The organism is Pseudomonas sp. B22129 (assembly GCF_044218875.1).
Classification (GTDB): Bacteria; Pseudomonadota; Gammaproteobacteria; order Pseudomonadales; family Pseudomonadaceae; genus Aquipseudomonas.
Genome location: NZ_CP162592.1, coordinates 3,391,071 through 3,445,499 on the forward strand (window position 1 = coordinate 3,391,071; position 54,429 = coordinate 3,445,499).

Consider the following 54,429-nt stretch of genomic DNA (forward strand, 5'->3'; position numbering starts at 1 on the left):
CAACTGTGACTGGCACACCGCATTCGCGAGCAAGCCCGCTCCCACATTTTGATTGTATTGCCAACTTTAGAACGGCGCAGGGCACTCGAAGCGCAGGCGCTCGCCGCTTTGCGGGTGAGTGAAACTCAACATGCTGGCATGCAGGCACAGGCGCGGCCACGCGGCCAGAGCCTGTTCATGGGCATACAGCCCATCACCGAGCAACGGGTGCCCGATCGACAGCATATGCACACGCAGCTGGTGCGAACGCCCGGTAATCGGCGTCAACTCCACACGGCACCAGTCACCGCAACGCTCCAGCACCTTCCAGAAAGTCAGCGCATGTTTGCCGAACTCGTGGTCGACCACGTGGCGGGGTTTGGTCGGCGGGTCGTAGCGCAGGGGCAGGTCGATGCTGCCGCTGTCCAGTGCCGGTTGGCCCCAGGCCAGTGCGGTGTAGGCCTTTTCGGTTTCGCGGTCGTGAAACTGGCGCGACAATTCGCGGTGGGTATCGGCGTCGCGGGCGAGCAGGATAATCCCTGAGGTTTCCCAGTCCAGGCGATGGACGATGCGGGCTTCGGGGTAGCCGTTTTCCTGCAGGCGGGTGATCAGGCAATCCTTGTTGTCATCGGCGCGGCCTGGCACCGAGAGCAGCAGGGTTGGTTTGTTCACCACCAGGACGGCGGCGTCCTGATGCAGGATATGAATATTGGACAACGGCATCAAACAGCCTCGTAACAAACGCCAACGGCGGCTCGCTCACCCGGTTCCCGCAAGGGATCAAGGTGACCGAGCCGCCGTGGCAGCCGCCTTTTCGATTAACGATCAGGCAGGGTGATATTGAGTTCCAGAATCGAGCAGCTGCCGTCGTTTTCAAGGGCGACATGCACGTCATCGTTACCGATATTGACGTACTTGCGGATCACCTCGACCAGTTCCTTCTGCAAGGCTGGCAGGTAGTCCGGGGTGCTGCGTTGGCCGCGTTCGTGCGCCACGATGATCTGTAGACGCTCTTTCGCTACCGACGCGGTACTTGGCTTTTTGTTGGCGCGAAAGAAGTCGAGAAATTTCATTGTTTAGTTGCCTCCAAAGATACGCTCGAAGAATCCCTTCTTCTTGACATCGAGGAAGCGGTGTTCCACGGTCTTGCCCAGCAAGCGATCAACGGCATCGCTGTACGCCTGGCCGGCGTCGCTCTGGTCGTCAAGAATCACCGGAACGCCCTGGTTGGAAGCCTTCAGCACCGCCTGGGATTCCGGGATCACACCCAGCAATGTCACGGCGAGAATTTCCTTCACGTCTTCAACACCGAGCATTTCGCCGTTGCTGACGCGCTCAGGGTTGTAACGGGTGAGCAGCAAGTGCTCCTTGATCGGGTCTTCGCCTTTTTCGGCGCGCTGGGACTTGCTGGCCAACAGGCCGAGCATGCGGTCCGAGTCACGTACCGAGGAGACTTCCGGGTTGGTCACCACGATGGCTTCGTCAGCGAAGTACATCGCCAGGTGAGCACCGGTCTCGATACCGGCCGGGGAGTCGCAGACCACGTATTCGAAGGTTTCTTTGAGCTCGGCGAGGACTTTGCCTACGCCTTCTTTGGTCAGCGCGTCTTTGTCACGGGTCTGGCTGGCGGCCAGCACGTACAGGTTCTCAAGGCGCTTGTCCTTGATCAGGGCCTGTTGCAGGTTGGCTTCGCCGTTCACCACGTTGACGAAGTCATACACCACGCGACGTTCGCAGCCCATGATCAGGTCGAGGTTACGCAAACCGACGTCGAAGTCGACGATGACTGTTTTGTGGCCGCGCAGAGCGAGGCCGGTACCGATAGCGGCGCTGGTGGTGGTCTTACCCACACCACCCTTGCCGGATGTAACCACGAGAATCTTGGCCAAGGTGTTTCACCCCTAAGGAAAAAGGACTTTTCGGTCCCTGAAAAACATCTCTTGGAACTCGCTGCAGGCGGACAGCCTTGTAGGAAAAATAATTCCTACACAAGTAATGCCGGTTTCGCTGTGCTATCAGAGTCTAGAGATGCTTGGAAAATGCGGCAGTATCCGTTAAAGACGGATGATGTTCAACACATCGCCCGACAGGCTGACTTGTACCCCGGCCCCCCACAGCGGATCACGGCGCAAATCTTCTGAAACCTTGTACTGGCCCGCGATTGACACTAGCTCAGCGGTCAATTGCTGGCAAAAAATACGGGCCTTGGTATCACCCTTGATGCCGGCGAGGGCACGTCCGCGCATCGGGCCGTATACATGGATGTTGCCATCGGCGAGAAGTTCCGCCCCCGGGCTGACGGGAGCGACCACCACGAGGTCGCCGCCCTGGGCGTAAATTTGCTGCCCGCCGCGTACGGGGGAGGTGATGATCCTTGTAGGCTTGATCGTCGGCTCCGGTGGTTTCTCCGGTTTTTTCTTCACTTCACCTTCCAGTGGTTCGAGCGGACGCTCACGGGCACCGGACGGCGGCAATACTGGCAGTTCAATAGCGATGGCCGCAGCGATGTCTTCGATACGGCTGGCGCGAATCGCCAGGGTGCGCAAACCATGGGAGCGGCACACGCGCATCAGGCCGGGCAGATCAATCGCACCCTGGCCGGCCGGAAGCTTGTCCAGGGCCAGCACCAGCGGCGCGTTGTTGAAAAAATTCGGCGCCAGGGCGACCTTGGCCGCCAGTTGGCGGTCCAGGGCATCGAGGTCATTGCGGGCCAGCTCCAGCACGGTGATGGCGAGCATGCTGCCTTTCAGCTGGAACACGGGATCTTGGTCTAGCGGTTCGGTTTGGCTCATGGTCGGCAAAAGCGGCTTGTCACGAAAAGTGTCGAGACTTATAACGAGAACATCCCCGGGCCGCAAGCCGAGTCGATCCGTTGTAGAATGCGCGGCCCTTGTCTTTACCGGAATCTGTAATGGATCGCCCGCGTTTTCGTGCTGCATTTCTTCACCCGCGTTTTTGGCTGCTATGGCTGGGGCTCGGCCTGCTGTGGCTGGTCACTCAGTTGCCGTACCGGGCGTTGTTGACCATTGGTCGCTTACTCGGCGCGGGCATGTACCGTGTGGCCGGTGATCGCCGCCGAATCGCTGCGCGCAACCTGGAATTGTGCTTCCCGGAAAAAACCGCCCAGGAACGCAAACGCCTGCTCAAGGAGAACTTTGCGTCCACCGGCATCGCCTTTTTTGAAATGGCCATGAGCTGGTGGTGGCCCAAGCCACGCCTGGCGCGCCTGGCCCATGTCGAAGGGCTTGAGCACCTCAAGCAGGCGCAGTTGGACGGCAAGGGCGTGATCCTGATGGCCCTGCATTTCACCACCCTGGAAATCGGCGCGGCCCTGCTCGGGCAAAAGCACACCATCGACGGCATGTACCGCGAGCATGGCAACCCGCTGTTCGACTTTATCCAGCGCCGTGGCCGCGAGCGGCACAACCTCGATTCCCTGGCGGTGGAGCGTGACGACGTACGCGGCATGCTCAAGCTGCTGCGCGCCGGCCGCGCCATCTGGTACGCACCCGATCAGGACTACGGCTCCAAGCAAAGTATCTTCGTGCCACTGTTCGGCATTCAGGCCGCCACCGTGACCGCCACCAGCAAGTTCGCCAAGCTGGGCAAGGCACTGGTGGTGCCGTTCACTCAGGAACGCCTGGCCGACGGCAGCGGCTATCGCCTGGTGATCCACGCGCCGTTGGCCGATTTCCCCGGCGAAACCGACGAGATCGATTGCCTGCGCATCAATCAGTGGGTCGAAGCCTCTGTACGCGAATGCCCCGAGCAATACCTGTGGACGCACCGGCGCTTCAAGAGCCGCCCGCCGGGCGAGCCTAAGTTGTACGAAAAACGCCGTCGATAAGGCGGACGAACACATGTGGCGAGGGAGCTTGCTCCCGCTGGAGTGCGAAGCGCTCCCAAGATTTTGGGGCCGCTACGCAGCCCAGCGGGAGCAAGCTCCCTCGCCACAATAAGACCCACCTTTCTCCACATGGAGTGACGCAATGCGCCCAGCTGAACCGGTTACAGGGTTGATTCTTTCCGGCGGCGGGGCGCGAGCGGCCTATCAGGTGGGGGTATTGGCGGCGATTGCCGAGTTGTTGCCGCCGGGGGCTCCGAACCCGTTTCCGGTCATCGTCGGCACCTCGGCCGGCGCGATCAACGCGGTGAGCCTGGCCAGCGGCGCCATGGACTTTACCGCCGCCATCGAGCGCCTGACCGCGTTCTGGCAGGGCTTTCGCAGCCATCTGGTGTTGCGCAGCGACTGGCCGGGCGTGGTGCGTCAAGCCAGCCGTTTCTTGACCCACAGCTTGCTGGGGTTTGGCGCGCAACTGCCGGTGGCGCTGCTCAACAGCTCGCCGTTGCGGGATTTGCTGCGCGACAAACTGCACCTGGAAGGCATAAACGAGGCCATTCGCCAGAAACAGCTGCATGCGGTGGCCGTCACGGCGTTCGGCTATGAGTCCGGGCAAGCGGTGACCTTTTATCAAGGCGGCGGCACCATCCACCCTTGGCTGCGCCATCGTCGAATCGGCGTGCCCACCCAACTGACGGTTGAGCATTTGCTGGCCAGTTCGGCGATTCCCTTGTTGTTTGCGCCGGTCAAACTCGACCAGGAATATTTCGGCGACGGCGCGGTGCGCCAGTCGGCGCCGATCAGCCCTGCCTTGCACCTCGGTGCCAGCCGCGTGCTGGTGGTGGGCGTCAGCGGCAACCCACGGGGCAACGAGCCGTCAACCCAGCGCACCTACACGGGCCAGGAGCCGACGCTGGCACAGATCGGCGGGCATATGCTCAACAGCACGTTCATCGACAGCCTGGAGGGTGACATCGAATTGCTGGAGCGCCTCAACCAGTTCAGCCATCTGTTGCCGGCCGATGCTGCCATCCAGGGTTTGGCGCCGGTGGACGTGCTGGTGATTGCGCCGAGCCAGCCGATCGATGAAATCGCCGCACGGCACCGGCAGGAATTACCGGCGGCGTTGCGCCTGTTTTTGCGCGGGCCGGGTGCGACCAAGACGAGCGGGGCGGGAGTGCTGAGTTACTTGCTGTTCGAGGCGGGGTATTGCAGCGAGTTGATCGAGTTGGGGCGGCGCGATGCGATGGCCAAGCGGGAGGAGTTAGTGCGGTTTCTTGGGCTTGCACAAATCTAAATGTGGGAGCGGGCTTGCTCGCGAATGCGGTGTATCAGTCAACTAATCCAGTGACTGACACTCTGCCTTCGCGAGCAAGCCCGCTCCCACATTAGTTCTGCAGTGTCAGTTAGAAGTGGTATTTGACCAGCAGGCTCGCGGTGTCCTGGTTGGTCTCAAACGCACCACTGTCCTGAATCCCGTACTTGTTCTTCCAATAGTCGTATTCGATACCCACATACAACTGCTTGTCGCCCCAATGCAGAGCCTTGCCCAGGTCATATTTGATTTGTGGGTTGAAGTGCAGGTTGGCGTGGTAAGTGCCGCGGGCGTTCTTGTCGTTGTCGACCACCCAGTCCATGAAACCGTCGATCAGCACGTTGGAGTTGCCGACAGGAAGGGTGTACGACCACACCGGCGTGATCTGCCACACGCCGTCACCCGGGCGGTTGCCTTCGGTCTGGCGCTGGTAGAAGTTCAGCTGGAAGTAGTCGAAACCCGGAATGTTCAGGTCAAAGCCCGGGCCCAGCAGGTAGGACTCGTTATCGCCCTCGCCGAACTCGTACGTGAAGGCCAGCAATACATCTTTGATCGGGCCGAATGAGAGGTCTGTGTCGAAGATCTTGCCAAACGACAAGCGCGGGCTGATCTCGCCGTAGTAGGTGCTCGGCCCGACGTTGCCGTCTTCCTTGCCGTTGTAAAAGATGCGGTCGACGAAGATAAAGTTATCGCCGTACTTCCATGCGTCAGCATGCTCGAAGGTGACGGTTTGCTGGATCTGCGGGTTGACGGTGAAGTTCTTGCCCCACAGATAGGTCAGGCTGTTGTTCTGCCATTGCAACAAGTCACCGGCCACGGCTTGGCCGCCAGCCAGCAGGGATCCTGCCAACATCAGGCCTTTAAACATAGGTTTCATTCGGTTGCTCCCGAGTGAAATTTTTAGGGTTGTTGTTCTACGCAGGCGCTCTGGTGTGGCGCCTTTTGGTTCGCTGCAAAAATCGTCTGTTTGGTCAGCTTTAATGCTTTTAGCAAGAGCTGCGCCAAGGTGTTCAAAAAGCCAATAAAACGCCTTCGGCTGCACTTGATGCAGTCGAAGCCAGAGGTGTTTTGTGCACATTGGCCGCAGACATCGGGCCCGGATAAGTTGGCCCTGCAGTCAGCTTTTACATTCGCTGTTTTTTTTTGAGTCGATTCGAGCGGGCGCGGAGAATACTGGCTCCCAGGCCTTGGCTCAAGTGCGCTGTTAGAGAGCGCGTGGGGCGAGAATGGGGCGCAGCTTGTGGCCGGCCCCGGGTGAATGGCGTGCATGTGGGTGTTTCCTGTTCGTTATTGTTTTTGTTGTTGTTTGATAACGGGCGGAATCAATGCGTGTGTGCGACGGCGGGGCGTTCGGAGCCGCCAAGGATGTTGAAGAGTATGTTCAGCGACAATGCGCTGAGGGTGGCCATGGCAATGCCGCTGTGGGTAATCGGGCTCATCCAAAGCGGCAGCTGCGCGAAGAATTCGGGGCGCACCACCGGGATCAGGCCCATGCCGATGCTCACCGCGACCAGCAACTGGTTGCGCCGGTCGGCGATGTCGGCTTCCTGCAGGATCTTGATGCCGGTGGCCGCGACCATGCCGAACATGGCAATTGCCGCACCGCCCAACACCGCCGGCGGGATCGATGCCACCAGGAATGCAGCTTTGGGCAGCAGGCTCAGCACGATCAGAAAGGCGCCCGCCATGATCGTCACCGAGCGGCAGCGCACGCCGGTCATCTGCACCAGGCCGATATTCTGCGCGAATGAAGAGTGGGTAAACGTGTTGAAGAACCCGGCGAAAAACGACGCACCGGCATCACACAGTAAACCGCGACGCAGCATTTTCGGGGTGACGTCCTGGCCGGTGATTTTGCCCAGGGCGAGGAACATGCCGGTGGATTCGACAAAGATGATCACCACCACCAGGCACATCGACAATATCGGCGCCAACTCGAACTTAGGCATGCCAAAGTGCAGCGGCGTCACCACCTGCACCCACGGCGCCTGTGCCAGGCCGCTGAGGTCGACCATGCCCAGCAGGCCGCACAGCAGGTAGCCCAGGCCCATGCCGATCAGCACCGAGATATTCACCCAGAAGCCGCGCATGAAGCGGTTGATCAGCAAGATGGTGCCCAGCACCAGTGCGGCAATCGCCAGGTACACCGGCGAGCCAAAAGTCGCGGCAGCGCTGCCGCCACCGGCCCAGTTCACGGCCACCGGGAACAGTGAAAGGCCAATCGCGGTAATCACCGTGCCGGTCACCAGCGGCGGAAAGAAGCGCACGACCTTGGACATAAAAGGGGCGATCAGCATGCCGAAGAACCCGGCGGCGATGGTCGCGCCAAAGATGCCCTGCAAGCCGATACCGGGCATGCCGGCCATGGCGACCATACTGCCGACGGCGGCGAAGCTGGCGCCCATCATCACCGGCATGCGGATGCCCACCGGGCCGATACCGAACGACTGCACCATCGTGGCGATACCGGCCACCAGCAGGTCGGCGTTGATGAGGAAGGCGATTTCTTCACGGCTCAAGCCGGCGGCCTGGCCAATGATCAGAGGCACGGCGACGGCGCCGCCGTACATCAGCAAGACGTGTTGCAGGCCTACCAGAATCAGTTGCAAGAGGGGCAGCCGCACCATGGCGGGCGCGGCAGGAATCTGCGGTTCGGCTAACTCGGTCATGCAACACCTCGGATCTTTTTTATTGTTGTGTTGTTCGGCATTCAATTGCCATTTGAAACGCGATCGGTAAATCGGCGCAAATCCCCTGTGGGAGCGGGCTTGCTCGCGAAAGCGGTGTGTCATTCAGCTCATCAGTGAAGTGACTGAACGATCGCATTCGCGAGCAAGCCCGCTCCCACATTTGGATCTGCATCAGGCTGTCAGTTTGTGCGCGCCCCCTGATTGATCCAGGTGCCAATCAAATCCCGCTCCTGCTGGGTCATCTGGGTGATGTTGCCCAGGGGCATGATCTGGCTGGCCACGGCCTGCGCTTGAATGCGCGCCGCCTGCTGCTGGATCTGCGCCGGGGTGTCGAACATCACGCCCGCCGGGGCGGTGCTGAACAGCGGGCTGGTGGGCTTGGCCGAATGGCACACGGCGCAGCGCTCCTGGATCACGCCGTGTACCTTGTCGAAATCAATCGAGGCCTGGGCGGGCGCCGCCGCAGGTGCGGCAGCCGGTTCTGCGGGCGCGGCAGGTTTCAAGCCGCCACCCAGCGCGGTTTCCGGCAACGGCTGGTACTCGATGGCGGCAGGGGCCTTGGCTACTTCGGCGACGGGTTTGGGGCCGGTTACATAGGCCAGGGTGATCATCGCCAATGCGCCGACCGGCAGCGTCCACGCATATTTCTGGCTGTCATGACGGGTGTTGAAGTAGTGGCGGACCAACACCGCCGCCACCGCGATACCTGCGAGGATCAACCAGTTGTATTGGCTGCCGTAGGTGCTCGGGAAGTGGTTGCTGATCATGATGAACAGCACCGGCAAGGTGAAGTAGTTGTTGTGACGCGAACGCAGCAAGCCCTTGGCCGGCAGTGCCGGGTCCGGCGTGCGGTTCTCGGCAATCGCCGCTACCAGCGCGCGCTGGGCGGGCATGATGATGCGGAACACGTTACCGACCATGATGGTGCCGATTACCGCACCCACGTGCAGGTAGGCGCCACGGCCGCTGAACACTTTGCTGAAGCCGTACGCGGCGGCAATCAACAGCACGAACAGGATGAAACCGAGCAGGGCAGGGCGTTTGCCCAGGGCCGAGTCGCAGAGGAAGGAGTAGATGAACCAGCCGGCGAACAGTGAGCCGATGCCCAGCAATACACCTTCCGGACCACTGAGGCTGCTGCCCGGAGCCAGCAGGTACAAGGTCGGGTTCCAGTAGAACACTACGCACAGCAGCGCAATGCCCGACATCCAGGTGAAATAGGCTTCCCATTTGAACCAATGCAGGTTGTCCGGCATGGTTGGCGGGGCCAGTTTGTATTTTTCCAGGTGGTAGATACCGCCACCGTGGATCGCCCACAAGTCACCGGCCAGGCCGCTCTTGGGGTTGACGCGATTGAGGTTGTTTTCCAGCCAGACGAAGTAGAAAGAAGCGCCGATCCACGCGACGCCCGTGATCATGTGAACCCAGCGTACGCTCAGGTTCAGCCATTCCATCAAATGTGCTTCCACAGTCTTTACCTCTCGCCTGTCACCCTGTTGTCGGGTGATCAGACCTTCTCTTATTGGTGGGGGGCGAGGATCAAACGCTCATCCTCTTTGAAAAAATGCTCATCGCAGTTATTGCCTGTGCCACTGCGATCAACCACCAGGAAGTCATCCCGCTTTTCGATCGTCAGCACCGGGTGGTGCCAGACGCCGCGATGGTAATTAATGCCCTGCCTGCCGTTGGTGACGAAGGCGCGGACCAAGCCTGATACAGGTTCATCGCCAAGTGGCGCGACCACGATCAGAAAGGGGTTGCCGAGCAGCGGTATGAAAGCCTGGCTGCCCAACGGGTGTCTCTCCAGCATGCACACGGTCAGCGGCATGTCCTGCGCGTCGGCGCGGAAGATGCTGATGATGGCGTGGTCTTCAGGCGTAGCGGTCTCGACCGTGGCCAATTTGTGAAAGCGCATGGTCGACCCGTTGTTGATCATGAAGTGATCGCTGCCATCGGTTTCGATAACGTCTCCGAAAGGGGCGAAGGCTTCTTTGGTCAGGGGTTCGATCACTAGTGTGCGCATGGCTGTCTTCTTATCCGAATTTTGTGTTGTTTGTTCTGCCGCCATCGCGGGCAAGCCCGCTCCCACATTTTGATGTGTGAATACATTCAAATGTGGGAGCTGGCTTGCCTGCGATCGGGTTCACCGCTTATTTGGCGACTTTACCCAGGACACGCAGGCGGCTCACACCCCCATCCGGGAACACGTTCAGGCGGATGTGGGTGATGGGGCCCAGCGCCTTGATCTGCTCGGCGAAGCTGTGTTCAGCGTGCATTTCCAGCTTCTGCGCCGGCAGCAGTTCGCGCCAGAACAGCGATTGGGTTTCGATCTGGCTGTCGGTGCCGCCTTTCACGAACGCGCCCTGAATCGAGCAGGTATCCGGGTAGTTGCCCTTGAAGTGCAGGGTGTCGACGATGATCTTCTCGATCTCGCCCGGATGACCCAGCGCCACGATCACCCAGTCATTGCCTGGCGTGCGACGGCGGGCGGTTTCCCAGCCGTCGCCCATGTTGATGCCACGGCCCGGGTTGAGGATGTTGCTCATGCGGCCGAAGTGTTCATCGGAGCACGCCAGCGCGCGGCCGCCGTTGAGGGCCGAGGCCAGGTCGACCTGTTCGTTGTCGCCAATCGACGACCAGTCGCGGAACGGAATGCCGTACACACGCAGACGGGCCACGCCGCCATCCGGGTAGATATTGAAGCGCAGGTGGCTGAATGCCTGGTCGTTGCTGATTTCGTGGTAGTGATGGCTGTTGCCTTGCAGCTCGACGGCCGACAGCACTTCCACCCACTGGGTGTTTTCATCAGGGTCGCCGGAGGCCAGGAAGCAGGCTTCCAGCGAGGCCGACGGCGGGAAGTTGCCGGTGAAGAATGAAGTGTCGATGTCCACGCCCTTGATCGAGCCCGGTACGCCCAGGCGAATCACCGCGCTGTCGTAGCCTTCGAAGCGCTTGCGGCGCGACTCCCAGCCGTCCATCCACTTGCCGTTGTCATCGAAAACGCCCTCCTTCCACACGGCCGGGGTCGGCTGGAACAGGCGGTTGGCGTCAGCGAACCAGTCATCGGTCACCGAAAGGATCTTGGTGCCCAGGCGGGCGTCGGCCAGGTTGACGAACTTTTCGAAAGGTACGGCGTAAGCTTTCATTCTTCTTGTCTGCCTTAAAGAGAGTGGCTGGGGATGGTCGTTTAGAGGGTCAGTAAACGGAACAACGCGATTTTGTTGATCTCGGCCAGCGCGCATTTGAACTCGGCGTCTACCGAGTTGTGAATACGCGTTTCGAACGCCGCCAGGATCTGATGCCGGTTGCTGCCTTTTACCGCCATGATGAAGGGAAACTTGAACTTGGCCTTGTAGGCATCGTTCAGCTCGGTGAAGCGCGAGAACTCTTCGGCCGTGCATTGGTGTATACCGGCGCCAGCTTGTTCATTCGTGCTGGCTTCGGTGAGTTGCCCCTGGACGGCGGCTTTGCCGGCCAGGTCCGGGTGAGCGTTGATCAGGGCCAGTTGGCTGGCATGATCGGCGCTCAACAGGATGTCGCTCATGCGCTGGTGCAGGGTTTCGATCTGGTCGATCGAAGCGTCCTGGCCCAGGTCGTAGGCCTTTTCGGCCACCCATGGCGAATGTTCGTAGATGTCGGCGAAGGCGGCGACGAATTCGTCGCGGCTCAGGGCCGAGGGTTTCAGGGTCTGGAATGCAGTCATTTGGCCGCTCCCTTGAACGGGTGGGTTTCGTGCCAGTGGCGGGCAATATCGACGCGGCGGGTGAACCACACCTGGTCGTGGCCTTTGACGTATTCGATAAAGCGCTTCAACGAGGCCAAGCGTGCCGGGCGGCCGATCAGGCGGCAATGCAGGCCGATGGAGAGCATTTTCGGCGCCTCGGCACCTTCGGCATAGAGCACATCGAACGCGTCTTTCAAGTATTCGAAGAAGTCATCGCCCTTGTTGAAACCCTGCACCTGGGTGAAGCGCATGTCGTTGGTGTCCAAGGTGTAAGGGATCACCAGGTGTGGCTTGCCGGTCGGGTTGTGCGGTTCCCAGTAGGGCAGGTCGTCGTCATAGGTGTCGCAGTCGTAGAGAAAGCCGCCTTCCTCCATCACCAGTCGGCGGGTGTTCGGGCCGGTGCGCCCGGTGTACCAGCCCAATGGGCGCTCGCCGGTCAGCTCGGTGAGGATGCGGATGGCTTCGAGCATGTGCTCGCGTTCCTGGGCCTCGTCCATGTACTGGTAGTCGATCCAGCGGTAGCCGTGGCTGCAGATTTCGTGGCCGGCTTCGACCATGGCGCGGATCACATCCGGGTGGCGCTGGGCGGCCATGGCCACGGCGAAGATGGTCAGCGGAATATCAAATTCCTTGAACAGCTTGAGGATGCGCCACACGCCGGCACGGCTGCCGTATTCGTACAGCGACTCCATGCTCATGTTGCGCGCGCCTTGCAGCGGCTGGGCCGAAACCATTTCCGAGAGAAATGCTTCGGACTCTTTATCGCCATGCAAAATATTGCGCTCGCCGCCTTCTTCGTAGTTGAGTACGAAAGACAACGCAATGCGCGCCTTGCCCGGCCAGTGGGGGTGAGGAGGGTTACTGCCGTAACCGATCAGGTCGCGTGGGTAGTCAGCGCTCACTGCAGTCTTCCTTCTTGTTCGTGATGATTCATGTGGCGGCCGGGCAGCAAAAGGACTGGGTGGCGTCACAGCGATGAGTGATTGTATACAACTTATCATCGACTTTGTAAGCCTGCATTTCTGCATTTTTTCCTTGGCGCCGTCAGTAAAGGGTGTAGCAAGAAACTTGCCTGACTGGTCAGCTAATGGATAAAAGGTCGTTTAAAAGCAAGGATTACTCGTCGATCAGCCCTTCGACCAATGTCGAGGGGGGCATCCACGGCTTTGTGATTTTTATTGTGTACAATTTTTTTAAAAAGTGTCTTAATCAGCCATCGCCGGCTTTTTTGATGCCCTGAAAAAGTGCGGACTTCTTCTCTACTGACTTCGGGAGGCGCGTAGACGCCATGGGACGTTTGACCACACACGTTTTGGACGCCGCACACGGCTGCCCCGGCAGCGCCATCAAGGTTGAGCTGTACCGCGTTGAAGGCCTGCAGCTCGAGCTGGTTGCCAGCGCCGTGACCAACAGCGACGGGCGCTGCGACGCGCCATTGTTGCAAGGCGATGATTACCGCAGTGGTGTGTACCAAGTGCAATTCAGCGCCGGCGACTACTACCGCGCCCGTGGCGTGCAATTGCCGGAGCCTGCTTTTCTCGACGTGGTGGTACTGCGCTTCGGCATCAGTGACGAACAGGAGCATTACCATGTCCCGCTACTGATTTCGCCTTACAGCTACTCCACTTATCGCGGTAGCTGAGCGTCACCTCGCTTCACACCCCCAAAGCTCTTCGTTGGTTTTTTGCCCGCCCACACTGCGGGCTTTTTTTTGCCTGCGTTTAACTATCTAACATCCCTTGAATACCTGCTTTACCTAGGCTGGCTTTTTCCCACGAGAAGAAAAAGCCATGACCTCGACCCTCGAAACGCCCTTCGTTCCTGTCGACACCCACGATTTTGACGACGCCGTTAACGCTGAAGTGGCCGCCGAAGCCGCGTTGCGAGCGATTCGCGACCAGTTGAAATGGCGGATCAACACCTGTACTCATCCCAGTCGCCTGATTAATCGGCTCTGCGTTGCCGAGACGCGCTGCCGAGAAACGACGCAGACGCTGACGCATTTGATAGGGCGCTCGCCCAGGATCCTGAAAGTGGTTCGCGCGCAGTTGTACATGGCGTTCAATGAGGAGCCGGATAATGTGCTGTTTACCGTCCCCGCCCAGGACGGTGAGCCCGAGAAAGTCGATAGCCTGACAGATAGGGCATTTTTGTTGCTCTTCCAGCACCGGACGGATGCCAGTGTTCACGCGTCAACCACCCTGAGCCTCAAAGGAAAACCTGGCTATCGACTGATGTTCACGCCGTTGGAAGCCCTGCAGCGAGTGCGTGCGCTGAACCTCTTCGAGCGATTAGCCCTCGCGTCTACTCAATATTGGAATGACCTGACATACGGTTCCTGGCTGACGCGCCGGGAGCTCTGGGCAAGCTTGCATAAGGAACTCTTCGCTGACCGTGCCTGGATCGCGCGGCAACTGGATGAACTGTCGAGTACCGGAATGGCGTTGGTTCAGGCGGTAATTGATGCACCGAGCGCTGAGCTGCGCCAGTGCGCAGGGGGGGATTGGGCACAGGTTCGAGTGGGCGGGATAATGTGGCCGGGTACGCCTTCGATTGCAATTCCAGGTGCTTTGCATATCTATCGTGCGGGTGACCCCAGCGGAGCCCCCCATATCCTTTACCTGCCAGGCGTGGCCCGTAATTTCCATGAGTACGCTTCCTTCGTCGCGCTTCAGTGCGGCGTGCTGGAACTCGGCAAGTCGCGGTTTGACGAGCTCTGGCAATGCTTGCCGTTGAATCGTCGCCACGTGTTATGCCGCCCTGCGGACTTGTCGGCAGCGTCGAGCGTTATACGTGGCTTGGAGATTCAGGGAGACGCGTTGGCGCTGGAGACGCACGCGTTGCTGAGGCAGCAATGGGATAACGAATTGGCGTGTGCCGAGATGATTTATCACAAGCAGGTATTTGCCCAGGAGCGGCCGCGCCCGGTTGATGCGGCTGCTTTTCTAAAGTACGTGGAAGGCAACAGGAAACAACTGGTCGGTGGGGGGCGGCTGGGTGAAGTGCGTGACGAGTTGCTCAAATGGGACCACCAGCGACGCCAGGCAGAAATTATCTTTGCCAGCTCCGCCTCCGGCTTGGCCCTGCGCACGGTAGAGCAGCAAGTCGAGCGTTACGAAAAAGGCATCGTCGCCTTGCTGGATCCGGATGATCCAGGCGCTGAAACACCCGCGTATCAGGCGTTTGTCGCCTGGGTGAGTCAACTCAAGGTTTATGCCCAAACCTTGGCTACATTTTCGCAAGGGGCTCGGCAACGGTTGCTCGATGTTGATTTTTGGTCTGAGCGCCTCGGTGGGGCGGACACGCCCAGACGGGTGGTGTCGTTTATGCGCGCCCAGACCGAGGCATTGCGTTGCGAAGTGCAGTTGCAACACTCGCTTAAGCTGTTGAGCACGGCGCATCGGGACCTGATGATCGAAGTGCTGGATCAGCCGCTACCCGCGCGGCGTCCGAATAGTCAGACCCAGGTGCTCTCCATCGCCATCGGCAGCGAGTCGCAGGGGTTTTACTCGTTGCATAACGCTTGGGTGGTGACGACCGCAGCGGCGGTGAGGGTCCCGAAACGGCAATTGCCGGTGGTGCTCTACGTTTTCGGGGAGGAGGGCGGGTTGATCGCGTTGGCCGGTCTGGATGCGCTGACCCGAAGCGTCAATGCCAGTCTCGCCAGCCGGGACGACTCCGTGCTGTGGGGCGTTGTCGCGCGGGATAAACGTTATGGCCTGCGCGCGCATGCGGCGCGTCAAACCCTGGAGGTGCGCTATGTGCCCATTGATGGCAAGCCCACCTTGGTCTCCATCAAGAAACTGCTTGGCTCCTTTGATCGCTTGTACAAAAGCAATGATGACATCACGCGCATTTTCAGTGAGGTCAAGGATGCCGAGTTGAGCCGTGCACTGCTGCTGACTGAACTGGAACAACAACTGCAGGTTCCTGGTAACCACGCGCTGAACCGCGCGCAAACGAATATCGAACTGCTGCGCGAGGCTGCGCTTGAGGCGAAAAAACAACCTGCATGGTTAACAGGCTCAACGCCTGCCAAGCGTAAACATTTCAGGCGCTTGCAAAGGCGTTACATGAGCAACGCCTGGGCTTTTTTAGCCAGGGAAGAGCAGCGTCTGCCGGATTTGAATTCCTATGCCCGCCAGGCATTGACCGCTCGTTTGCATCAGGAGGGAATCTCTCTGGGGATAGAAATAGACGAGCCCTTTATGGCGATGTCAGGCGATATTCACGGCACGTATTGTGATCATGAAGAGGCCTGCCTCCTGAAAGACCCGCAGAAGATATTGCCCCCGTCCTCTTCGTGCCGGGCCTTTAGCCTGCTGGAACTGGCGTTGCAAAACCTCGATCCGTTGGCACCCTGGACGCAATACAAACTAAACCGTGCCTGCCCTTTGCGATGGACGTGGCCAAGCAGCCTTTCGACGGGCCATCTGAGGCAGATGATGTCTTCGCTGGATATCGGCGGCCGATACGACGCGTTGATAAAAAGCACTTTTTATCCCCCGGCCAATCCCGACCACTCGCTCAGCGAAGGACGTATTCCCGAGTTATTGAATCGCGTGTTGCACACGGGCGCTGAATATCATCTGTTTTGCGCAGTGCAAAGGGGGCTGTCAGCGAACGCGCAAAGTGTGTTCAGCACCGCAATGGCCGCACGAACGCCGCAGGACTTGTTCAAGCACAAGCATGAGTTACAGCTGCACGTGGTTCATTTGGTGGGGCATACGATGCAGCATGATCGCTATGTCACAGGGATAGTGGTGGTGCAAGACAAGCGCTCGCAGCTTTGCGTGGTTTATTGGCCCCAGGCGCCGCACGCGTTGGTGCTCACTGAGTACGCCGGCCTTGAAAGCGCGAGGGTTGCGTTGAACCGTCTTGGCGCATTGCCCGGTAACGCCAAGACGCTGGCACGGCAGATCGCGCCTGGCTGGGCCTTTCAGGCCGGGCTCACTTCTTTTCTTGAAGCAAATGCCGTCAGCATTTTTGATGTGGTCCTTGATACCGCCTTTGTAAAAGGGGTTTGGCGGTTGTCCCGCGCGTTGCACGTGAAGCATCAGGAACCATCACTGTCGCTTGATGAGACAGAGGAGCAGGTGCTCGAGCAGATTGCCAGTGATCCTCAGGATTGGCTCGCGATCGTCGCCAGCTCCAACTGCGATGTCCAGGCCTTGCTGTACCGTGCTCATGTGCATAAGTTGCAGCGCCAGGCACAGGCGGCCAGTTACTCCAACAAGGCGCTGGAAGAATACCGAATCCGCCGTCTTCGCGACGAGAGCATCGCCAAAACACGGATGGTATTAAGTAGCTTTGTTCCCATAATCGGAATGTTCAGCGACATCTATGAGATGTACTTGGCGGCGCGACGTTATCAACGCACTGGCGATTCCCGTGATAAAGACGTGCTGGCCAATACGATAAAATTTTTCATGGTGGGCCTGGTAATGACCTTTATCCCCGGCCCCCAGAGAGCGGGGCGCGCGGCTACCGCTGTGCGCTCGGCCATGCCGCCGGCTTTGCGCCGGTTGCGTCGCTGGCGTGTGGAGCCGAGCAGCGCTCCGGCCCCGGCACCTTCTGTGAGGGAGCTTCCGGGCCTGGAGCGCTTTAAAGTCAAATCGGTGCCAGAGGGGGCTGTTGCGTTAAAGGGGCCGGGGCAAGAGGGCGTCTACGTCAAGAATGGCGAACTGTTTGTGGCAGATGGCACTCATCACTACCCGGCTTACCGGCGCGCGAACGAGCCTTTGTTGCGCGTGAGAAACCAACAGGCGCCTGGGCAGGACGAACTGATCATCAATATCCACGAGTCCAGAGAGTGGTTGCTTGGCGCAGACGCGCCGCAACCGGCAGCCGGAACGAGTTCGGGCGTGCTTGACCCGTGGACCGCCCCGGTATCACCCGCGCCGGATTGGTGGCCGCCCATTGTGCGCAGTGCGACGGAAAACAGGATCCTTCAGTCCACCACGCCCGCCCTCCATTGGCTCGATTGGCGTATGCAAATTCCGATCAGTCCGCAATTGAGTTCCCCTGCACCTGGCATCTTTCATGTTCCTGTAGATGCCCATGGATTTTCCTATAACGCTTTACGGGTAGCGCCCATACATACGAGCTTGACCGACCCCACCAGCGGCTTTTACAGGTTGCTGCCGCAGGGTAATCAAGCGCCCCTGCACCGTATCGTGTTTATTACGAAGAATGAGCAACTGGTCTCTTTGGCTCGCGTCGACATTGAGCGATGGACAAGTACGGATTTCCTGGAGCAACCCCTTGCGGCGTCTCGCACACCGTCGGGTGGTTGGCAGCTCCATGCGCCGCTGTTCGAAAAGCCGCTGACGGACTATGTGGCAGAGGCGTTTCCAGCCATGACCAGTAAAAGTCGCGAATTTACCGTCGCGAGAATGATTGAGTTGGCAGGTCCCAGCCGCCCTGCAACGGCGACCCATATGCTCAATATCCGCGCGACGCTGGATGATTGGCTACCGCCATTGCCCGCAAAGCCTGGGCGGACGGACGATATATTGAAGATGTTGCGGCCAACTGAAAGAGGGAAAGCGAGCACATTCATCAGTTATCAAGGCGCAGCCCCGGGCTTTACTCGGGTTGACTTCACGCCGCCGTTCTCGTTGGACCGTTCACTCCAGCACGGGGGCAAAAGGTTGGCGGCGCAACGCAATATCGCGCAGCGTAAAGCCGTCAGGAGAGTGCTGGAGGAGCAAGGATTTACGGTTCGGGAGTTCGAAGTCGTTCGCGGCGGTAGAGCCACCCAAGAAGCCATTGCCAATCATATCAATTCCCCCAACAGGCTTTACTACGTGTCTTACCACTGGTTTGAACAGGGTCACGTTTTTTTAGGCGCGAGGTTGACGGATAATTGGTTCGTTGCGCGATCCCATCGTTACATCAACAGGGCGTTGTCGGCCGAAGTGAGCCTCGCACTGCGTGAGCAACGGTTGGTGCGAATTCTGGCAGGCATTCAATGGCCTGTTCAGGGGCGTGTCTCTGCAACCGTTTACTTTACTAAATTGACACCTTGATCTTGAGCAACGAGGCGATGCCCGCCCCGCTGAACAATGCGGCACTGACGCGATTGAACCAGCTCTGCCCCTTTCCGCTGCGCAAATAGCGCGCAGCGCCGTGAGCACTCAGGCCGTAGGCCAGCTTGCAGAGCAGGTCGAGTACGGTCCACGTTGCAATCATCACCAGCAACTGCGGCAAAAATGCCTGCTGGCTATCGAGAAATTGCGGCAGGAAGGCTGCAAAAAACAGGATGTCCTTGGGGTTGCTGGCGCCCAGTACAAACGCACGGCCAAACAACGCGCGAAAGCGGGGCGTGGTTGCAACCTGCGGGACTTCGGCGCCATGAGCGGGCTGCCGCGATTGCTGCCAGCTTTGCCACGCGAGGTAGAACAGGTACGCGGCGCCGACAATTTTCAAGGCGCTGAACAACTGCTCGGACGCCAGCAGCAGTGCGCCCAACCCAAGGGCTGAGGCGCTGAGCAGGCAAATCGAGGCAAACACCCCACCCAGAAACGCTGGATACGACCGGCGCAAGCCATAATTGAGGCTGTTGCTGATCATCAACAGTGACAGCGGCCCGGGGATCAAGATCACCACCAATGCCGCGCCGCTGAACAGTAGCCAGGTTTCCAGGTTCATTCGTTACTCCTTTATAGAAATATGAATTTGGCGATAAAGATCGCGCACAACACCCACAGGCTCACGGAGATTTCACGGTACTTGCCGGTGCCGGCCTTGAGCGCCACATAGGTGATGAAGCCCAGGGCGATCCCGTCGGCGACCGAGAAGGTCAGTGGCATCATGATCGCGGTAACAATCGCCGGAATGCTGTCGGTGGCTTCATCCCAATTGATATGGGCCATGCTCGCCATCATCAGCATCGCGACATAAATCAACGCACCCGCCGTGGCATATGCCGGGATCATGCCTGCCAGTGGTGCAAAGAACATCGCCGCCACAAACAGGATGCCAACGGTCACCGCGGTGAGCCCGGTGCGCCCGCCGGCAGCCACGCCCGCAGCACTCTCCACGTAGCTGGTCACCGGCGGCACACCCACCATGGCGCCAAACACGCTGGAAGCACTGTCAGCCTTCAAGGCGCGGGACAGGTTATCGATCTTGCCATCGGCGTTCACCAGCCCGGCCCGTTGCGCGACGCCCATCAGTGTACCTGCGGTGTCGAACATGTGTACAAAAAGAAAGGCAAATACCACGCTGATCATGCTGACATTGAATACACCCTTCACGTCCATGGCCATCCAGGTCGGTGCCAGGCTTGGAGGGGTGGAGAGAATGCCGTTGTAATGCACCAGGCCCAGGCCCCAACCGGCAAGAGTCACGGCGATGATGCTGATCAGGATCGCGCCGAACACGCGGTGGTAGCTGAGGATGGCGATCAGCAGAAAGCACACGGCTGCCAGCAATGGCGCGGGTTCATGCAGGGAACCGAGTTTGATCAACGTCGCCGGGCTGTCGACGATGATGCCAGCGGTTTTCAAGCCGATCACCCCGAGGAACAAGCCCACGCCCGCGCCCATGGCATGGCGCAGGCTTACCGGGATGCTGTTGAGCAACCACTCGCGCACCCGCGACAGGGTCAGGCCCATGAACAGCACGCCGGAAATAAACACTGCACCCAGCGCGGTTTCCCAGTGGTAGCCCATAGTGCCGACCACGGTGTAAGTGAAGAAGGCGTTTAAGCCCATGCCCGGCGCCAGGCCAACTGGCCAATTGGCGTAAAGGCCCATCAGCAGGCAGCCGAGTGCTGCCGCTATGCAGGTGGCAACGAACGCGGCGCCGTGATCGATGCCGGCGTCGGCCATGATGTTCGGGTTGACGAAGATGATGTAGGCCATGGTGATGAAGGTTGTGAGGCCGGCGATCAGCTCGGTCTTCACTGTGGTGCCATGCAAACTGAGTTTGAACAGGCGTTCCAGCCAACTGTTGTTGGGCCGGGCTATTTCGAGCGTAGAGGCTTCGGATTTGCGGCTTTCCACAGCGAGTACTCCTCAAGAGTTTTATTGTTATTTCCAGCGCCGGTCACAAACGTGGGCAACAGCGCTTTGAGGGATTGGCGGGTTTTGTTGACCAATAGGTCAGGAACTCGCACGCAGTGGATTATGCTTTTGTATACAAATAAAGCAAATAATGTTTTCGATTGTGTGGGCGAAAGGAGATAAAAGGCTAGTTCACAGCACTCAGTGCCTGATTCACTGCCAGCCATCCCGCCACGGCTTCCTCCCCGGCATCTGCGAAGGCGCGCTGCAACAATTTCACCTGCTCACGGCGCAGCGACTGCTCGAAGCGCAAGCCTTCTTCGCTCAGCTCCAGCAAGCGTTTGCGCTTGTCGGTTTCGGACGCGACGCTGTTGACCAAATGCATTTCCTGCAATTGGCGCAACGGCATGTTCAGCGCCTGCTTGCTCACGCCGAGCAATTCCAGCAGTTCTTTCACGCTAAGCGCGGGGTAGCGTGCAATGAAAAACACGATGCGCTGATGCACACGGCTCAAGCCCCGGCGCTCAAGCATCTCATCGGCCTTGGCGGTGAACGCCTGATAGCCGAAGAAGAACGCTTCCATGGCTTCTTGTTGGTGAGTCGGATTTTTAAGGTCAAGCATATTGACGTATCCACTGAAGTCGTCGTAATTTCGGTCAACCAGTTTGACGTATTTCCCACAGGCTTCGCTACCGGTGACCTTATGGCCTTCTCCGAACGTGTTACGCGCCTCAAAAGCTCCCTGATCCGTGAAATCCTCGCGGCGGCCCAGCGCCCCGAGGTGATGTCGTTTGCCGGTGGCCTGCCCGCCGAGGCCATGCTGCCAGCGCTGAACTGGGATGATATGCCGCTGAACATCGGCCAGTACGGCATGAGCGAAGGCGAACCGCAGCTGCGTGAATTGCTCGCCGCCGAGGCGCGCGCCCTGGGTGTGCCGTGTCAGGCCAGCCAGGTGCTGGTGGTCAGCGGCTCCCAGCAAACCCTGGACCTGGCCGCCAAGCTGTACATCGACAAAGGCACGCAGATTTTTCTGGAAGGCCCGACTTACCTGGCTGCGCTACAGATTTTCCAGCTGTTCGGCGCCGATTGCCTCACCGTGCAACTGGAGGCCGACGGCCCGAACCTGGCCGCGCTGCGTGCCAGCCTTGAACGCCATCATCCCGCGTTCATCTACCTGATTCCGACCTTCCAGAACCCGTCGGCCGTGCGCTACAGCGAGGCCAAGCGCGCAGCCGTCGCCGCCTTGCTCGACGAGTTCGGCGTGACCCTGATCGAAGACGAGCCCTACCGCGAGCTGACGTTTGACGGCGGCAGTGCGCAGCCCATTGCCGGGCGCCTGAAAAAAGCCAGTTGGATCTACACCGGCACGGTGTCCAAGACCCTGCTGCCGGGCCTGCGCGTCGGTTACCTGATTGCCAGTCCTGACCTGTTTCCTCATCTGTTGAAGCTCAAGCAATCGGCTGACCTGCACACCAATCGCGTCGGCCAGTGGCAGGCGATGCAGTGGATCGGCACTGACACCTATCAACACCACCTGGTGCAACTGCGCAGTTTTTACCGTGAGCGCCGCGATGCATTCCAGGCAGCCCTGCAGCGCCATTTTGCCGATTTGGCCGACTGGCAAACGCCCCAGGGCGGATTATTCTTCTGGCTGACCTTGAAACAGCCGCTCGACACCCGCACCTTGTTGGCGCAAGCGCTGGATCAAAACGTCGCGTTCATGCCGGGGGAACCGTTCTTTTCCGAGCCGGACCGTAATCTTGGTTCGTTGCGGCTCAATTTCAGCCATATCGACCCGGCCCGCCTGGACGAAGGTCTCAAGCGCCTGGCCGCGGTGGTCCGTCAAGCACAGCACGCGAGAGCGGCATAAGGGGAGCCTCATGTACAAGGTTTATGGCGATTACAAGTCGGGCAACTGCTACAAGGTCAAATTGATGCTCAACCTGTTGGGCATCCCGTATCAATGGATCGACGTTGATATCCTCAACGGCGACACCCAGACCGCAGAATTCCTGGCCAAGAACCCCAATGGCAAGATTCCGGTATTGGAGCTGGAAGACGGCACCTGCCTGTGGGAGTCCAACGCGATCCTCAACTTCCTCGCCGATGGCAGCGAGTTCCTGCCGACCGAGCCGCGCCTGCGCACCCAAGTGCTGCAATGGCAGTTCTTCGAGCAATACAGCCACGAGCCTTATATTGCGGTGGCGCGGTTCATCCAGTTCTACCTGAACATGCCGCAGGACCGCCTGGAGGAATACAAGACTTGCCACAAGCGCGGCTACAAAGCGTTGAAGGTGATGGAGAAACAGCTGCAAGCCACGCCGTACCTGGTGGGTGAGCAGTATTCGATTGCCGATATTGCCTTGTATGCCTACACGCACGTGGCCCATGAAGGCGGCTTTGACCTGGCGCCATACCCGGCCGTGCAGGCGTGGCTGGCGCGGGTGGCCAGCCATCCGAAGCACATCTCGATGCTGGGTTAAACGCAACTCCGACTCTGTGTGCGGGCTTATGTGGGAGCTGGCTTGCCTGCGATGGCTTCACCTCGGTGTATCAGTTACACCGTGGTGAGGCTATCGCAGGCAAGCCAGCTCCCACACAAAGCGGCTCCCACATTTAGCTCGGGGTTGTGTCAGAGAGTTCTTCGCCCAGCAGGTCGAAGCAGCGCTGTGCCGCCGGGCTCAGGCCCATCCCGCTACGACTGATCAATCCAATCTCCCGATTGACGCCCGGATGGTCGATCGCGATCCGCACCAACCCCTCCAAACTGTCCGCTGCCGACTCCGGCAGCACACTGATGCCCAACCCCTGGCGCACCAACGCCAGCACCGTCGACATGTAGTTCGCCTCCATGCCCGCGTTCATCGTCAATCGCGTCTCATCAAACAACGCATCCACCTGCTCACGCACGCTGCTGTCGCGCCCGGTGAGGATGATCGGCTGGTCTGCCAGCTGTTCCAGGGTCAACTGGCGATGGCGGGTGAGGGGGTGGTTCAGCGGCACAAATGCGCACAGTCGGTCGTTCAACACCGGCACAAATTCCAGCCCGTGGCTGAGCCGCGCACGCACGCCGATGCCGAAATCCACTTCACCGGAACGCACCTGAGCATGAATGCGATGGGCCACCAGGTCGTGCAGGCGGACTTCGATACCGGCAAAACGCTCGCGAAACAAGCGCAAGGCCGGGGGCAGCGCGCCGGCGCACACCGAGGGCAGGGCCGCGATAGTGACCACACCCCGGCGCAGGGCGGCGAGGTCACGGGAGCCGGTGACGATGTTGTCCAGGTCCAGCAGCAGTTTTTCCATCGGGCCGCGAGCGTCCTGGCCGGCGGCGGTGATGTTCACGTGGCGCGGGCTGCGGTCAAGCAGGGCGACCCCGAGCCAGTCTTCGAGTTGTTGCACCTGCACGGTGAGTGCAGAGGGTGAGAGGTGCAGTTCGTTGGCGGCTTTGGTAAAGCTGCCGGTGCGGGCGACCGCGAGGAACGCCTGAATGTGCTGGATACTGTTCTTCATTTTGTTTTTCCGAACATGATCGGCTGAATATTCCAATTTACAAAGATTACCTCGCTTCCAATACTCCAGGGAAAACAATAACCGGCCACAAAGGCCGCTCTGGAGTAACCCATGCTCGCTACCCTGGGTGTCATCACCATCCTGTGCCTGCTCGCTGCCGTCATGAGCAAACGCCTGTCGCCGCTGGTGGCCCTGATCGCCTTGCCGATCATCGCCGCACTGCTCGGCGGATTCGGCCTGCAGACCAGCGCCTTTATCATCACCGGTATCAAAAACGTCGCCCCCGTGGTGGGCATGTTTGTGTTCGCGATCCTGTTTTTCGGGATCATGACCGATGCCGGCATGCTTGACCCCATCATTGATCGCATCCTGCGCACGGTGGGGACGCGTCCTACGCGCATTGTCGTCGGTACCGCGACCCTGGCGTTGCTGGTGCACCTGGACGGTTCCGGCGCGGTGACCTTTCTGGTGACGGTGCCGGCAATGCTGCCGCTCTATACGCGGCTCGGCATCGACAATCGCATCCTCGCCTGCGTCTGCGCCATGGCGGCCGGGGTCAACTTCCTGCCGTGGACCGGCCCGGTGCTGCGCTCGTCAGCGGCGTTGCATGTACCCGTGGCGGATCTGTTCCAGCCGCTGATACCGGTGCAGATCGTCGGCCTGGCCTTTGTATTTGCCTGCGCCTGGTGGCTGGGCCGTCGCGAAGAAAAACGCCTGGGCCTCGGTGCCGGTTCAACCGTGGACGCGGTGCCGCAACGGGTACTCAGCGATGACGACATCAAGCTGCGCCGCCCACGGTTGTTCTGGGTCAACCTGATACTCACCGTGTTGGTGATGGTGGTGATGATTGCCGGCTGGGTCGACCCGGTGGTGATGTTCATGCTCGGCACCGTGGTGGCGCTGTGCATCAACTACCCGAACGTCGACGCCCAGCGTGCACGCATCGACGCCCATGCCAAAACCGCCCTGACCATGGCCAGCATCCTGCTCGCCGCTGGCGTGTTCACCGGCATCATGCAAGGCACCGGCATGCTCAAGGCCATGGCCGAAGTGGCGGTGGCGCAGATTCCGGCCGGTCACGGCAAGCTGATTCCGGCGGTGGTGGGCTTTATTTCCATGCCCCTGAGCCTGCTGTTTGACCCCGATTCCTATTATTTCGGCGTGATGCCCGTGATTGCCGAGGTCGGCAAAGCCCTGGGCGTCGACCCCCTGCAAGTGGCCCAGGCCTCGCTGTTGGGCGTGCACACCACCGGCTTCCCGGTCAGCCCGCTGACCCCCGCGACCTTCCTGTTGGTGGGCTTGTGCAAGGTCGAACTGGCCGACCACCAGCGCTTCACCATCCCTTTTCTGTTTGCCGCGTCGGTGTTGATGACCCTGACGGCGTTGCTCCTGGGAGTGTTTTGAGATGAAAACCTTGCGTATCGGCTCCGGCGCCGGCTATTCCGGTGACCGCATTGAACCTGCCGTGGAATTGGCCGAGCAGGGCGACGTGGATTATCTGGTGTTCGAATGCCTGGCTGAACGCACCATCGCCCTGGCACAACAGGCGCGTATCGGTGATCCACAGGGCGGATATGACCCTCTGCTGAGCGAGCGCATGCGCCGTGTGTTGCCATTTGTGGGTGAACGTGAAGGCCGCCGCCGTTTGCGGGTGATCACCAATATGGGCGCGGCCAACCCGCTGTCAGCAGCCATTGAGGTGCGTCGCGTAGCCGATGACCTGGGCCTGAGCCTCAAGGTCGTGGCGGTGGTGGGCGATGATGTCCTGAAGGTTTTGCAGCCCGAACAGGTGCTTGATAACGGTCAAACCGTGGGCTCTTTGGGTGAGCGGCTGATTTCCGCGAATGCCTACATGGGCGTTGAAGGGATTATTGAGGCCCTGCGCGCCGATGCCGATGTGGTCATCACCGGGCGCGTGGCGGACCCGTCGCTGTTCCTGGCGCCGCAGATGTTTGAGTTCGGCTGGGCGGCGAATGATTGGCTGCGGCTGGGGCGCGGCACGCTGGTCGGGCATTTGCTGGAGTGCGCGGGGCAGGTCAGTGGCGGCTATTTCGCCGATCCGGGTTTCAAGGATGTGGATGACCTGGCCCGCCTCGGTTTCCCCTTGGCCGAAATCAATGCCGACGGTGAGGCGCTGATCACCAAGGTCATCGGTTCGGGTGGGCGGGTCAGCCGCGCCACCTGCACCGAGCAGTTGATTTATGAAGTGCACGACCCGTCGGCGTACCTCACCCCGGATGTGACGGCAGACTTTTCCCAAGTGGGGTTTGTGGAGGAGGGCGTTGATCGCGTGCGGGCTCAGGGCGCCAACGGCAGTGCAAGGCCGGAACAATTGAAAGTCAGCGTCGGTTATCTGGACGGTTGGATCGGCGAGGGGCAAATTTCTTACGGCGGCCCTGGCGCTGTCGCACGGGCGCAGCTGGCGCGGGACGTCGTCCTCAAGCGCCTTGAATTGATGGGCGTGAAGATGCAGGAAGTTCGCGCCGAATTGATCGGCATGGATTCTCTGCACGGCACACGGGGCAGTGCCGAGCCCTGGGAAGTGCGCTTGCGCGTGGCCGCCCGTTGCGAAGAACGCAGTGAAGCCGTGCGGGTCGGCAATGAAGTGGAAACCCTCTACACCAACGGCCCGTCGGGCGGCGGCGGTGCGAGTAAAAGCGTGCGGCAGGTGGTGGCGGTGGCGTCGTTGCTGTTGCCGCGTGGCGCGGTCAACCCGAGGATCGAAGCATGAAACTGCACACGCTGGCCCATTCCCGCACCGGGGATAAGGGCGACACGTCGAACATTTCAATCATTGCCTATCGCACCGAGGATTATCCGTTGCTCTGCGAGCAGCTCACGGCTGAGCGTGTGGCCGAGTTTTTTGCAGGTTTGCGTGAGCCGGGCGCAGCGCCAGTGCGACGGTATGAATTGCCCAACGTGCAGGCCCTGAACTTCGTGTTGCCCGGCATCCTGCGCGGTGGCGTGACCCGTTCACTGGCGCTGGACGCCCATGGCAAGTGCCTGGGTTCAGCACTATTGGATTTTGAAATACAAAACTGAATGTGGGAGCTGGCTTGCCTGCGATAGCGGTGGGTCAGTTTGCATTTCTGCTACTGGTACACCGCCATCGCAGGCAAGCCAGCTCCCACAGAGGTTCACCCGAGTCTGTCAGACCGCCGCAAACCGCTTGTCCAGGTAATCAATAATCACCTTGGAGTCATACATCCAGGTGGTCTGGCCATTCTCTTCAATGCGCAGGCACGGCACCTTGATCTTGCCGCCTTGCTCCAGCAGGGTCTGGCGGTCCTGCGCGTTGTTCTTCGCGTCCTTGAGCGCCACCGGCACATTCAGGCGGTGCAGGGTGCGGCGGGTCTTCACGCAGAACGGGCAGGCGTGGAACTGATACAGGGTCAATTCCTTGGCCGCCGCATTCACCTGAGCTTGCTGCTCGGCAGGGCGCTGCTTTTTGCGCGGGCGGGTCAGGAAGTCGCCCGCGATGATGACGTGGCCGAGGCCCACTCGAAGTGCTTTGACGAACATGCTGAAACCTCTTGCCCGATACAGAAGGGGTCGCAGCTTACCTGAATTTTGCAGGCGAAAAAAAACCGGCGATGAACGCCGGTCTTTTCTTACATGGCCCGTTACTTGATCAGGCTGAGGAACTCGCTGCGGGTGGCCGCGTTTTCGCGGAACTCACCGAGCATCACCGAGGTGATCATCGACGAGTTCTGTTTTTCCACACCGCGCATCATCATGCACATGTGCTTGGCCTCAATGACCACCGCCACGCCCAGGGCGCCAGTCACTTGCTGGACCGCGTCGGCGATCTGGCGGCTGAGGTTTTCCTGGATCTGCAGGCGGCGCGCGTACATATCAACGATACGCGCGACCTTGGACAAGCCCAGCACTTTGCCGCTCGGGATGTACGCGACGTGAGCCTTGCCGATGAACGGCAGCAAGTGGTGTTCGCACAACGAGTACAACTCGATGTCCTTGACCAGCACCATTTCGCTGTTGTCAGAGCTGAACAAGGCACCGTTGGTGACTTCTTCCAGCGTCTGTTCATAACCGCGGCAGAGGTACTGCATCGCCTTGGCGGCACGCTTTGGCGTGTCGAGCAGGCCCTCGCGGGAAACGTCCTCGCCGAGCTGGCCGAGGATCGCGGTGTAATTCTGTTCCAATGTCACAGAGCGTTATTCCGTATAGGTTCTAGAGGGGTACGGTTTCAGTCTGTACCAATTTTGTACCAATCAGGCTTTGCTCAAGCTTCCCGACCTCGCTCCAGTCTTCACTGGAGTTGATCCATCGGGCGTAAGTCGTCAGCAGCATTTGCACGCTGTGACCGAGCTGATTAGCGATGAACCCAAGGTTCATGCCTGCCATTAAGCACATGGTAGCGTAAGTGTGGCGGCAGTTGTATTGCCGTCTGGCCCTGATCTTCAAAGCGACCAGCGCCGACTTGAAGTGCTTATCGGTCACGCTGGCCTGTTGAATGAACTCGAAGTTCTTGGTAGGCGGGAAGACGTACGGCGATTCTTTATGCTGGCGCCGGCTCTGTTTCGACCTAAGGTCGGCCACCTCCCTGGCCAATTCAATGGCATTTAATGCCCTGCTATTCAGCATGACTCGCCGCGCTTCGCGGGTTTTCGTGCGCTCCTCGATCTTGTAGTCAGCCACGATTCTGCACACGTTGGCGACGCGCCCCCCAGTATCCACCTCTTCCCAGCGCAACGCCGCTATCTCCCCAGGCCGCATGCCGGTGTAAAACGCGAACTCAAAATAGGCCGCGTAAATCCGCATTGAACCGGTCAGCACCTCGTACAGGTGCCCGATTATCAAATCCGCCTCTGCTACCGTGAAAGGGTCAACAGGTTTCTTTGCCTTCACTGGCAGCTCAATCGACCCCACCGGGTTCCTGGTGATCAGTTCGTCGTTAACTGCGCATTCGAACATCGTGTGCAGCCGTTGGATCGCCGATCGCTTTACCGTCGATGACTTCCATGGCGTTTCGCCTGCAATTTTCCGGATGATCGCCGAACTGATTTGATCAATCGGCAGCAGCGCCAAGTGAGGCATCCAGTAAAGGTTGAGGGATATCCGGTAGTTTTTGCGGGTTCCTCCTACAATCTCCCGGCTGTCGAGCCAGGTCTGTGCGTATTCACCGAACAACGGTGTTGCGGAGTAGGTGGAGTAGGTGGAGTTCGGGAAAAGTTCGGCGTAACGCTTGTCGTCCATCACGCCGTGCTTGATCAAGCTGGTTACTGTAGCGCGAAGATCTGCGGCCGCTTTAACGCCTTTTGGCGTTTGGGGATAGGCGAGGGTCTCGCAGCGCCGGAACTTCCAGGTGAAGCGAATGCGGACTGATTGACCTGCAAATTCAACTCCGGCGGGCAATCCCAAAGGCTTTCTAGCCATGCCTCATATCTCCTGATGCTGTAGTAAATCTGACCATCAATTTCGTTCCACACCCCTTTCGGGATGATATTGCGCTGGCGCTTACCCTGAAGGGCGCGCCGGGTTGTACCAACCATTTCGGCGAAGTTCTTCTCCGCCACTTTATCGGACAGATATTCGACCGGTATTTGCTCTGCTGCAGCCATGTCTACCTCCCGGCGCCCGCCGTGGGCCGCGCTTTCTTGATGATGTGAATGGCAATGCCGAAGCTGACCAGCAGCCAAGCGCAGGTGCCGGCGAAGGCGTAGAGGATGTCGGATGTCTCGCCGTCCATGAGCAGCACCGGGCCGAGCCAGAAGAACCAGCAGACCGTAGCTGACACGTACAGCAAGACGCCCAGCATCAGCAGGGTGAGTTTTATTGCGAACATAGGGTGTCCTTGCCGCGCTGGGCGGCAGAAGGTGGGTTAGGGTTTGTCGATCTTGTTCCAGCCGCCCTGGCGATGGGTTTCGTGGTAGGTGTCGATATCGCGGTCCCGTCCGTGGCTCATGCGGCAGATCTTGCAGGTGCGGGAGTATCCAAAGTCGCCGTACTTAACGGCCTCGAACCTGGTCCAGCGATGGCCGAACGGCTTGCAGATCAGCGTGCGCGCCGTCACCACGATGGCGTTCCAGAGTTTCGGGTGCTTGGAGTGCAGGTCGTTGTGGATGTGGTTCAGCCGCATCCCCATACGCCAACGCAGTGGCCGGGTTTTGTCGCCCTTGCGGAGCGGTTCAGTGATGAGTTTTCCGATTTGTCTGAGCACAGGAATACCTCGCCCGCCGCTCACCGGCAGGCATGTAGGGGGATTGGGGTTAGGCTGTTGCGAACAGATCGAGCTGTTCGGATTCGACCTTCTGCTCTTGCTGCCGGAGTACTTCGAAATCGATGCGGGCCCGGGCGATCGCCGCGTACTGCTCGTCAATCTCGCAGCCGATAAACTCGAAGCCCTCGCGCATTGCTGCTTTGCCGGTGCTGCCGCTGCCCATGAACGGATCCAACACCACGCCGCCGGCCGGGGTGACCAGGCGGCACAGGTAGGCCATCAGGTCGGTCGGCTTCACGGTCGGGTGGTTATTGCCCTTGGTGTCCGTCGTCTCGACCTTGCGCAGGGTGGTGCCCTGCTTGAACTGGGGCCCTGGGTTGACCATGCCTTCGTGCCGATCGGTGCGGCTGGTCTTTGCACAATAGAAGAATCGGGCAGCGCTGCCAGTATCCAGCCGGCGATCGCCTGGCTTCATCTGAAAACCAACGATACCGTTGTTCTCGCTGTCTGCACTTGCCTCCGTAGCCCTCCCGCGCTTCATCGTGCCGTAGCAGTTTTGTCCGGCTCGCTTTGTGTCGCTTGTGCTGGCGGCGGCGAGCTGACCAGGTGCGTCAGGGAACATGGCCAGCACGGCGTCACTTCCATCGTGTATCAGATTTGCTGGCCATCTGCCCAAACAGCTGGCCTTGTCGACGTTGGCGGTGACTTTTTCCCCATGGGCAACTACGTGTTCTGGGTCATGCATCCAGGGTCTCACCCAGCCTTCCGGCTTAGATACTTTCCCGCTCTCATCCCCGCCGCCGAGGCGCTCGCCCGTAGGGTCAACACGGCAAGCATCAATGTTTATGGCGCCGGTACCGTGTTCGGCAACGTTCAATGCGACCGTTCCAGGGAATGGCTTGCGCGCCATGCAGATTGGTTCGTGCGCTGGCTTCAGTGCAGTTCCCCAGCCAGCGCGATCGCCCTTTAGGTTGTGCGACTTCGGGAATCCTGAGCCAAACACCCACATGATCTGGTCGCGGATCTCAAACCCGGCCATTTCAATGCCAACTGCCATGTGGTGGTAAGTGCGCGCAGCGGCGAACGACAGCAGGTGCCCGCCGGGCTTGAGTACTCGTAGGCATTCGGTTGCCCACTCTAGAGTGAAGGCCTGGAAGGCGCGCATGCCTTCGGGCGTCAGGTCGTATTTGCCGGCCTCGGCAGCTACTGACCTGTGGCCACCATTCGGACCGCAGGCCGAAGCATGTGAAGGCATGCTGGCCCGGTAAGCGGCTCGAGCCTCGATGTCTTGGCCATCCCAGCTCTTGCCCATGAAGCGAATACCGTAGGGCGGATCGGTTACCACGCTATCGATACTGTTGTCTGGCAGCGTCCGCATCGACTCAATGCAGTCGCCGATCAAAACGCGATGCTGTTTCATGGCCTCGGCCCCTTGTAGATGAACACGTAGGCGAACCAGAGGGTGGGGATCATGGCGTCACCCGCTTGAACTCGACCACCCAGACCCACGTGTTGGCGTCCCAGTCGCCGCCGACAGAGTTCCAGAGCAGTTCGAACGATTTGCGAGGATCAGCGCTGTACGTCTCGATCCCCTCGACGTGCCACCAATCACCGAGTTCGGCATGATCGGTGTAGAGCCGCACGCCCTCGGCCTTGGCCTGCTCTTCGCTTATGTCCTGCAACCGCTCGACGCGCACATCGGTGATCTCCAGCAGGATGCGGCTGACCCAGCGAGGCGTGTGAATGCTGGGCTTCCATGTCGGCTGGTCCTGCTCATAGGGGTTGCGGCCGTCAGCGGCGTACACCAGGTCTCCGTCCTCTCGGGCCTGATCAAGGTCCTGCATGTCAGCAGGTTGCAGGTACGGCCCTTTCTGGACCTCGGAGTGATTGCAGTACCAGGTCTCGCGCACCCACAGGTGGTCGCCGGGCTTGCCGTAGGTGCAGTTGGCTGGAATTGGAACCAGCTCGCCGGTGGCTGAGGTCTCCCACATACCATGCGGCAGCTTGAGCACCCTGCGCGTGACCGTCTTCCGACCTTCCAAGATGGCGCGCACCATCGGCGCTGAAAAGAGTATTGGCCGTTCCTTTATTTCAGGCATGCCGGGTTCCTTGCCGCTATAGCGGCTGACTTTGAAGGGGAGGGGTTACAGGTTTTGCGAAGGAGTACGGATGTACTCCTATGCGGCAGGGGCAGCCGCTTTCATTTCCGCAATCGCGTTCTCACGCCAGTTTTCCGGGTCTTTCAGGTAGTGGCCGAGCATCCAGTAAATCGTGACGGCCTGTTCGTCCTCGGCCTTCCTGGCGATATCATGCCCCATCAGGCGTAGCGCCTGGGCGGTGTGAATGCACTGGAAGCACATCTGCCCGAGGATCCATCGAAGTTCGGGGGTCAACTCCGGAGCCACCGCTACCGGCGCGGGCTGCTCGGCAGCAGGAATCAGTTTTGGGCCATCAAGCATTGGGAGCCATCCAATCGGCATCCCTTTACCTTCCGTAAAGTGGTCATGAGACCAGCACCATCCGGCAAACCGCCATACGTCTTCCTCGTCGTTGTCGAGGTTGTTAGCACCGATGGTTGTGGCCTGCTCCGCGTCCTCTGTCGAGTGTTCTTCAAACTCAACAAGCAGCCGGACCATCGTCCCGTCAGTCGGCGCGGTCGCCATGTCTAGCCATCCTGGGTCGTGGTCCTCTTGTGCCCCGCACACGGTGCAAACAAGAAGGTGCTCACCATCATCCGTCCATTCATGTGCGCACGCCACCGCCTCGCCCTGGTGCTGCAGCTTCAAGCTTTCGACCTGCTCGTCGCGCTGGTTAAGCAGTTTTTGCAGGGCGTCACGCTCGCGGATCGCCTGAGCGTGTTTACCGCGCCAGTGCAGGACGGCGTCCAGCTCTTCAACTGTTTGAATTATCTTGCTCATGCTCAGAACCTCAATTGTCTGTGCCGGTGTAGGTGCGCCATGGCACCTTCACTCCGTTGACCAGAAAGCCCCAGTCACCACGCCACTTGCTGGTGATGAAGAGGGTGTAGACGCCGCCTGGTGATATCTGGTCGATGCGGTGGTACTCGCCGTGGTTGAGGCGAGCGGTGTCGCCGGAGTGACGGTCGATGTATTCGGTAGCCTGGGCGCCGGTCGGCACGTTCAGGCCAGACAGCACCGGGTCATCGTGGTCGAGCAAGCGTTGTTCCGTGTACCAGCCGCGCAGGATGATGGTGCGGGCGTTCCACGGGTGGTCGTGCAGATCCCGGTCTTCGTCGGGCCGCATGATATGGTGGATGCGGAACGACCACGGGCACCACCACAGCGCTGGCTTGTGCGTTTCGCGGGAGTAGGGGTTGAACAGCCACCAGCGGCCCATGTACATCTCGGCGCCGTCGGCGGACATGATGTGCAGGTACGGGGTGCGCTTGGCGCGGGCGATGAGCCAGGCGGTAATAGCCGGGCGCGCGAGCAGCTTGGCGACAAGGCGCCAGAACAGGTTGATCACGGGGAGTCCTTGCCGGGCCATGCCCGGGCGGTGGAGTGGGGAGTTATTTCTTCTGGTAGGTCTTGGTCAGCTCAGCGTTGACGCTGTTGCCGCGCTTCAGCACAACACGGGCGAGGGCGGCCCGGTCCGTATGGCTGTGGCTGGCCTGACTGAGCAGGCCGAAGTAGCTGTTGGCCGTCTCGCGGAGATCCTCGGCCGGCGCCGCGGCGGTGCGCTTCAGTGCCTGGGCCAGTGATCGTTTGCGGGTGGTTCGCCGCCAGGGCTTGATGACGTGGCCCACGAAGTCGACACCTCGATCCACTGGCTGCAGGATCGTCTTGGTGGGGTTCAGCCTAGCGCCGAGCCTGGGCAGGAACGCCTCTACCTGGGCAAGCCACTGGTTGAGCTGTTGCGGCGACTCATGAAGGAACACGAAGTCATCGACGTACCGGATGTAGTGCTTGGCGCGCAGCGTGTGCTTTGCGAACTGGTCCAGGGCGTCGAGATAGACGTTGGCGAAGAACTGCGATGACAGGTTGCCGATCGGCAGACCAAGGTGGGCAGGCTGTGCAACCAGGCGCTTGTGCTGCGGCACCCGATTAAACAGCTGGGCCGGGCTGCGAGTCTCGTAATCCTCGCGCGGGTCGTGCATGAGGATCTGCGTGGCCAGGCCCAGCCACCAAGGCTCCTTGATCCTGGCCTCCAGTTGCTTGCGTAGCACCGCCTTGTCGATGGCGACGAAGAAATTGGCCAGGTCGCACTTCAGGTAGAAGATCGGCTTCGACCAGTTCTCGCTGGCGCTCCTGATCTTCGACTCAAGGCGCTTGGCGGCGTACAGCGTGCCGCGCCCTGGAATGCATGCGCAACTGTCCGCTATGAAGCTGGCGTAGAAGCGCGGTGCCACATGGTTGTACATGAGGTGGTGGACGACGCGGTCCCGAAAGGCAGCAGCCCACACCTCGCGGGCTTTCGGTCGGGTGACCACGAAACAAATGGATCGGCCTGGCCGGTAGGTGCCGGCAATCAGGTCGTCGTACAGATCCAGCAAGTTGATCTCCATGTCCTTCTCGAACAGCCGGGCACTTGCGGAGTTCCGCTTGTTGCGTCGGCAGTCGTAGTAAGCCTGGACGAGATCCTCGAACTGGAAGTGGGCAACACTTAAATCTGCGGACAGGGCGCGCGAGCCGCTCGTTGTTCTTGTCGTTGTTGTTGAGCCAGCCATCTTCAAAGTCCATGTTGTAGGCGTTGTTGGCGGAGCGCTGCGACCTGTCGAGCTATCTACATCGCCAAACCGAAGGCAGTGCCGATCAGCTTGGAAACTGCGCTAGACCTACGCGGACGCTTTAGACCGGCGGTATCTGTTGTGCGCATGGCGGTGACCCAGAGGTCAGCGGCTCGACCAGATTTGGCGCACAGGCAAGAGGGCCTTGACCCTCAAGCAGCGGGCGCGGTTGCGGACTTCTTCCAGGCATTTGCCTGTCGGCCTACGGAGGCCGTCATCTTCATTGCTTTGGCGTGCTGCCCTTTGCTGATCAACCCTCGATTGGTGAGGGCGCGCAGCAGGTAGTTCAGCATCCAAATGCTTTCCAGCAGCAGGTTGATCTGTGGAAGCTTGTCCCGAGTCATGTTTGCCCGGCCGATCAGCACCAGGACCTGCAAGCACTCGTCCCGGATCTTTGCCCCGACAACCTGCTTCAGGTCGCGCGGGATGTTCCGCACCAGATCAAGCGAAAGGCCGAGCAACTCCTCGGCGACTTTGTGGATTTCCAAATCCGTGTGCAGCGCCATCCCTGGCCTCCTGAAAAGCGAGGGTGCTATCGCACCCATGAATGAAGAATTGAATGATCAAATAAACTTCCTGCGGACAGGGCGCGCGAGCCGCTCGTAGTTCTTGCCGGTGAGGTTGAGCCAGCCACCTTCAAAGTCCACGAGGTAGGCGGTGTAGGCGGAGCGCTGCGTGCTCGTCCAGTGATAGGCCTTGGCGAACAGGTCAGGCACGGTGATTTCGAGGAAGGTCGCCTCACGGCGCGCCATCAGGTAGAAGTCCTTGTGCCCTTCGCGCTCAAAGGCGGCGCAGAACTGAGCCGCAGGGTGCGAGGTGTCGACGCTCACAAGGTCAGCAGTGTTTGCCTGTCCATCCCATGGGCTGTTGGCGCCGTTCAGCTCATCGCCGTAACCGCCCCACTCATGTGCTGCCTCGGCATCGCTGCCGGTTGGAACGATCAGGTAGTAGGGCTTGTCACCGCCGGGGAATAGACCGCCGTTGATGCCGCCTTCGCCGGGCCAGTACTCGCCGACAGCGGGGATGCCGCTTGCCGCAATAGCCGGCGCTGCGGCGATTGCCAGGGTTGCCAGTTTCAGCACCACCCCTTCGTCCGGGCTGCTGATAGTCAGATCGCCACGGGTATACGTGGTCAGTTCATTGGCGCGCATGAGATGCTCCTGTGAGCGAGATAAGTTGCAGGTAGCCGGCGCTTCCCGACGAGCTTCTGGTCTGAGCGCCGTCCTGGCGCTCCCGGGAATCACCTGCGAAAAACTATTGAAGGAATGAATTACTGAATAGGGAGGCTGCGGACAGGGCGCGCGAGCCGCTCGTGGAGCTTGGCGTCGCTGGTGAGCCAGCCATCTACAAAGTCCATGAAGTAGGCGAGGCCGGCGGAGCGCTGCGTACTCAGCCAGTGGAAGCGCTCTTCGTTCAGCACCACCAGGCCATCGGCCTTGGCCGCCATCAGCAGCTGGACCTCAAGGCAGGACGGGATGAAGCCATCCAGCTCCAGGGCCTTCACGGCGATCACGCTGCCAGCCTCGGCCATCGCCCGGGTGTTGGCTTCGCCGTCGCTGTAGCTGTCGGCGCCTTTGATCTCAACGCCATACTCACCCCAGGGCCCGACGAGTTCATCGGGCAGCAGGATCAGGGCGCGCTCTACGCCGTTGAGCCAGTAGCGGGTGACGAATACGCCGCCGGCCAGAGGTTGGCCTCGCTCAGGGAGTTCGGCGGCGAGTACTGTTTGCTGTGCTTGCTTGGTCATGGGTTTGCTCCGGGTAAGCGCCGCCCTCCGGTTACCGGATGCAGCGAGTAGGGTGGGTTATGCGGGTCTTTCGATTTCGTCGTCAGGCTCTGGCGGGTCGTCTGCGAGCGACTTCATGCCTGCGGCCCGGATAAGCTGCGACACCTTTTCGGTAACTAAAAAAGGTGCCGTGACACACTTGAGCATCTTCGCCGCTGTTTCGAAGTCGGCGGCGATCACGTTGCGCAGTAGGTTCTGATGCACTTCCTGCTGGTTGTTGAAGCCGTGCTGTTTCATCAGGCGCTTGAGATCGGCCTTGAACACTCCGGCGACCTCAACCGTAAACTTCTCGACGCCCAATGCTGCGTCCTTCGCCGCCGCCTTCTCGCGCTTGCGGCGTTGTTTCAAGGCTTCCGCCGTCGGCTGCTGTTCTTCCTCGGCCATGGCCTACCTCTTCGATTCCACTTGCTGGCAGCGCCAGGCATGCCGGTCGGCGCCGCGCGGCGGTTATCTTGCTGATTCGCCTCATGGGGTTTCAGCGAACTTGAAGCCGTTCTCTCTGGCAATGAGCCGGGCGCGCTTGTGGTCGATGCCGAGCGCAGCGGCTGCCTTGTTGATCGACATGCCGCTCTCGGCCCGTTGCTTGAGCCCTGGTGCCAGCCTGTCGCGTTCGGCGCGCAACTTGCTGCTGTGCCCGCCGCCATAGGTGCCGTCCTTCACGCCGCTTACGCCTTGGGCGACTTCCTGCACGCGGCGCCCGGCGCCGAAGAAGGCGTCCAGCTGCTGGTTCAAGGTGTCGATTATCGAGTCGCGCGGGTTGGGCATTGGCTCACCGATCATTGGGCACCGCCCGAGATCGTCACCTTCACGCCATCGGCGCGAGATTCCAGCGCCTGGGCCAGGTTGCTGGCTTCCTTCCAGTTCCAGCGGAAGCCCTTCACCTTGCCGGTGGAGCGCTCAACGATGTGGTAAGCGTTGCCAACGTTCTTGATCTGAAAGCGGATCTTCTGCACTGGCTGCTCCTTGCCGATCAGGGCGTAGAACTCGGCGGTGGCAATGCGGGAACGCAAGTGAAGGGCCGCAACCCCGTCAACGCGCTGTTGAATTGATGCGTGCATGGCGAATACCTCAGTGGGTTGCGTTTATTCGTCAGCAACCTGACCGCCTGCTGTTTGCCGTTGGGCGCAGGGGAGGGTGCTGACGGATAAAGGCGAGGCGTAAAAAAGCCCGATCGGAACCGGGCTTTTCGTTCTGTCACAAACGCCTCCGTACGTGACAAGCCGGCAGAGCCCTTTGGGGCTATGCAGGTATCTGTGCTTTTACATGGCTGCCAATCCTCCGTTGTTCGCTCACTGGGTTGGCAGTGGCCACCGTTCTTTGAGGGTGTTGCATGCAGGTGGGCGGTTATAGGCCGCTATTTCGTCCGCATCCCAAAGCCCACTCAACGAATGGGCAGAGGTGATGCTTTCGTTTAAGCGATAAAGACACCATCGTTCGATTCCCCTGCTGGATCTTGAGGATTCGGGCTTTCAGGCAGTCCAACGATGATCTCGCGGCGCATCGCCTCGGCCACCAGCGCCGTTTGGCGAGTCACGCCGAGCTTGAACATCGCACTGGCAAGCCTCTTTGCAACGGTGCAAGCGGCTACGTTGAATTGCTTGGCGATCTCCTTTGCCGTCATGCCCTGGGCGGCACCCATTACGTACTGCAGCTCACGTGGAGCCAGGCCCTTACCGAGATGGCCTTTCCATAAACCGCTCACAATTTTCGAGTTCACTGATTTCCCTCCTGGTTGATTTCCCGTCTGGCCCTGTCGCCAAGGCCAGCCAGTGAAATCTTCCGTTCTGCTTAAAGAACTTGATCCAGTCGGTCCCGTTACCGGGGCTGGGAGATCAGTTCGCTGATCCCGTGCTATCTGGCGGCTTCACCAGTCGTGTTCTGCCGGGGTTAATCGGCGAGTGAGATAACATTACCTGTGGGTAACTCATATGGTCAATACCTATAGGTAATTATTTTTATTTTGGGCGAAAAAAAAACCGCCGGGTCTGGCGGGTCGCTTTAAGTGGATTTTTTCTTTAGAGAAGCACCGAGTACCAGAAAACCTTACCCAGAACGAGGATGTCCTTGCTGATCATTTCGGCGGCTGTGTATTCCTCGTCAGGATGCTCATCCCTATTGTAGCTGCGCATCCTGATGCCACCGCCGGGCAGGCGGTAGAGGGTTTTAACGCGTAGTTGTCCGCCGTGGTTTATGGCGTACATTTTGCCGTCTGTAATTGCAGTGCAGCCCTGATCAACCCCAACAGTGCTCCCGTGGGGAAGGACAGGTTCCATGCTGTTACCACTAACCATTACGCAAACAGCCTCGCTCGGCTGAACGTTCTGGCGGCGCAGTGTCATTTTTCCGAATCGAAGCTTTTGATGTGGAGACGGTTCAATCACCGCTATTCCAGAGCCGGCAGACAGCTCAACTTCCTTGAGGAATGGCACATAAACCTCATCATCATCCAGGGGCGTGTCGTCGTCCCATACTGAAATATCACCGAGGAACTCAGCATTGCTGGTCACTGGTCTTGGCGGCTTCATGCCTTCCTGATCAAGCTGATAGCGAGTGAGGCCAAAAACCTTTTCGATCTCGCGCGCAAACTCTTCACCGATGTTTTTCTTCCCAGCTGCACCTGGCGCCGCGGATAAACATCGGGAGATATAGTTGGGGCTTTTGTCTAGGGCGCTGGCAATTGCTGCCTGCTTTCCCTTGAACCGCTCCATCATAAGTTTCCGCAGGTTTTCGCGGCGAATATCTGAAATTTCCATTCCCAAATGATCCGTTCTTGTTACCAAAAGGTAAATTCCCTATGGGTATTGCTTTGCGATTACCTGCGGGTAATAATTCGGGTATCTAAAAGGAGGCCCGGCATGCGGACCAAGAATCCTCAATTACTTGAGTGGCTAAAAACGGCTACTGACGCAGCGGTAGCACGCACTGGCACTACGCGCGCTTACCTACGACTCATCGCTTACGGACACAAGACAGCGTCAGCTGAAATTGCAGTTCGAACAGAGGCTGCAACGCAGGGCCAGGTCACACGTAAGGATTTGCGGCCTTCGGACTGGGCCCAGCTGTGGCCAGAACTGGCGGCTGCGTAACCGTTCGATGTCGCCATTTTCCGCCGAATGTGGAAGGGCGAACAGAGCGCTTGGATCAGCTGTTAATTCATACAGTGCCTAAATCGCAGACATAAAAAAACCGCCTGGCAGGGCGGTTCAGTACAGCTTCATTTCGAGGTGAATAATGATCAAAAACGCTACCACAGTCAACAGTTCCGGCGATGTCGTGACACTTTCCGAAGAATCCGAAAATGTGTCGCGACACCACGACGTTAACCAATCTGCCGCGATGAATGCCGCCCTTCTGATTGGCGGCCAGTACTCGCAGGCATCCAAATCTCAATTCCGCCAGGAATGCCTCAATCACTTGAAGGCATCCCTGGCACCTGCCCAGGATTTTTCCGCATGAGCACCATCATCATGAGCTTGTGCTGGCCGTTGCAAGGCATGAGTGGCCCGCAGAAGGCTGTTCTTATCTCGCTTGCTGACAACGCAAACGATGAGGGTGTGTGCTGGCCTTCAGTTGCTCGAATAGCTGAGCGCACTTGCCTGGGAGAGCGCACGGTCCAGTCGGCAATCAAGTGGCTTGGGGTCTCCGGGATTCTTTCATTTCGTGAGCGCATGGGTCGTTCCACTATGTACACCCTGACCCCCGCAGCATATGCACCCCCGCAGGAGATGCGCCCCGCATCAGATGCACCACCACCCCCGCAGGAGAAGCACACCCCCCCCGCAGCAGCCGCACCCAGAACCGTAATAGAACCATCAAGTGAACCGTCACAGGATGGCAACCGCGTTCCGCGATCGCCGTCTTGCCCGATTCAGGACATCGTTGATTTGTTCAACAAGCTGCTCACTCCATCGCTGCCCGCGGTTGTTCTCGTATCCGATACCCGCAAGAAACAACTCCGTGCCCGCTGGAACCAAAGCGAGGTCCACCAGTGCCTGGATTTCTGGGTTGAATACTTCGGCATCGTTGCACAGTCGGACTTTCTGATGGGCCGCTCGACCGGAAAGCCGGGCTCTACACCGTTCCGTGCCACGTTCGATTTCTTGATCGCGCCTTCCAGTTTCGTCAAGGTTGTGGAGGGCAATTACAATGCGTGATCCCTACAGCCTCGAAGCCGAACACGGTGTGTTAGGGGCAATGTTCCTGCGCCCCGAGCTGATCGACTTGCTCAGCGCTGACCTGGCAGTCGAAGACTTCTACTACGAAGATAACGCAGCCATCTATCGCGGCATTCTGGATCTGCACGGCGCCGGCCAACCCGTTGACATCGTGACTATCGGCGCCCGTGTCGGTGAGTTGCCGTGTGGCTCTCCCGCCTTCGCGTACGCCGCAGAGATCGCCCGCAATACGCCAAGCGTTGCGAACGCTGCGTCCTACGCCGGAACCGTCCGCGAGCGAAGCCTGGACAGGTCGCTGATTGCGTTGAGCGTTCGGATCAACGACATCGCTTATGGCGATCAGCCCACAGTCGACAAGGTCGCAGCGGTACAGGCCGAAGCCCAGGCAGTCGACAGTCAGTCGGCTACGTCCGAGGTGATCAAGGCTGAGGACATTCTGGATGACTACATCGAGGTCCTGCAGGCTCGCGCTGACCGAGGCGACGAGATTGACGGCTTATCCACCGGAATTCCCGACCTGGACGCAAAGCTGCAGGGGCTCAAGCCGGGCCAACTGATCATCATCGCGGGCCGTCCTGCCATGGGCAAAACCACCCTGGCCATGAACATCGCGTCCAACGCAGCGATCCGCGAAGGCAAGAGCGTGATGGCGTTCAGTCTCGAAATGGATAACACCGGCCTAATGGACCGCTTCATGGCGTCCGAAGGGCGCATACCGCTGCAACTGATCAAGAACGGCAAGGCCCCGCACAGCCATGGCGCCGAGCTGATGAGTGCAGCCAGCAAGCTCAAACACTCCAGCCTGTACTTGTCGGACCGCGCATCGATGTCGATGAACCGGATGCGCGCCGCTGCCCGTCGTCACAAGCGCCGATACGGCCTGGACCTGATGGTGATTGATTACCTGCAGCTGGTGGACTCCGACTCACGCACGTTCAGCCGAGAGCAGGAAGTCAGCCACATGACCCGCACCGCCAAACTGATGGCTCGCGAACTGGGCATCCCGGTCATTCTGCTCAGCCAGCTCTCACGTGAGTGCGAAAAACGCCCCAACAAGCGCCCAATGTGCTCTGACCTGCGCGAATCCGGCGCCATTGAGCAAGACGCCGACATCATCTTGTTCGTCTACCGCGACGAGGTTTACCACGAGCATTCCGAAGCGAAGGGCATTGCCGAAATAATTATCGGCAAGGGCCGTGACATCGCCGGGGGCACCGTCCGCGCTGCTTTCCTTGGGCAGTACAGCCGATTTGAACAACTGGCTGCTGGATGGGTAGAGCCACCCAAGGCGGCAAAGGTCACCAGCATGGCCGATCGCTACAGAAACAAGGAAACCTCCTGATGCCATCCAGACACTTTGCCGTCCCAGACGCCACGTTGTACCGCTATGCGGTGCACTGCTGCTCATTCAAGTACGACCTAGGCGGAACGCCCGACCATGCACTGGCGCTGTTTGCCGATGAGGCAATGGCCAAGCGGTATGGCGCCTGGATGTGGCCCAACACTTTCGAGGTCGTAGATCTCCAGGCCCCCAAGGAGGTCAATGCTTGAACGCCAAAATCAAAACCCTGACGGTGAAACTGTCGGATGCCGAGATTTCCCGCAATGCCAAGCTCGAGCATGTGCGCGACCTGCGCGACGCGAGTCACCCGGCGCTGCACTTCCGCTTCGCCAAGAACCGCGCGCGCGGCTCCTGGTACTTTCTCAACAAGCGTCAGTGGCACCGGATCGGCGCCTTTCCTGACCTGAACACCAAGCAGGTAGTCGCGGCGTTGCCTGCGGTGCGCCTGCGCGTGGCTGCCGACGGCGCTGCCAGTGTTTCGGGCTGGGTGACCGTTGGCGAGCTGCTCGACTGGTACGGCCCCCGCATGGCCAAGTCCCGGACGCTTTCGGAAAAGCGCCGGGCGGCTATCAAGTCGGCCATCAGTTGCCAGCTCAAGCCGCGCCTGGGTGATCTTCTGATTCGCGATGTGAATGCGCAGACCCTGGACAAGCTGCTGATGTGGCCAGCCCAGGCGGAACTGTCGCTGTCGTATGTCCAGCAGTTGTACCGGCTGCTCGCCGTGGCGTTCCGGCAAGCCCGCAAGCTCGACCTGATCCCTTCGAACCCGATGGCGGAACTGAAGTTCGGCAACTTCACCACGGCGCGCATTCTGCCCAAACCTGCACGGCTTCGTGATGTGCAGGTGCGGGACCTGGTGACGCTGCTGGCTGAGCGATTCGACAGCGCCCCGGGTGACGCCATGCTGGCCCTGATGATGCTGTGCCACGGCACCCGCATCGGCGAGACGCGGCAATCACGCTGGGCAGACATCACGCTGCTAGAGCGTGAGTGGTTCATCCCGGCAGAACACACCAAGACCAAGACCGAGTTGCGGGTACCGCTGACCGATCAGGTGTGTTCACTCCTACAGCTATACCGCACCAGGCAAAACGCCCAGGGCTACGAGGGGCCGCTACTGTTTCCGTCACGCCGTGGCAAGGCACTCAGCGACCACCAGGCGAGCGCGGTATTCACGCGGCTAGGACAGGGCGCTTGGACAAGTCACGACCTGCGCAAGGTAGCCCGCACTGCCTGGACTGACCTCGGCGTCGACGGGCACATCGGCGAGATGCTGCTCAACCACTCGCTGGGCAAGATCGCCTCCACCTACATCAACACCCAGGCCAAAGAGCAGCGCCGCCTGGCCCTGGTGAAGTGGCACAACTGGTTAGATCAGCGTGGCTTCAAGGCGATTCACCAGCAGACAGACGTTAGATATGAAGATTCGCAAAACCTCGTAGACGCCTTGAACGGCGGGGCCTGCGAGCCAGAACCACAATTTGTTAAGGGCGAGGTTTAAAAATGGTAACGCTGAAGCATCTGTCCCTCGTCCACGATCGTTATCAGCAGGTTGTTGTGCGCCATCTGGTTTCTGGTGTTCTGGTCAAAACGGAAGTGCTTGATGAGCGCCCCACGGAGTTCGATGAACTCGAGCTGAACGGAATTACCTATCGCGTCGCAATGATTATGGGTGTTGAGAAGGGCACTCGCTCAGATCGCGGCTCGCTCATTCAGCCTCAGGCCGACGTGCATTACATTCCGCTGGAGGCTAAATGAAGAAGTCCCACGGCCCAGCTTTCCGCGCCTCTCAACTTGACCTGGCCAAGTGCCCGGCCTGCCGTGGTCGCGCGGTGATCAAGGGCGTTTTCCATGAGATGGCCTGCGTGCAGTGCAACGCCTCGGGCTGGGTAACCGCCGAAACCGGTGAGGCGCTGCCGCTGGAGGTGCTGGTGACGCAGCTGAGCATCCGGCTTCAGGCTGCTGAGCAACAGATCGAACGATTGAGGCGCCATGTGCCGATGCTCGGCCCGGCAGCCCAGTACAACCAGAACAACCGCCGTGGCGCCGGCGGCACCAACTACACAGGGGATTGAGCCATGGCTATGTATAAGGACGTGATGGGCACCCTGGTGCGGGTGCTGGCAGCAGACAACATCGACAACAGCACCAAGCAGTCTTGGCAGAAGCTGATCGACGCCGATCTGCGTCAGGGCGGCACCGGCAGCACGCTGTCGGTCCGGGATAAGTTCGATTACGACTGCTGCCTTTATGCGCTGCTGCACCGTCAGCTTGAGCCAGCTCAGTGGGATGTGCTGGTGGCCAAGTACTCGACGCACAAGGCCAACAAGGTCGGTGCCATCAGTAGGCTGGTTGCCCGCATGGTTTCGCCGGCGCCTCAGCTGTTCATCTACAAGGCGCTGACAGCTTGGGCCATACCGAAGCTGAAGGGCGTTCAGGTTGGCAAGCGCTCCACCGACATGATCGTGCTGCCTGCCGAGTTCTACGACATGAACACGTGGGATCTGGCGGGCTCCCCAGAGCGCACGCGCCGTAACTGGCGAGGCGGAATCCACAAGCGTTTAGAGAAACTCGAAGAGCAGGCCGTGATCCACGCGACCGAGATCTTCGACAGCGAACAAATCTTTGTAGATGCCGCTTGACCCATTGGCCGACTGGCCGTAAATTAACCCAATCATGTCGATCTTGCGCGTTATGAGAGACGACACAAATTCTGAGCCCCGCCACTGTGCGGGGCTTTTTCGTTTCTGGAGTATCGGATGGATCCTACTGACCTTGGCCCGGGCACAGCTACCTGGCTGGGCGGTAGCGCCACCGTTGTGCTTGGTGGCCTGCTCTGGCTTCGCAAGTTCCTCTCGAAAGACGCGACAGATCGAGCCATGGATAGTGCCGACATCGGCACATTGCGCCGGCTCAACGAGCTACTGAACCAAGAGCGAGCAGCCCGCAAAGAAGCCGAGGCCCGCGCCGATCAGTTCGCGAAAGAGCGTAACGACCTCGCGGCAGCAGTGGGTCGCATGGAAGGGAAGATCGAAGCACTCACCAGCCAGGTAGGCCAGCTCACTGAGCGCGTCACCCTGCAGAGCGAAGAGATCACCCGCCTGCGCACCAAGCTTGGAGGTATCGCCTGATGGACAGATGCGCACTTGAATTTATTGCTCGCCGGTGGTGGAGGCGGACTGAGGTCTGGGCCATTGCCGTGCTGCTGGTTGGTGGTGGTGCAGTCCTTGGCTACCAGGCTGCTTATTGGGCTCTTGCTGATAAGCAGAGCAACCAAGTCACCGACATCCGCAAGGCCTACGACACTGCCATGGAAGAGCGGGACAAGCGCCTGGAAGAGCTGACCCGTCAGACCGGTACCGCCGCTGACAAGGCGACGAGGGCAGCAACTACTGCAGCCCAAGCAGCCGATAAGGCTGATGAAGCGCTCAATAGAGTAGGCCAGTGATGGCTTGCTCAGGATGTGCAGCCCGCCGCGCCAGGGCAGCCAAGTGGCTGAGGATAGCAGCAGAGCGTGCCGCCTCAGTTCTTTCAACTAAACCGAATGATGGGGCGCCACCTGATGGGAAGGCTGAAGACTTTGGGAAACAGGGTAAAGACCCAGCCTGATCGTCTCGCTGCCGTTAACACCAATTCATGGCGAGCCACGAAGGAAACCTCAGCCCAGCGTGGCTACGGCTACAAGTGGCAGAAGGCGAGAGAGGGCTGGCTTCACGCCCATCCGCTCTGCGCCTACTGCGAGCGCCTGGGCCGAGTGACTGCGGGCTCAGTAGTCGACCACATTGAGGCTCACCGCGGCGACATGGCCCTGTTCTGGGACCGGAACAACTGGCAGACCCTGTGCAAGCCCTGCCACGACTCGGTGAAGCAGGCTGAAGAGGCTGCGTCAGCACGGGCTTGGTAGTCATTGCCGTAAATGATATGGATTCTCATATGGTGAGCACCAAAATGGTGCGATTGAGGATTTCTATGGTGGGGGGGGTCTAAATATAGGGGGTGTATCGCTTCCAGACCGCGCCCGATCCCATTCGCACTTTTTTTCCCGACCCCAAGGTATTTTGTTAATGGTGTTAACAGACAAACAACGACAGTTTGTTGACGCTAAGGCCCGTGGTGCGTCAAACAAAGAAGCGGCGGAAGCCGCAGGCTGTAAGGCCTCTACGGCATCCGCCGCCGGCTCCCGCTGGGCAAATGACCCAAAGATTTGTAGCGCAATTCTTGCGCGCCGATCTGAGCTGAGTGTTAAACCCGAAAAGCAGCGCAAGCAGAAACACAGCGCTGACGATCAGGCTCCCGAGCAGGAAGAAGCTGGCGGCGAGTACCTCGACTGCCTGCCCACCACCGAAGATCCACTCGCATGGCTCTTGGCTTTGATGAATGAGCCCAGGGCCAAAATATTTGACCGCCGAAACGCAGCCCAGACCGCCGTGCCCTATGTGCACGGCAAAAAGGGCGAGGCTGGTAAGAAAGAAATCAAGGCTGACGCCGCGAAAGAGGCGGGGAAAGGCAAATACGCCGCGGGCAAGCCGCCGCTCACTGTAGTCAAGAGGTAGGCCATGCAATGGACAACTGCCTGCCCGGACTGGTGGCGGCGCCTCTCTGTCGGCGAATCAATAATCCCTGCACCACTTTTTCCGGCTGAAGCTGAAGAGGGCCTGGAGGTTTTTCGATCGCTCAAGATCGTCGACGCGCCAGGGTGCCCAACTATTGAGTCGGCTTGCGCTCCCTGGGTGATCGACTTCGCCGGGGCGATCTTTGGGAGCTACAACAGCGAGACTGGCCACCGCCTGATCAGCGAATATTTCCTCTGCATCCCGAAGAAGAACTCCAAGTCCACTATCGCCGCCGCGATCATGCTGACGGCGTTGATTCGCAATTGGCGGCTCGAAGCTGAATTCATCATCTTGGCGCCCACCAAGGAAATTGCCGACAACGCCTTCAAGCCTTGCGCGGCAATGGTCAAGCACGATGAAGAGTTGAGCGCACTGCTCCATGTGCAGCCGCACCTGAAGCTCATCACCCACCGCGAAACTGGCGCCACGCTGAAGGTGGTCGCGGCTGATAGTGATGTGGTGGGCGGCAAAAAAGCCGTGGGCGTGCTGATCGATGAGGCTTGGCTGTTCGGTAAGAACGTGAAGGCGCCGGATATGATCCGCGAGGCCACCGGCGGCCTGCTGTCGAGGCCTGAGGGCTTCATTATTTGGCTGACGACTCAGTCAAACGAGCCCCCTGCCGGCATCTTCAGATCGAAACTGAGCTATGCCCGAGGTGTGCGAGAGGGTCGGATCGAAGACCCGCGCTTTCTGCCGGTGATCTACGAGTTTCCGCCCGATATGATCGAGAGCGGAGAGGCCCGGCGGCCTGAAAACTTTCACCTGGTGAACCCAAATATGGGGTACTCGGTGGACAGGCCCACCCTCGAGCGACTGTTCATGCAGGCCGAGATGGATGGCGAAGCTGAGGTGCGCGGCTTCCTCGCCAAATTTCTGAACATCGAGATCGGCCTAGCGCTGATGTCGGACAGTTGGGTGGGTGCTGACTTCTGGGAGCCTCAGGCCGAAGCCGGCTTGACGCTCGACTCGCTCATCGAGCGTTGTGAGGTGATCGTCGTCGGTGTCGACGGTGGTGGCCTCGATGACTTGCTGGGTCTGGCAGTCATGGGGCGAGTTCGTGACTCGCGCACCTGGCTGCACTGGGCTCATGCATACGCTCACCCGTCTGTGCTTACACGCCGAAAGACCGAAGCGCCGCGCCTTATGGATCTCGCAGCCGTTGGTGATCTGACGCTGGTGAAAAAGATCGGCGATGACGTTGAGCACCTCGCCGCGACGGTGGCACGCATCAACCAAGCCGGGTTGCTCGACAAAGTCGGCCTTGACCCCGCTGGCATCGGCGCTGTGCTTGATGCACTGGCTGATGCGGGCGTCGAGGAGGAAAAAATTATCGGCATATCCCAGGGCTGGAAGCTCACCGGAGCGATCAAAACCACCGAGCGCAAGCTTGCTGAAGGCGCGTTCTTGCACTGCGGGCAGCCGCTGATGGCCTGGGCATGCGGTAACGCGAAGGGAGTGCCCTCGGCAAACGCATTTCTCATCACCAAGCAGGCGTCGGGCACCGCGAAAATTGACCCACTCATGGCCACGTTCAACGCAGTTTCGTTGCTTTCTCTGAATCCAGAGGCGCTCGGCGGCATGGACGACTACCTCAATAACGGCTTTTTCGGACTAGTAGGCTGACCATGGCATTTCATTGGTACAACCCCCGGACCTGGGGATTTTTCGGCTACACCGATCCGACCACGGGCGATTACGTCGAAGTGGATATGGAAGTCGGCGGTAAGCGCACCAAGGCGGGCGTTCGCGTCACCACAAAAACGGCTTTGTCGATCAGCATGGTCTGGTCGTGCGTGAAGATCCTTTCAGAATCGCTCAGTGGGTTGCCTCTCAAGCTCTATGAGGATTCCGATGGCGGCCGAAAGGTGGTGCCAGGCACGGATGGTGCGCTCAAGCTGCTGAGAAAGCCAAATCCCTACATGACACTGCTGAACTTTTTGAAGTTCGTAGTAGTGAATATGGCTCTGCGAGGCAACGCCTTCGCCTTGATCGAGCGGAATGTCCATGGCGACGCCATAGGATTTGTTCCCCTGGACTGCAACACGGTCACGATCGATACCGACGACGAGCTCATCTACTGGGTAACCCCAAAAGATGGTGATCGATTTCCGGTTTCACCGGAAAACATGCTGCATTTCAAACTATTCAGTCTGGACGGGATCGTTGGGCTTTCGCCCATTGAGTACCAGGCAGAGACCATGGGGTTGGCCAAAGCGGGCCAGCAATGGTCGTCGCGCTTCATGCGTAAGGGCGGCTTTACCGGCGGTTACGTGATCTACGAGCAGTTCCTGACGAAGGTTCAGCAGGCCCAGGTCATGGAGAAGTTTCCAGACGTGCGCCAGGGCGACGTGGATGACATAGGGAAGATGGCGATCCTTCAGGGGAACCCGAAGATCGTACCTGCCGGTCTCAGCCAGAAAGACGCCCAGTTCATCGAGTCGCAGCAGTTCCAAGAAGAGGCCCTTGCGGGGATCTACGGGGTTCCGCTGTGGCTGGCTAACCGCGCCGGCAAAACTTCCATCATGGGTTCAAACCTCGAGCAGCAGCTGACCGGATACATCACGTTCGGATTGAAACCCTACATCGATGTCGTTGAGGACGAGTTCAACGACAAGGTTTATCGAAAGTACTCCCGATTTGTCGAGTTCAAGGTTGAAGGTTTGCTACGTGCGGACAGCGCCGGGAGGGCGGCCTATTACCAGGCCGCCCTCGGCGGTTCCGGCGGTTCCGGCTGGATGACCATCAACGAAGTTCGGGAAAAGGAAAATGAAACGCTCTTGACTGGCGATAAATACAACCAGATCACTCGCTGGGAGATGCAAACCAATGCTAAGCAAGATTGAAGTCCCCTTCGAAGTTAAGGCCAGCGATGACCAAGGCAACTTCGAAGGTTATGCGGCGGTGTTCAACAACGTCGATCTGGGCGATGACGTGATTCTTCCTGGTGCGTTCACCAAGGTGAAGACCACGCGCGCCGGTCGCCTGAAGTTGGCCCTGTTCCATGACCTTACCCGCCTTGTGGGCTCGGCAGACTTCACCCAGGACAGCCACGGACTCTATATCAAGGGCAAGGTTAACCTGGCGGTGAGCTACGCCCGTGACGCTTACGAGCTGATGAAGGAGGGAACACTCGACAGTATGTCGATTGGGTTCAACACCATCCTCGCAGCCTACGAGGAGCGCGAGGGCCGCAGCATTCGCATCATCAAGCAAGCGGAGCTCTGGGAGGCCTCGCTAGTGCCTTTCGGCATGAACCCAGAGGCGCAAGTAACCGACGTCAAGTCGGACATCAGAATTTTTGAGAAGGCCCTGCGCGATCGCATGGGTCTATCCCAAAAGGAGGCGGCAGCAGTCGCCTCGCTCGGCTACTCCGCAGTGCACCGCGATGGTGGGACTGAGGCCACGGCGATCGTGGATGAGCTGAAATCAATTTCCACGCTATTCAACAAACATTTCGGAGTATCGCCATGAGCGAAGTTAAAGACCTGAAGGATTCCCTGGAGCTGCAACTGAAAACCGGCTTCACGGGCCTGCAAGAGAAGTACGATTCCGCCATTGCCGAAGTGCAAAAAGGCAATGAAGTCACCGGCGACCTGAAAAAACAGATCGAAACCCAAAAGGGCGAGCTGCAAAAAGTCATCGACCAGGTGCAGGATCTGGAGCAAAAAGGCGTCAAGCTGCGCGGCCAGCCAGGTGAAGGCAAAAGCTTCATCGACATGGTGAAGGGCCATGACAACTACAAGGGCCTTCAGCAGAAAAGTGTCAGCACGGCCGAGATCGAAGTCACCAAGTCCGACATGGCCAGCATGAAAGAAATGAAGGTCACCAGCGCCGGCGTTGTCGCTCCTATCTATGACCCCGTTATTCAGCCTGGCATTCGCCAGGAGCTGCGCATTCGCGACCTGCTGACCACCATCCCGGTGACCGGGCAGAACTACACCTATTTCCGCGAATTGCTGCACACCCGCGGCGCGGCGCCGGTTGCTGAGGGTGGCCTCAAGCCAACCAGCAACGTGACATTCACCACCCAAACCGACCGCGTGAAGAAGATTGCGGTGTGGATGCCCGCTACCGATGAAGTGTTGTCGGACGTGCCGCAGATGTTTGCGTACCTGCAGCAGCTGCTGCGGTACGACCTGAAGCTCGAAGAGGAAGCGCAGATCCTCAAGGGCGACGGCAACGGTGAAAACCTCAACGGCCTCATGACCCAGGCCACCACCTACAACGCAGCGCTGAGCAAGGAGGGCGACACAGCCATCGACCTGGTTCGCCGCGCGATCTACCAGGTGCGCAAACAGTCGCAAATGTCCGCCGATGGCGTTGTCATGACTGAACTGGACTGGATGAACATCGAACTGCAGAAGGATGGCGAGAACCGTTATCTGTTTGCCAACCTGCAGGGCCTGGTCACTCCAATTCTTTGGGGTCGCCCGGTGATCACCTCCGACAGCATGGATGAGGGTGATGCGGACACCGGCGGCGAGTTCCTGGTCGCCAACTTCGCCCGCTCCACCACGCTGTTCGACCGCATGTCGTTCCAGTTCAAGATGGGCCTGATCAACGATCAGTTCATCCGCAACGAGATCGCCCTGTTGGTCGAGGAGCGCCTGGGCCTCGGCGTTCGTCGCAAAGAGGCGCTGGTCAAGGGCCAGTTCCCGACTTCGGCGTAAACCACCAAACCCAATGAAGGCCGGCACTGCGCCGGCCTTCTCGTTTTCGGAGGAATTATGAAAGTCAAAGCACTGTGGGGCTTCGTCGGCAACGCTGATTTGCTCGGCGTCGACTCGCCAAAGGTAGTTCGAGGCCGGGAGTTCGATATCGCTGACGAAGAATATGCGCACGCCCTGGTCGGCAAATCTCTGGTGGTTGAGCTCGACGCCAGCGGCAAGCCGAAAATTGCAAAACCAAAGGAAGGCAAGCCTGCCGCGCCGAAAGAGGTCAAGTAAATGATCGAATTGGCCACTTTGAAGATGCATCTGCGGGTCGATGGCGATGAAGAAGACGCCTTGATCGGCGGCTACCTCGAAGCGGCCAAGGCGCATGTCGAGCAACACTGCGACCGCAAACTGGTGGATGGCGACCCCATCGATCCGGCTGAAATGGGGCTTACCAGAGACGTTGAGCAGGCCCTATTACTGCTCGTTGGGCACTGGTACTCAAACCGCGAGGCCGTGGTAATGGGTGGAGCGCCTTCGGCCGTCCCTCTCGCAGTCGATAGGCTGCTCTGGTACAGGAAGCGCTTCTGATGCAGGCCGGAAAACTGAGGAATCGCGTTCGTATCCAGCACAAGGTGACATCACAGCACCCGGTAACCGGCGAACAGCTGACGGATCAGTGGGTTGATTTCGCCAAGGTATGGGCTTCGGTCGAGGACTTGAGCGCCCGTGATTTTATCGCGGCGCAGGCGATTCAATCTGAGGCAAAAAGCCGGGTAGTTATTCGCTACCGTGATGGAATCACGGCTGCAATGAGGGTTGTGCTGGCTAGCGGTGCCGTTTGCGCAATCGTTGGTCCGCCCCTGATGGATCCGAACTCTCGCAAGGAATATCTCACGTTGCTGGTGTCTTCGGGGGTGAACGATGGCTGATTGGGTATCGTACAACCTCACCGGCGCCGATGCGCTTTCAGCCAGGTTCAAGGGTCTGACGGAGGAGATGCGCCGCAAGGTGGTAACGCCTGCGGCTAAGGACGCCATGGATATCGTGCTGCTCGACGCCAAGGACCGCGCCGCCCGCATCGATGACCCGGAAACCGCCAACTTCATCCCGGCCAACCTGGCCATGGTGGAGCGTAAAGCCCTGGGCGAAGAGCTCGGCGCGGTAGTGATATCGGTCGGTGTGCGAATGCGCAAAAAAGGCCAGAAGGGCGGCAACACGTTCTACTGGTGGTGGGTGGAGCTCGGAACCGAAAAGAACCGGGCAAAACCGTTCCTCCGGCCGGCCCTGGCCAACAACCGCGAGCAACTGTTTCAGGAATTTCTCAGTTCGGCGAAGTATCAGCTGATCAAGCTGGGGGTGAATGAATGACCGCGCCAATTTTTCAGGTGTGCGCTGCGAGCTTGGCCGTCACTGCGTTGCTAGGCGCCGGCCCCACGCGCCTTTACCCGCATGGCGAGGCGCCAGAGGGGGTGGAGCGGCCCTATGCCGTCTGGCAGGTTGTCAGCGGCTCGCCGATCAACTTCCTCAACTGCGTGCCAAGCACAGACCGTTACGGCCTTCAGGTTGACGTGTACGCCGAAACTGTTTCGGACGCCGAAGCGGTGGTGGTGACCTTGCGCCGAGTGATCGGTCAGCACGCCTATATCACCGGTTTCGGGGTCGACACCAAGGACAAGGACACCCACAGCTACCGCAAAGGCTTCGACGTTGCCTGGCTGGTGAGTTTGTAGTCGCAAACCAGAAAAGAACGACCCGCTCCGGCGGGTTTTTTTATGCCCGCTCAAAAGTGATTTTCCAGGAAAATCGGGGAGTACAAATTGACCATTAAGACGCAAGGCACAGACCTCTATGCCATCGACCCCCTCACCAAAGCGATTTTGGTGGTGGGCTGCTTCACCTCCCTGGACGGGATCGATACCAGCATCGCGCAGATCGAAACGACCTGCATGAACTCCAGCGCCCGGGAATACGAGGCCGGCCTCGCTGAGCCTGGCTCTGCGTCGTTCGGTTTGAACATCGACCCGCAAGAGCCCGCGCACGTACGCCTGCACCAACTCAAAACCGCCGGAACCAAGCTGCTTTGGGCGATTGGCTGGTCTGACGGCCGAATCGTGAACGCTCAGGGCGATCTGGAAGGCATTCCACCAACCGTCAGCCAGGCCGGTGGCCTCTCGGCTATCGCGCTCAGCAGCGGCGGTACCGGCTACACCTCCGCTCCCACGGTAGCCATTACCGGTGGCGGCGGCACTGGCGCAACTGCTACAGCAACCGTTGCCGCAGGTTCTGTGACGGGATTCACCATCACGAACGCGGGCACCGGCTACACCTCGGCACCAACCATCGCGCTCACCGGTGGTGGCGGCGGTACCGGTGCCGCTGCAACCGCCGTCGTCGGCTCAGAAATTGATTTCGACCTGCCGAACACCCGCACCTGGATCACCTTCGAGGGCTACATGAACAGCTTCCCGTTCAGCTTCGCACTGAACGACGTTGTGAAGTCCACCGTCGGCATCCAGGTGTCGGGTGACCCCGTTTTCGTGCCCAAAGTCATCGCGCCATAAGGAATTCCCATGGACCTGAGCATTCAAGCTTTGAAAGCCGCCGGCGCCTTCTCCCCGCCGCCAGTCAAAAAGGACATTGTCTGGCACGTGGGCGGCGCGCCCAAAAAAGCCACTATCTACATCCGACAAGAGTCGTTTGTTGAGCTCACCGAGCGCTGGAAAGAGCAGGACAAAGGTTCTGATTTTTTGGCGACCCGCATCGCGGCCAACGTTCTCAAAAAAGACGGCACGCCAGTGTTTACCGTTGAAGACGTGGTCGGCTCCGAAGCCTCGGGCCATGGCCCTTTGTCTGC

Annotated in this window: 66 protein-coding genes (1 of these 66 cut by a window edge); 32 read left to right on the plus strand and 34 right to left on the minus strand. The window is 59.4% G+C overall.

Features of this window, described 5'->3' with window-relative positions:
- Positions 1-66 precede the first annotated feature (66 nt).
- From AB4P94_RS15565 to minC, 4 genes are all read right to left on the minus strand, one after another.
- Positions 67-702 (minus strand): RluA family pseudouridine synthase, encoded by a 636-nt coding sequence (locus tag AB4P94_RS15565; RefSeq protein ID WP_307390791.1) that lies wholly within the window; start codon positions 700-702, stop codon positions 67-69.
- 95 nt (positions 703-797) lie between these two features.
- The gene (gene minE, locus AB4P94_RS15570; protein ID WP_003175252.1) at positions 798-1,052 is read right to left on the minus strand and encodes a cell division topological specificity factor MinE; all 255 of its coding nucleotides are present in this window, start codon (positions 1,050-1,052) and stop codon (positions 798-800) included.
- 3 nt (positions 1,053-1,055) lie between these two features.
- Positions 1,056-1,868, minus strand: a complete 813-nt coding sequence (gene minD, locus AB4P94_RS15575) for a septum site-determining protein MinD (protein WP_003209098.1) — start codon at positions 1,866-1,868, stop codon at positions 1,056-1,058.
- A gap of 165 nt (positions 1,869-2,033) precedes the next feature.
- On the minus strand, positions 2,034-2,771 hold the full coding sequence (minC, locus tag AB4P94_RS15580; RefSeq protein WP_395611266.1) for a septum site-determining protein MinC: 738 nt from the start codon (positions 2,769-2,771) through the stop codon (positions 2,034-2,036).
- Positions 2,772-2,890: 119 nt separating this feature from the next.
- Here minC and AB4P94_RS15585 point away from each other — a divergent pair, with 119 nt between their 5' ends.
- The gene (locus AB4P94_RS15585) at positions 2,891-3,826 is read left to right on the plus strand and encodes a lipid A biosynthesis lauroyl acyltransferase (RefSeq protein WP_395611267.1); all 936 of its coding nucleotides are present in this window, start codon (positions 2,891-2,893) and stop codon (positions 3,824-3,826) included.
- A gap of 142 nt (positions 3,827-3,968) precedes the next feature.
- Entirely contained in the window at positions 3,969-5,117 is a 1,149-nt protein-coding gene (locus AB4P94_RS15590) for a patatin-like phospholipase family protein (protein WP_395611268.1), read from the plus strand.
- Positions 5,118-5,226: 109 nt separating this feature from the next.
- On the opposite strand, the gene AB4P94_RS15595 is transcribed toward AB4P94_RS15590, so the two are convergent.
- The 7 genes from AB4P94_RS15595 to puuE all read right to left on the minus strand — a co-directional run bounded on the left by AB4P94_RS15595 (position 5,227) and on the right by puuE (position 12,451).
- Positions 5,227-6,012: an outer membrane protein OmpK gene (locus AB4P94_RS15595; protein ID WP_395611269.1), complete on the minus strand. Its 786-nt coding sequence runs from the start codon at positions 6,010-6,012 to the stop codon at positions 5,227-5,229.
- A 445-nt stretch (positions 6,013-6,457) separates the two neighbouring features.
- Positions 6,458-7,804, minus strand: a complete 1,347-nt coding sequence (locus AB4P94_RS15600; protein WP_395611270.1) for a nucleobase:cation symporter-2 family protein — start codon at positions 7,802-7,804, stop codon at positions 6,458-6,460.
- Positions 7,805-8,004: 200 nt separating this feature from the next.
- Positions 8,005-9,294, minus strand: coding sequence for a urate hydroxylase PuuD (locus AB4P94_RS15605; RefSeq protein WP_017254846.1), 1,290 nt, complete (start codon positions 9,292-9,294; stop codon positions 8,005-8,007).
- Between the two features lie 50 nt (positions 9,295-9,344).
- Entirely contained in the window at positions 9,345-9,848 is a 504-nt protein-coding gene (locus AB4P94_RS15610; protein WP_395611339.1) for an ureidoglycolate lyase, read from the minus strand.
- Between the two features lie 127 nt (positions 9,849-9,975).
- Complete coding sequence (gene alc / locus AB4P94_RS15615; protein ID WP_395611271.1) at positions 9,976-10,971, minus strand: allantoicase; 996 nt, start codon at positions 10,969-10,971, stop codon at positions 9,976-9,978.
- A gap of 41 nt (positions 10,972-11,012) precedes the next feature.
- On the minus strand, positions 11,013-11,528 hold the full coding sequence (gene uraD, locus AB4P94_RS15620; protein WP_395611272.1) for a 2-oxo-4-hydroxy-4-carboxy-5-ureidoimidazoline decarboxylase: 516 nt from the start codon (positions 11,526-11,528) through the stop codon (positions 11,013-11,015).
- Positions 11,525-12,451 (minus strand): allantoinase PuuE, encoded by a 927-nt coding sequence (gene puuE / locus AB4P94_RS15625; protein ID WP_395611273.1) that lies wholly within the window; start codon positions 12,449-12,451, stop codon positions 11,525-11,527. The genes uraD and puuE overlap by 4 nt, the downstream gene beginning before the upstream one ends.
- A 386-nt stretch (positions 12,452-12,837) precedes the next feature.
- Here puuE and uraH point away from each other — a divergent pair, with 386 nt between their 5' ends.
- Both uraH and AB4P94_RS15635 read left to right on the plus strand, forming a co-directional pair.
- On the plus strand, positions 12,838-13,191 hold the full coding sequence (gene uraH, locus AB4P94_RS15630; protein WP_395611274.1) for a hydroxyisourate hydrolase: 354 nt from the start codon (positions 12,838-12,840) through the stop codon (positions 13,189-13,191).
- Positions 13,192-13,339: 148 nt separating this feature from the next.
- Positions 13,340-18,580, plus strand: a complete 5,241-nt coding sequence (locus AB4P94_RS15635) for a dermonecrotic toxin domain-containing protein (protein WP_395611275.1) — start codon at positions 13,340-13,342, stop codon at positions 18,578-18,580.
- Here AB4P94_RS15635 and AB4P94_RS15640 read toward each other — a convergent pair.
- The 3 genes from AB4P94_RS15640 to AB4P94_RS15650 form a co-directional block, all read right to left on the minus strand.
- A complete protein-coding gene (locus tag AB4P94_RS15640) occupies positions 18,564-19,202 on the minus strand; it encodes a LysE family translocator (RefSeq protein WP_395611276.1) in 639 nt (212 codons plus the stop codon). The genes AB4P94_RS15635 and AB4P94_RS15640 overlap by 17 nt on opposite strands.
- Before the next feature lie 11 nt (positions 19,203-19,213).
- A complete protein-coding gene (locus AB4P94_RS15645) occupies positions 19,214-20,560 on the minus strand; it encodes an NCS2 family permease (RefSeq protein WP_395611277.1) in 1,347 nt (448 codons plus the stop codon).
- A gap of 187 nt (positions 20,561-20,747) precedes the next feature.
- The gene (locus AB4P94_RS15650; RefSeq protein ID WP_395606315.1) at positions 20,748-21,182 is read right to left on the minus strand and encodes a MarR family winged helix-turn-helix transcriptional regulator; all 435 of its coding nucleotides are present in this window, start codon (positions 21,180-21,182) and stop codon (positions 20,748-20,750) included.
- Positions 21,183-21,263: 81 nt separating this feature from the next.
- Here AB4P94_RS15650 and AB4P94_RS15655 point away from each other — a divergent pair, with 81 nt between their 5' ends.
- The gene (locus AB4P94_RS15655) at positions 21,264-22,430 is read left to right on the plus strand and encodes a PLP-dependent aminotransferase family protein (protein WP_395606316.1); all 1,167 of its coding nucleotides are present in this window, start codon (positions 21,264-21,266) and stop codon (positions 22,428-22,430) included.
- Between the two features lie 10 nt (positions 22,431-22,440).
- Entirely contained in the window at positions 22,441-23,043 is a 603-nt protein-coding gene (locus tag AB4P94_RS15660) for a glutathione S-transferase family protein (protein ID WP_395606317.1), read from the plus strand.
- Between the two features lie 133 nt (positions 23,044-23,176).
- On the opposite strand, the gene AB4P94_RS15665 is transcribed toward AB4P94_RS15660, so the two are convergent.
- Complete coding sequence (locus tag AB4P94_RS15665) at positions 23,177-24,073, minus strand: LysR family transcriptional regulator (RefSeq protein WP_395606318.1); 897 nt, start codon at positions 24,071-24,073, stop codon at positions 23,177-23,179.
- A 111-nt stretch (positions 24,074-24,184) separates the two neighbouring features.
- Between AB4P94_RS15665 and AB4P94_RS15670 the strand changes: the two genes are divergently transcribed.
- Genes AB4P94_RS15670 through AB4P94_RS15680 form a run of 3 tightly spaced genes read left to right on the plus strand, consistent with a single transcriptional unit; the run spans position 24,185 to position 27,115 of the window.
- Positions 24,185-25,477, plus strand: a complete 1,293-nt coding sequence (locus AB4P94_RS15670; protein ID WP_395606319.1) for a CitMHS family transporter — start codon at positions 24,185-24,187, stop codon at positions 25,475-25,477.
- Between the two features lies 1 nt (position 25,478).
- Entirely contained in the window at positions 25,479-26,804 is a 1,326-nt protein-coding gene (locus AB4P94_RS15675) for an acyclic terpene utilization AtuA family protein (RefSeq protein ID WP_395606320.1), read from the plus strand.
- The gene (locus tag AB4P94_RS15680) at positions 26,801-27,115 is read left to right on the plus strand and encodes a hypothetical protein (protein WP_395606321.1); all 315 of its coding nucleotides are present in this window, start codon (positions 26,801-26,803) and stop codon (positions 27,113-27,115) included. Before AB4P94_RS15675 ends, AB4P94_RS15680 begins: the two co-directional genes overlap by 4 nt.
- 108 nt (positions 27,116-27,223) lie before the next feature.
- Here AB4P94_RS15680 and AB4P94_RS15685 read toward each other — a convergent pair whose 3' ends face one another.
- The 19 genes from AB4P94_RS15685 to AB4P94_RS15775 all read right to left on the minus strand — a co-directional run bounded on the left by AB4P94_RS15685 (position 27,224) and on the right by AB4P94_RS15775 (position 39,540).
- Entirely contained in the window at positions 27,224-27,595 is a 372-nt protein-coding gene (locus AB4P94_RS15685) for a glutathione S-transferase N-terminal domain-containing protein (protein WP_395606322.1), read from the minus strand.
- 101 nt (positions 27,596-27,696) lie between these two features.
- A complete protein-coding gene (folE, locus tag AB4P94_RS15690; RefSeq protein WP_010456659.1) occupies positions 27,697-28,242 on the minus strand; it encodes a GTP cyclohydrolase I FolE in 546 nt (181 codons plus the stop codon).
- Between the two features lie 22 nt (positions 28,243-28,264).
- Positions 28,265-29,410: a tyrosine-type recombinase/integrase gene (locus tag AB4P94_RS15695; protein ID WP_395611340.1), complete on the minus strand. Its 1,146-nt coding sequence runs from the start codon at positions 29,408-29,410 to the stop codon at positions 28,265-28,267.
- Entirely contained in the window at positions 29,314-29,655 is a 342-nt protein-coding gene (locus tag AB4P94_RS15700; RefSeq protein WP_395606323.1) for a hypothetical protein, read from the minus strand. Before AB4P94_RS15700 ends, AB4P94_RS15695 begins: the two co-directional genes overlap by 97 nt.
- Positions 29,656-29,657: 2 nt before the next feature.
- Positions 29,658-29,879, minus strand: coding sequence for a hypothetical protein (locus AB4P94_RS15705; protein WP_395606324.1), 222 nt, complete (start codon positions 29,877-29,879; stop codon positions 29,658-29,660).
- Positions 29,880-29,915: 36 nt separating this feature from the next.
- Positions 29,916-30,173, minus strand: a complete 258-nt coding sequence (locus AB4P94_RS15710) for a hypothetical protein (protein WP_395606325.1) — start codon at positions 30,171-30,173, stop codon at positions 29,916-29,918.
- A 130-nt stretch (positions 30,174-30,303) separates the two neighbouring features.
- On the minus strand, positions 30,304-31,674 hold the full coding sequence (locus tag AB4P94_RS15715) for a DNA-methyltransferase (protein WP_395606326.1): 1,371 nt from the start codon (positions 31,672-31,674) through the stop codon (positions 30,304-30,306).
- Between the two features lie 49 nt (positions 31,675-31,723).
- Positions 31,724-32,353: a hypothetical protein gene (locus AB4P94_RS15720; protein WP_395606327.1), complete on the minus strand. Its 630-nt coding sequence runs from the start codon at positions 32,351-32,353 to the stop codon at positions 31,724-31,726.
- A 78-nt stretch (positions 32,354-32,431) separates the two neighbouring features.
- The gene (locus AB4P94_RS15725; protein ID WP_395606328.1) at positions 32,432-33,172 is read right to left on the minus strand and encodes a hypothetical protein; all 741 of its coding nucleotides are present in this window, start codon (positions 33,170-33,172) and stop codon (positions 32,432-32,434) included.
- A 10-nt stretch (positions 33,173-33,182) separates the two neighbouring features.
- Positions 33,183-33,740, minus strand: a complete 558-nt coding sequence (locus AB4P94_RS15730) for a hypothetical protein (RefSeq protein WP_395611341.1) — start codon at positions 33,738-33,740, stop codon at positions 33,183-33,185.
- Positions 33,741-33,783: 43 nt separating this feature from the next.
- Positions 33,784-34,941 carry an RNA-directed DNA polymerase gene (locus AB4P94_RS15735; RefSeq protein ID WP_395606329.1) on the minus strand — a complete coding sequence of 386 codons (1,158 nt, stop codon included), beginning with the start codon at positions 34,939-34,941 and terminating at the stop codon, positions 33,784-33,786.
- 212 nt (positions 34,942-35,153) lie between these two features.
- Positions 35,154-35,507 carry a four helix bundle protein gene (locus AB4P94_RS15740; RefSeq protein WP_054917220.1) on the minus strand — a complete coding sequence of 118 codons (354 nt, stop codon included), beginning with the start codon at positions 35,505-35,507 and terminating at the stop codon, positions 35,154-35,156.
- Between the two features lie 57 nt (positions 35,508-35,564).
- Complete coding sequence (locus tag AB4P94_RS15745) at positions 35,565-36,152, minus strand: DUF1566 domain-containing protein (protein WP_395606330.1); 588 nt, start codon at positions 36,150-36,152, stop codon at positions 35,565-35,567.
- Between the two features lie 119 nt (positions 36,153-36,271).
- Positions 36,272-36,748: a hypothetical protein gene (locus AB4P94_RS15750; protein WP_395606331.1), complete on the minus strand. Its 477-nt coding sequence runs from the start codon at positions 36,746-36,748 to the stop codon at positions 36,272-36,274.
- A 57-nt stretch (positions 36,749-36,805) separates the two neighbouring features.
- On the minus strand, positions 36,806-37,171 hold the full coding sequence (locus AB4P94_RS15755) for a hypothetical protein (RefSeq protein WP_395606332.1): 366 nt from the start codon (positions 37,169-37,171) through the stop codon (positions 36,806-36,808).
- Between the two features lie 81 nt (positions 37,172-37,252).
- Positions 37,253-37,567 (minus strand): hypothetical protein, encoded by a 315-nt coding sequence (locus tag AB4P94_RS15760; RefSeq protein WP_395606333.1) that lies wholly within the window; start codon positions 37,565-37,567, stop codon positions 37,253-37,255.
- Positions 37,564-37,845 (minus strand): hypothetical protein, encoded by a 282-nt coding sequence (locus tag AB4P94_RS15765; RefSeq protein WP_395606334.1) that lies wholly within the window; start codon positions 37,843-37,845, stop codon positions 37,564-37,566. Before AB4P94_RS15765 ends, AB4P94_RS15760 begins: the two co-directional genes overlap by 4 nt.
- 353 nt (positions 37,846-38,198) lie before the next feature.
- Positions 38,199-38,504, minus strand: coding sequence for a helix-turn-helix transcriptional regulator (locus AB4P94_RS15770; protein WP_395606335.1), 306 nt, complete (start codon positions 38,502-38,504; stop codon positions 38,199-38,201).
- Positions 38,505-38,802: 298 nt separating this feature from the next.
- Entirely contained in the window at positions 38,803-39,540 is a 738-nt protein-coding gene (locus tag AB4P94_RS15775) for a S24 family peptidase (protein ID WP_395606336.1), read from the minus strand.
- Between the two features lie 478 nt (positions 39,541-40,018).
- Here AB4P94_RS15775 and AB4P94_RS15780 point away from each other — a divergent pair, with 478 nt between their 5' ends.
- The 23 genes from AB4P94_RS15780 to AB4P94_RS15890 form a co-directional block, all read left to right on the plus strand.
- Positions 40,019-40,243 (plus strand): hypothetical protein, encoded by a 225-nt coding sequence (locus AB4P94_RS15780; RefSeq protein ID WP_395606337.1) that lies wholly within the window; start codon positions 40,019-40,021, stop codon positions 40,241-40,243.
- Entirely contained in the window at positions 40,240-40,941 is a 702-nt protein-coding gene (locus AB4P94_RS15785; RefSeq protein ID WP_395606338.1) for a helix-turn-helix domain-containing protein, read from the plus strand. Before AB4P94_RS15780 ends, AB4P94_RS15785 begins: the two co-directional genes overlap by 4 nt.
- A complete protein-coding gene (gene dnaB, locus AB4P94_RS15790) occupies positions 40,934-42,304 on the plus strand; it encodes a replicative DNA helicase (RefSeq protein WP_395606339.1) in 1,371 nt (456 codons plus the stop codon). The genes AB4P94_RS15785 and dnaB overlap by 8 nt, the downstream gene beginning before the upstream one ends.
- Positions 42,304-42,513, plus strand: a complete 210-nt coding sequence (locus AB4P94_RS15795; protein ID WP_395606340.1) for a hypothetical protein — start codon at positions 42,304-42,306, stop codon at positions 42,511-42,513. The genes dnaB and AB4P94_RS15795 overlap by 1 nt, the downstream gene beginning before the upstream one ends.
- Positions 42,510-43,805, plus strand: coding sequence for a tyrosine-type recombinase/integrase (locus AB4P94_RS15800; protein ID WP_395606341.1), 1,296 nt, complete (start codon positions 42,510-42,512; stop codon positions 43,803-43,805). The genes AB4P94_RS15795 and AB4P94_RS15800 overlap by 4 nt, the downstream gene beginning before the upstream one ends.
- A gap of 2 nt (positions 43,806-43,807) precedes the next feature.
- Positions 43,808-44,062 (plus strand): hypothetical protein, encoded by a 255-nt coding sequence (locus AB4P94_RS15805; protein ID WP_395606342.1) that lies wholly within the window; start codon positions 43,808-43,810, stop codon positions 44,060-44,062.
- Positions 44,059-44,379: a hypothetical protein gene (locus tag AB4P94_RS15810; RefSeq protein WP_395606343.1), complete on the plus strand. Its 321-nt coding sequence runs from the start codon at positions 44,059-44,061 to the stop codon at positions 44,377-44,379. The genes AB4P94_RS15805 and AB4P94_RS15810 overlap by 4 nt, the downstream gene beginning before the upstream one ends.
- A 3-nt stretch (positions 44,380-44,382) precedes the next feature.
- Positions 44,383-44,946, plus strand: a complete 564-nt coding sequence (locus AB4P94_RS15815; RefSeq protein WP_395606344.1) for a hypothetical protein — start codon at positions 44,383-44,385, stop codon at positions 44,944-44,946.
- Between the two features lie 117 nt (positions 44,947-45,063).
- Complete coding sequence (locus tag AB4P94_RS15820; RefSeq protein ID WP_160049393.1) at positions 45,064-45,435, plus strand: chemotaxis protein; 372 nt, start codon at positions 45,064-45,066, stop codon at positions 45,433-45,435.
- Positions 45,435-45,752 (plus strand): hypothetical protein, encoded by a 318-nt coding sequence (locus AB4P94_RS15825; RefSeq protein ID WP_395606345.1) that lies wholly within the window; start codon positions 45,435-45,437, stop codon positions 45,750-45,752. Before AB4P94_RS15820 ends, AB4P94_RS15825 begins: the two co-directional genes overlap by 1 nt.
- A gap of 114 nt (positions 45,753-45,866) precedes the next feature.
- Positions 45,867-46,208 (plus strand): HNH endonuclease, encoded by a 342-nt coding sequence (locus AB4P94_RS15830; RefSeq protein WP_395611342.1) that lies wholly within the window; start codon positions 45,867-45,869, stop codon positions 46,206-46,208.
- A 160-nt stretch (positions 46,209-46,368) separates the two neighbouring features.
- Complete coding sequence (locus tag AB4P94_RS15835) at positions 46,369-46,857, plus strand: terminase small subunit (protein WP_395606346.1); 489 nt, start codon at positions 46,369-46,371, stop codon at positions 46,855-46,857.
- 3 nt (positions 46,858-46,860) lie between these two features.
- Positions 46,861-48,540 (plus strand): terminase large subunit, encoded by a 1,680-nt coding sequence (locus AB4P94_RS15840; protein ID WP_395606347.1) that lies wholly within the window; start codon positions 46,861-46,863, stop codon positions 48,538-48,540.
- A 2-nt stretch (positions 48,541-48,542) separates the two neighbouring features.
- Positions 48,543-49,760, plus strand: coding sequence for a phage portal protein (locus AB4P94_RS15845; RefSeq protein WP_395606348.1), 1,218 nt, complete (start codon positions 48,543-48,545; stop codon positions 49,758-49,760).
- Positions 49,744-50,388, plus strand: a complete 645-nt coding sequence (locus AB4P94_RS15850) for an HK97 family phage prohead protease (protein WP_395606349.1) — start codon at positions 49,744-49,746, stop codon at positions 50,386-50,388. Before AB4P94_RS15845 ends, AB4P94_RS15850 begins: the two co-directional genes overlap by 17 nt.
- Positions 50,385-51,587 carry a phage major capsid protein gene (locus AB4P94_RS15855; protein WP_395606350.1) on the plus strand — a complete coding sequence of 401 codons (1,203 nt, stop codon included), beginning with the start codon at positions 50,385-50,387 and terminating at the stop codon, positions 51,585-51,587. The genes AB4P94_RS15850 and AB4P94_RS15855 overlap by 4 nt, the downstream gene beginning before the upstream one ends.
- Positions 51,588-51,644: 57 nt before the next feature.
- Positions 51,645-51,863: a hypothetical protein gene (locus tag AB4P94_RS15860; RefSeq protein ID WP_395606351.1), complete on the plus strand. Its 219-nt coding sequence runs from the start codon at positions 51,645-51,647 to the stop codon at positions 51,861-51,863.
- On the plus strand, positions 51,864-52,163 hold the full coding sequence (locus AB4P94_RS15865) for a head-tail connector protein (protein ID WP_395606352.1): 300 nt from the start codon (positions 51,864-51,866) through the stop codon (positions 52,161-52,163).
- The gene (locus AB4P94_RS15870) at positions 52,163-52,504 is read left to right on the plus strand and encodes a phage head closure protein (protein ID WP_395606353.1); all 342 of its coding nucleotides are present in this window, start codon (positions 52,163-52,165) and stop codon (positions 52,502-52,504) included. Before AB4P94_RS15865 ends, AB4P94_RS15870 begins: the two co-directional genes overlap by 1 nt.
- A complete protein-coding gene (locus tag AB4P94_RS15875; RefSeq protein ID WP_093544073.1) occupies positions 52,497-52,943 on the plus strand; it encodes an HK97-gp10 family putative phage morphogenesis protein in 447 nt (148 codons plus the stop codon). The genes AB4P94_RS15870 and AB4P94_RS15875 overlap by 8 nt, the downstream gene beginning before the upstream one ends.
- Positions 52,940-53,305 carry a DUF3168 domain-containing protein gene (locus AB4P94_RS15880; protein ID WP_395606354.1) on the plus strand — a complete coding sequence of 122 codons (366 nt, stop codon included), beginning with the start codon at positions 52,940-52,942 and terminating at the stop codon, positions 53,303-53,305. The genes AB4P94_RS15875 and AB4P94_RS15880 overlap by 4 nt, the downstream gene beginning before the upstream one ends.
- Before the next feature lie 87 nt (positions 53,306-53,392).
- Entirely contained in the window at positions 53,393-54,136 is a 744-nt protein-coding gene (locus AB4P94_RS15885) for a phage tail tube protein (RefSeq protein ID WP_395606355.1), read from the plus strand.
- 9 nt (positions 54,137-54,145) lie between these two features.
- On the plus strand, positions 54,146-54,429 hold the 5' portion of the coding sequence (locus AB4P94_RS15890) for a phage tail assembly chaperone family protein, TAC (RefSeq protein ID WP_395606356.1). 76 nt of this gene lie beyond the right edge of the window; the window shows 284 of its 360 coding nt (coding positions 1-284); the start codon lies at positions 54,146-54,148; the stop codon falls past the right edge of the window.

Coding starts and splice junctions, on each gene's coding strand:
- uraH (WP_395611274.1), top strand. CDS start 12,838: ATGGGACGTTTGACCACACACGTTTTGGACGCCGCACACGGCTGCCCC.
- AB4P94_RS15735 (WP_395606329.1), bottom strand. CDS start 34,941: ATGGCTGGCTCAACAACAACGACAAGAACAACGAGCGGCTCGCGCGCC.
- AB4P94_RS15870 (WP_395606353.1), top strand. CDS start 52,163: ATGCAGGCCGGAAAACTGAGGAATCGCGTTCGTATCCAGCACAAGGTG.
- AB4P94_RS15710 (WP_395606325.1), bottom strand. CDS start 30,173: ATGCGGCTGAACCACATCCACAACGACCTGCACTCCAAGCACCCGAAA.
- AB4P94_RS15600 (WP_395611270.1), bottom strand. CDS start 7,804: ATGACCGAGTTAGCCGAACCGCAGATTCCTGCCGCGCCCGCCATGGTG.
- AB4P94_RS15825 (WP_395606345.1), top strand. CDS start 45,435: ATGGACAGATGCGCACTTGAATTTATTGCTCGCCGGTGGTGGAGGCGG.
- AB4P94_RS15610 (WP_395611339.1), bottom strand. CDS start 9,848: ATGCGCACACTAGTGATCGAACCCCTGACCAAAGAAGCCTTCGCCCCT.
- AB4P94_RS15855 (WP_395606350.1), top strand. CDS start 50,385: ATGAGCGAAGTTAAAGACCTGAAGGATTCCCTGGAGCTGCAACTGAAA.
- AB4P94_RS15780 (WP_395606337.1), top strand. CDS start 40,019: ATGATCAAAAACGCTACCACAGTCAACAGTTCCGGCGATGTCGTGACA.
- AB4P94_RS15805 (WP_395606342.1), top strand. CDS start 43,808: ATGGTAACGCTGAAGCATCTGTCCCTCGTCCACGATCGTTATCAGCAG.
- AB4P94_RS15815 (WP_395606344.1), top strand. CDS start 44,383: ATGGCTATGTATAAGGACGTGATGGGCACCCTGGTGCGGGTGCTGGCA.
- AB4P94_RS15865 (WP_395606352.1), top strand. CDS start 51,864: ATGATCGAATTGGCCACTTTGAAGATGCATCTGCGGGTCGATGGCGAT.
- AB4P94_RS15700 (WP_395606323.1), bottom strand. CDS start 29,655: ATGGCTGCAGCAGAGCAAATACCGGTCGAATATCTGTCCGATAAAGTG.
- AB4P94_RS15640 (WP_395611276.1), bottom strand. CDS start 19,202: ATGAACCTGGAAACCTGGCTACTGTTCAGCGGCGCGGCATTGGTGGTG.
- AB4P94_RS15835 (WP_395606346.1), top strand. CDS start 46,369: ATGGTGTTAACAGACAAACAACGACAGTTTGTTGACGCTAAGGCCCGT.
- AB4P94_RS15740 (WP_054917220.1), bottom strand. CDS start 35,507: ATGGCGCTGCACACGGATTTGGAAATCCACAAAGTCGCCGAGGAGTTG.
- AB4P94_RS15705 (WP_395606324.1), bottom strand. CDS start 29,879: ATGTTCGCAATAAAACTCACCCTGCTGATGCTGGGCGTCTTGCTGTAC.
- AB4P94_RS15765 (WP_395606334.1), bottom strand. CDS start 37,845: ATGCACGCATCAATTCAACAGCGCGTTGACGGGGTTGCGGCCCTTCAC.
- AB4P94_RS15875 (WP_093544073.1), top strand. CDS start 52,497: ATGGCTGATTGGGTATCGTACAACCTCACCGGCGCCGATGCGCTTTCA.
- AB4P94_RS15845 (WP_395606348.1), top strand. CDS start 48,543: ATGGCATTTCATTGGTACAACCCCCGGACCTGGGGATTTTTCGGCTAC.
- AB4P94_RS15745 (WP_395606330.1), bottom strand. CDS start 36,152: ATGCGCGCCAATGAACTGACCACGTATACCCGTGGCGATCTGACTATC.
- AB4P94_RS15590 (WP_395611268.1), top strand. CDS start 3,969: ATGCGCCCAGCTGAACCGGTTACAGGGTTGATTCTTTCCGGCGGCGGG.
- minE (WP_003175252.1), bottom strand. CDS start 1,052: ATGAAATTTCTCGACTTCTTTCGCGCCAACAAAAAGCCAAGTACCGCG.
- AB4P94_RS15750 (WP_395606331.1), bottom strand. CDS start 36,748: ATGACCAAGCAAGCACAGCAAACAGTACTCGCCGCCGAACTCCCTGAG.
- AB4P94_RS15635 (WP_395611275.1), top strand. CDS start 13,340: ATGACCTCGACCCTCGAAACGCCCTTCGTTCCTGTCGACACCCACGAT.
- AB4P94_RS15650 (WP_395606315.1), bottom strand. CDS start 21,182: ATGCTTGACCTTAAAAATCCGACTCACCAACAAGAAGCCATGGAAGCG.
- AB4P94_RS15685 (WP_395606322.1), bottom strand. CDS start 27,595: ATGTTCGTCAAAGCACTTCGAGTGGGCCTCGGCCACGTCATCATCGCG.
- AB4P94_RS15715 (WP_395606326.1), bottom strand. CDS start 31,674: ATGAAACAGCATCGCGTTTTGATCGGCGACTGCATTGAGTCGATGCGG.
- AB4P94_RS15830 (WP_395611342.1), top strand. CDS start 45,867: ATGGGAAGGCTGAAGACTTTGGGAAACAGGGTAAAGACCCAGCCTGAT.
- AB4P94_RS15595 (WP_395611269.1), bottom strand. CDS start 6,012: ATGAAACCTATGTTTAAAGGCCTGATGTTGGCAGGATCCCTGCTGGCT.
- AB4P94_RS15675 (WP_395606320.1), top strand. CDS start 25,479: ATGAAAACCTTGCGTATCGGCTCCGGCGCCGGCTATTCCGGTGACCGC.
- AB4P94_RS15785 (WP_395606338.1), top strand. CDS start 40,240: ATGAGCACCATCATCATGAGCTTGTGCTGGCCGTTGCAAGGCATGAGT.
- AB4P94_RS15795 (WP_395606340.1), top strand. CDS start 42,304: ATGCCATCCAGACACTTTGCCGTCCCAGACGCCACGTTGTACCGCTAT.
- AB4P94_RS15725 (WP_395606328.1), bottom strand. CDS start 33,172: ATGAGCAAGATAATTCAAACAGTTGAAGAGCTGGACGCCGTCCTGCAC.
- AB4P94_RS15840 (WP_395606347.1), top strand. CDS start 46,861: ATGCAATGGACAACTGCCTGCCCGGACTGGTGGCGGCGCCTCTCTGTC.
- AB4P94_RS15820 (WP_160049393.1), top strand. CDS start 45,064: ATGGATCCTACTGACCTTGGCCCGGGCACAGCTACCTGGCTGGGCGGT.
- uraD (WP_395611272.1), bottom strand. CDS start 11,528: ATGACTGCATTCCAGACCCTGAAACCCTCGGCCCTGAGCCGCGACGAA.
- AB4P94_RS15860 (WP_395606351.1), top strand. CDS start 51,645: ATGAAAGTCAAAGCACTGTGGGGCTTCGTCGGCAACGCTGATTTGCTC.
- AB4P94_RS15775 (WP_395606336.1), bottom strand. CDS start 39,540: ATGGAAATTTCAGATATTCGCCGCGAAAACCTGCGGAAACTTATGATG.
- AB4P94_RS15880 (WP_395606354.1), top strand. CDS start 52,940: ATGACCGCGCCAATTTTTCAGGTGTGCGCTGCGAGCTTGGCCGTCACT.
- AB4P94_RS15810 (WP_395606343.1), top strand. CDS start 44,059: ATGAAGAAGTCCCACGGCCCAGCTTTCCGCGCCTCTCAACTTGACCTG.
- AB4P94_RS15665 (WP_395606318.1), bottom strand. CDS start 24,073: ATGAAGAACAGTATCCAGCACATTCAGGCGTTCCTCGCGGTCGCCCGC.
- AB4P94_RS15585 (WP_395611267.1), top strand. CDS start 2,891: ATGGATCGCCCGCGTTTTCGTGCTGCATTTCTTCACCCGCGTTTTTGG.
- AB4P94_RS15720 (WP_395606327.1), bottom strand. CDS start 32,353: ATGCCTGAAATAAAGGAACGGCCAATACTCTTTTCAGCGCCGATGGTG.
- alc (WP_395611271.1), bottom strand. CDS start 10,971: ATGAAAGCTTACGCCGTACCTTTCGAAAAGTTCGTCAACCTGGCCGAC.
- AB4P94_RS15655 (WP_395606316.1), top strand. CDS start 21,264: ATGGCCTTCTCCGAACGTGTTACGCGCCTCAAAAGCTCCCTGATCCGT.
- AB4P94_RS15760 (WP_395606333.1), bottom strand. CDS start 37,567: ATGATCGGTGAGCCAATGCCCAACCCGCGCGACTCGATAATCGACACC.
- AB4P94_RS15565 (WP_307390791.1), bottom strand. CDS start 702: ATGCCGTTGTCCAATATTCATATCCTGCATCAGGACGCCGCCGTCCTG.
- minC (WP_395611266.1), bottom strand. CDS start 2,771: ATGAGCCAAACCGAACCGCTAGACCAAGATCCCGTGTTCCAGCTGAAA.
- dnaB (WP_395606339.1), top strand. CDS start 40,934: ATGCGTGATCCCTACAGCCTCGAAGCCGAACACGGTGTGTTAGGGGCA.
- AB4P94_RS15680 (WP_395606321.1), top strand. CDS start 26,801: ATGAAACTGCACACGCTGGCCCATTCCCGCACCGGGGATAAGGGCGAC.
- AB4P94_RS15670 (WP_395606319.1), top strand. CDS start 24,185: ATGCTCGCTACCCTGGGTGTCATCACCATCCTGTGCCTGCTCGCTGCC.
- AB4P94_RS15755 (WP_395606332.1), bottom strand. CDS start 37,171: ATGGCCGAGGAAGAACAGCAGCCGACGGCGGAAGCCTTGAAACAACGC.
- AB4P94_RS15660 (WP_395606317.1), top strand. CDS start 22,441: ATGTACAAGGTTTATGGCGATTACAAGTCGGGCAACTGCTACAAGGTC.
- AB4P94_RS15850 (WP_395606349.1), top strand. CDS start 49,744: ATGCTAAGCAAGATTGAAGTCCCCTTCGAAGTTAAGGCCAGCGATGAC.